Origin of the sequence: Chryseobacterium ginsengisoli (genome assembly GCF_039542325.1) — a bacterium.
Taxonomy (GTDB): Bacteria; Bacteroidota; Bacteroidia; order Flavobacteriales; family Weeksellaceae; genus Chryseobacterium; species Chryseobacterium ginsengisoli.
Window position 1 is genome coordinate 1 of record NZ_BAABHX010000011.1, and the last position, 57,671, is coordinate 57,671.

The following is a 57,671-nucleotide window of genomic DNA, read 5'->3' on the forward strand; positions in this document are numbered from 1 at the left end:
CAAGAATTGAAAATTTAGGAAATTTACGAGATTTAGAAAATCTTAATTTATTTAATAATAAAATATCAAGAATTGAAAATTTAGGAGAATTACAAAATCTTACAAATCTTGATTTAGGTAGAAATCAGATATCAAAAATAGAGAATTTAGGAAATTTACAAAGTCTTACAAATCTTAATTTATTTAATAATAAAATATCAAGAATTGAAAATTTAGGAGAATTACAAAATCTTACAAATCTTGATTTAGGTGGAAATCAAATATCAAGAATAGAGAATTTAGGAAATTTACAAAGTCTTACAAATCTTAATTTATTTAATAATAAAATATCAAGAATTGAAAATTTAGAAGAATTACAGAATCTTACAAATCTTGATTTAGGTAGAAATCAGATATCAAGAATTGAAAATTTAGGAAATTTACAAAGTCTTAGAAATCTTAACTTATTTAATAATCAAATATCAAAAATTGAAAATTTAGTAGAATTACAGAATCTTACAAATCTTGATTTAGGTAGAAATCAAATATCAAGAATTGAAAATTTGGAAGAATTAAAACATCTTTTAAGTATCGATTTATCTAAAAATCAAATCAATGATATTTACCCCTTATTACAATTTTTAAAAAAAGAATTAAGTATTAATAATGAAAAATATTATTCAGAAATTTTTCTTGAAGATAATCCTCTAAGAAAACCACCTGTAAAAATAGTAACTCAAGGAAAAGAAAAAATTATAGAGTGGTTTAAAGATGCAGAAAAGTATGGAACAGAACCTCTGTATGAAGCAAAATTGCTCATTGTAGGAGATCCCAGACAAGGAAAATCATCACTTAGAAAAAAATTATTGGATAATAACTATAAAATTCCTGACGAGTATCTAGAAGAAACTTTAGGTGTAGAAATACATTCTAATTATACGGTGCAAATTCCAAAAAAAGAAGAGTATATAAAAGTAAATATCTGGGATTTTGGAGGACAGGAAAAACAATATTATTTACATCAATATTTTCTTAAAAGAAATGCAGTATATATATTAGTATCAGATAATAGAAAAGACAATCCAAATTTCAGTTATTGGATGTCTAAATTAAAATTATTTACAGGTGATAATGAAGTTTTGATTTTATTTAATCAGATTAATCGAAGAACAGAAAGTAGTAATTTTAATTCTGAGCAGTATAAAAAATTAGGTTTTCTCTTTAAAGAATTTTATCTGAATTTATCAAAAGATAGGGATCGATTTTTTGATTTCAAAAATTATATTGATAGATATATTTTAAAACTTCCACATATTGGAGAAGAATATCCTAAGTATTGTAAAGCAATATCGGATAAACTTGATGAAAAGAAAGAAAAAGAAAATTTAGATTATATAACAATTGAAAATTTCGAATCAATCTGTAAAGATCTTGGATATGTAGAGTCAAAGATAATTAAAAAAACCTTAGAATACTTAGATTTAGTAGGAAAAATCATTTATTATGAGGAAGATATTTCTTTAAATCATCTTGTTATTCTTAATCCACATTGGTTAATTGATGCTATATACGGAGTTATTACTAGTAAAGAATTAGAAAGTCAAAATGGAAAATTTACTAGAAATTGGTTAAATAATTATCTGGAAAATATTCAAGAAAAAAAGACTAAATCATATTCATTAAGTGAAATAAATAATATACTTCGTTTAATGCTTAAAAATCATTATGATATTTGCTATACTTATAATAATGAAGACTATCTTATTCCTTTATTAATGCCAAATGAGCTACCAAAAAATGAGTTGGATTTTTCCGATGGATTACAAATTATTTTTAAATACGAAATAATTCCAAAAGGATTGATACCAAGAATTTTGGTTAGAAAAAGTGAATACATTTACAATGACCTAATATGTAATAATGCAGGAATTTTATTATCAGGAGATACATGGGCAAAAATTTCAGAACATTTTGAAAAAAATGATGCCAATCAATATATTAAAATTACCGTCAAAGGGGAAAATGAGGTAGAATTTTTACATGAATTAAGATCAGAATTATTTAAATTACAAAATGAATGGTTCAATAATTTAGAGGTTACAGAGCTAATTCCTTGTAACTGTAGCGAATGCAAAGAGACTGATTCTCCGCAATTATATGATAGAGAAAAAGATCTTATAAGAAAAATAAAGAAAGGAAAATTAAAAATAGAATGTAGCAAATCTGATGAACAGATAGAAATAAGACTTCTTTTAGGAGCTGTATATGGCGAAAATGGAGAAAAAAATCCTGAAGAAATTGAAAATATTAGAAAAATATTGCCTAATATTTATATAAAAAAACTTATTATGAGAGATCAAATTAAAATTGAAAAAAGCTCCATTCAAAATGGAGTTCAAATTGGAGGTGAAAATAATACAAATAATTTTAATCCATACTCAACAAACTCAGATATTTTAAAATCAGAAGAAATACTAAAAGAATTTCAACAATTAAAAATAGAGAATGAAGAGTGGAAAGATATTTTTACTGAAGGAATGAAAGATTTGATAGAATTAAAAGAAGCTGAAACAGAAGTAGTAGTTCAGGAATCTAAAATGAAATTAAAAAAATGGCATGATACAATCTTTGATTTAGGAAAAAGACTTAATGATTGGAAAAATATTACTTTTTTAGGAGTTGAGTTTGCAGAGAAGACTCCTAAACTATTAAATTTATTGCATCATGTTACCCAATTTCTAAATTAATTTTGGTTAAAATAAAAAGGCTAAACTTTATTGTTTTAGCCTTTTTTATTTCCAAATCCACCTCCCAATATTAAATTTTCAAAAATTTTCAAATTTTATAATCCTGAAAATCAGTAATTTAAATCCTAATGTTAACTCAATGTTAATTGTATGTGAAATTAATGTAAATAATTTTATATATCTTTGGTAAAGAAATAGTAAATAAGTTTAATATAACATTTAAAACCAAAGAGTTATGAAAAATAAAGTTCAAATATTTATCGCTTCACTTTTCGTTTGTGGATTTATGGCTGTAATGAACACTGCAAAAGCACAGACTACAAATAATAACACCATTCAGGAAGTACAGTTGAATAAAAGCGATGCTTTCAGCGAAATCAGAAACCTGTTAATGGATAATTTTGATTTTACCAATTCAGATTATAAGCAGGGAATTGTAAATTCAGAAGTGAAATTTGATATCGCAGAAAATGGGAAAATCGTAAACGTTCATTCTAAGGGAGACTGCAAAAACGTGAGCAAAGAAATTGAAAGCGTTTTGAGCAAACTTCAATACAGAGTAGACAGCAAAAAATTAAACGAAAATATGATTGCTTCTACTTACGTAATGCCTGTAAGAGTGGATATCAATAACAGATAATATTCATAAAATCTTTTATATTGAAGCCATGCAGATTCTGTGTGGCTTTTGTTTTTTATGAAAATTTTAAAGATAAACTTGTAATAATAGAGACTAATTTTCGTTTTATATTGAATCCACAAAATTAAAACAATATGAAAAATTTAAAGAAATTAACCAAAACAGAACTAAAGTCCGTATACGGAGGAGCGCCAAAGCAATATTGTGTTTACTGTGAAAGATTAAGCAAAACAGTTTGCAGTACCGTTCCGATTGGTACTTGTCCTTAACAATTTAAAGCCGCTTTTAGAAGCGGTTTTTTTATTGCTGATTATTGAGAAAAGTAAAACAAAAAACCGGCATTTAATTTCTAAGATCTAATTTCAAAAGTTTTCACAAAATTCAATACATTTGATAGTATAATAAAACTATTGTGAATCCTATTCTAGATGTCGTTTTACGCTCACTCTGCGTTTACATTTTTATGGTAATTGCCATTCGTTTGTTTGGGAAAAACCAGCTTTCTCAACTTAATGCAGGAGATGTGGTGTTGCTGTTGCTGATTTCCAATGCTGTTCAGAATGCAATGGTTGGTCAGGATACTTCTCTTCAAGGTGGATTGATCGCGGCTTTGGTGCTTTTTGCGGCAAATTTTATTGTTAAAAGATTAATGTTTTCCAATAGAAAATTCGAAAGTTTTTTGGAAGAAGATCCTGTTATTTTAATTAAGGACGGGAAAATTGACGAGCAGGCTTTAGATAAAGTTAAGATTACAAAAGACGAACTGGAAGAAGCCATTCGCGAACACGGCGTTGACGGAATTGAAAATGTGAAGCTTTCCATTCTGGAAGTCGACGGAAATATAAGTGTAGTTTCTGAGGATGAAAAGAATAAGCAGACACACTATTCCAGAATCAAGAGAAAAAACAAACGAAAATATCTTAGATAAATGAATTACGAACTTAGAGAAATGCTTCCTCATGATGAAGCCAGAGTTTTAGAAATTTTCAAGCAAGGTGTTGAAGGTGGAATTGCCACATTCGAAACAACAGTTCCCACTGCTGAAGCCTGGAATATGGATTTTTTCAATGATTGTCGCTGGGTTTTGGAAAATGAAACAAATGAAGTTGTCGGTTGGTGCGCGTTGAAACCTGTGAGTAAAAGAGAAAGCTTCAAGGGAGTAGCAGAAGTAAGTATTTATTTTGAGAATAATTATCAGGGGAAAGGTTTGGGGTCGGTTTTGCTTAAAAAGATGATTTTAGACAGCGAAAACCACGGATTCTGGACTTTGCAGACGAATATCTTCCCGGAAAATGAAGGAGCATTAAAAGCGCATCAGAAAAACGGCTTTCGAACTGTCGGAACAAGAAAGAAAATAGGAAAGCTTAACGGTGAATGGAAAGACGTAATTATGCTGGAAAGAAGAAGTGAAACTATTCTTTAACATAAAAAGTACTAAAGTTTCTTAAAAATTATCTTAAACCAACTGATAAAGGATTATTGGCATTAGTATTGTAAGTTTTCGTAATGTAATTTGAAAATAGTTTAATTATGAAAATGGTAACGAAAATAGTAGGATTTTTCCTGATCGTCTTTTCCTTTGCTTTCTACAATGCATCTCCACTTCAGAGAGGACGTGGTCATGGATATGGTCACGGTCCGAAAGGACATTATTATCATGGTCCACACAGACCACATTACAGACCGGTTGCTTATCACAGGGCTCCAAGGCATTACTATAAGAGACATTATTATAGACCTGTAAGACACAGATATTATTCTCACAGACCTCACCGTGTTTATCACAGTAGACCGGTAGTTGTTGTAAGATTATAGAAATAATATAAATGGCTGTTTTTTTAACAGTCATTTTTTTGTGATTTTATCTAATTTGTAGGTATTGGTTTTTAAAAGTAATTTATTCAGAGGAAAACAATTTTTCTTTTTATTAGGAGCTTTTTCCCGCTTTCCACTGTATCTTTTTGGTTACGGCTCCGCTTCGCTCCGCCGCAACCAAAAAGGATGTCGTTCCAATCGGGGCTAGTAAAAATATTCCGTCATAAAATTTAATTTAATTTTAATAATTAAATATACTCTTGGGCATTTCTCTTGATCTTTCATATACTGAAGTTGAAAAAAATGACAAGATGAAAAATGTAATAAAAATCATGAGTGTAATGGTATTATTTTTTAGCCTTACCTCATGTATGGTTCGTGAGAACTATGTAGGGAGAGTTCCGGTAGGACACAGAATGTACGGACCCAGATATGTTGACAGAGTATATGTCTATAATAGCGGTCATGGAGGATATCATAATGGATATCACAGAGGTTTTAGACATCATAGATGGTAATTTAGATCATAAAGAGCATTGAAATAAAATATTCAATGCTTTTCTTTTTTATGATTTGGCATCGGTATTGGTTAGTTTATCTAAACCAAAAAATAAAACGATATGAAATCTTTACTTAAAATTTTCGGAGCATTTGTATTGGCTTATGCAACGAGTGCGTGTCATCCGCCTCCAAGACCACCACGACCTCCTGAACCTCCAAGAAGACCTCATGGAATGCTAGAGAAGAATTTAAATCAATCTCAAACAGACTTAATTTTTGAAAGAAAATCTATGAACAAAATATCATAATTTTACATCATAGAAAAAGTCCTGAAAATTATTCAGGACTTTTATTTTATTTAAAACTAACTCTCAAACTTAGCCTTATCATTAAATTTATAATCTCGATTTCTTCGGATTAAGGAAAGTATTAAAGATCATAACCTCTTGTCCGAATTTCTTTTCAACTATTTCCGCAATATTCAGCATTTCGCTTTTGATGAAATCTTGACGAAGATCATCGTTGTCAAAAATTAAAAGAAGATTGTAATTTTTTCCATCTTCAATATAATCACTGTGGACTTCGGAAAGAATATATTTATTGACATCCAGTAGGTTTTCTGTCATTAAAACCAGTGTTTCGTCCATATAATTTTCCCATTCTTCCAGATTATCTTTCGTGCAGTGGAAAGTTATACTTAATACGCTCATATTTTATGAATTTTTAAGATTTTTTGGTTAAATTCTAAGGCAAAAATCGACAAATTTTTCGTAAATTAGCACGTTAATAAAAAAACGAAATAGATAATTTTCAGACATACAGCTAAGGGTCTGACAATCATTATAATAAAATTTGTTTATGCAAAAAGAAGGAGAAAGATTGATTCCTATCAACATTGTTGATGAAATGAAATCATCTTATATCGATTATTCGATGTCCGTTATTGTTTCCAGAGCATTACCGGATGTAAGAGATGGCTTGAAACCTGTTCATAGAAGAGTGCTTTATGGTATGTATGGATTAGGGGTTTTTTCTAATAGAAAATATTTAAAATCTGCCAGAATTGTTGGGGACGTTTTGGGTAAATATCACCCACACGGAGACTCCTCAGTTTATGATGCAATGGTAAGAATGGCTCAGGATTGGAGCTTACGTTACCCTCAGGTTGACGGACAGGGGAACTTCGGTTCGATGGATGGTGACCCTCCTGCAGCAATGCGTTACACCGAAGCAAGATTGAAAAAAATCTCTGATGAGGTACTTTCAGACCTTGACAAAGAAACGGTAGATTTCCAGAATAACTTCGATGATAGTTTGACTGAACCGACAGTGATGCCTTCAAAAATTCCAAACCTATTGGTAAACGGAACTTCAGGTATTGCGGTAGGTATGGCGACAAACATGGCTCCTCACAATTTAACAGAGGCTGTAAATGCAATCTGTGCTTATATTGATAACAGAGAGATCACAATTGATGAATTAATGCAGCATATCATTGCTCCGGATTTTCCTACAGGTGGTATCATCTACGGTTATGATGGTGTAAGAGATGCTTTCCATACAGGTAGAGGTAGAGTAGTTCTTAGAGCTAAAGTTGCCTTTGAGGAAATCGGAAACAGAAATGCAATTATCGTTACTGAAATTCCTTATCAAGTCAACAAAGCTGAGATGATTGCCAGAACAGCGGAATTGGTAAAAGACGAAAAAATTACAGGAATCTACGAAATCAGAGATGAATCTGATAGAAGAGGTCTTCGTGTGGTTTATGAATTGAAAAATGATGCCATTCCTAATGTAGTTTTAAACTTATTATATAAATATACTGCGCTTCAGACATCTTTTAGTGTTAACAATATTGCTTTGGTACATGGAAGACCGGAACAATTAAATCTAAAAGATATTATCCACCATTTTGTTGAACACAGACATGAAGTAATTGTAAGAAGAACTCAGTACGAGCTTAGAAAAGCGAAGGAAAGAGCTCATATCTTAGAAGGTTTCATGAAAGTGATTGGAACTCAGGATTCTTTAGATAAAGCAATTGCTATTATTCGTCACAGTGCCAATCCACAAGCTGCGAAAGAAGGAATTATTGAGGAATTTGATTTATCTGAAATTCAAGCTCAGGCAATTCTAGATCTTCGTCTTGCTCGTTTGACAGGAATGGAACTAGATAAAATCCGCGATGAGTATGATACAATCATGAAAGAAATTGCAGATCTAGAAGATATTTTGGCAAATGAGCCAAGAAGATTCCAGATCATTAAGGATGAATTAATTGAAGTAAGAGAAAAATACGGTGACGAAAGAAGAACGGAAATCGATTATTCAGGAGGAGAAATGTCTATTGAAGATATTATTCCAAACGAATCCGTAGTTCTTACGATCTCTCACGCAGGATATGTAAAGAGAACCTTACTTTCAGAATATAAAATCCAAAGTAGAGGTGGTGTAGGAAATAAAGCAGCGACGACAAGAGATTCAGATTTCTTGGAGTACATTGTTTCTGCAACGAACCACCAATATATGTTATTCTTCACAGAAAAAGGTAGATGTTACTGGTTAAGAGTATTTGAAATTCCTGAAGGTTCTAAAACGGCGAAAGGAAGAGCGGTACAGAACTTAATCAACATTGAACCGGACGATAAGATTAAAGCATACATCAGAACCAATAACTTAAAAGATTCTGAATACGTAAATCAAATGAGCGTTGTGATGGTTACTAAAAACGGGACGATCAAGAAAACATCATTGGAAGCTTATTCAAGACCAAGAGTAAACGGTGTAAATGCTATTGAAATTAGAGATAATGACCAATTGTTGGGTGCTTACTTAACAAACGGGACTTCTCAGATCATGATTGCTACTAAAAATGGTAAATGTATCCGTTTCCCTGAAGAAAAAGTAAGAGAAGTAGGCAGAGGTTCTATCGGTGTTCGTGGTATCAGCATGGAAGATAATGATGAGGCAATTGGTATGATTGTTGTGAATGATCTCGAAAATGATACGGTTCTTGTGGTATCTGAAAAAGGATACGGAAAAAGAACGGCTGTTTTAGACTACAGAGAAACGAACAGAGGAGGAAAAGGAGTTATCACTTTAAATATTACTGAGAAAACCGGAAATCTAATCGCTATTCAAAACGTAACAGATGAAGATGGATTGATGATTATCAATAAATCTGGTGTTGCAATTCGTATGAATATGGATGAGATGAGAGTGATGGGTAGAAATACTCAGGGAGTAAGAATGATCAACCTTAAGAAAAATGACGAAATTGCAGCGATTGCAAAAGTAGAAATGGATAGAGATGTAGTGGAAGAAGATTCTGAAGAAAATGAAGAAGGAATAGAAACTGTAACTGATAACCAAGAAAGCAATACAGAACCAACACCTCACGTAGAAAACGAAGATCCTACTGAAGAGGCTGAGAATTCTGATTCGGAAGAATAATATTGTACAATTAATATAAAATAGTGATTATGAGAAAGCTAATTTTGGGTATGGCTATCGTTGCCTCAGCTTTTGCTTTTGGACAAAAAGATGATGCAAACGCTAAGCTACAAGATGCTAACAAAGCAGCAATGGATGCATATAATGCAAAAAATTATGCAGTTGCCGCTCCTAAGTTTATGGAAGTTTACAACTTGCTAAAAACAAGCGGACAGGATAATAAAGTATATATGTATTACTCGGGTCTTAATTATGCTTTGGCAAATGACATTCCTCAGGCTACAAAAATATATACGGATTTGATCAATTCTGGTTATACAGGTGTTGAAACTACTTATACTGCAAAAGACAATAAAACAGGTCAGGTTGTAAATTATGATCAGAAAACTTGGGAATTGTTGAAAAAAACTTCTTCAAAAGATTATTCAGATTTCAAAACTGAGCAGTCTCCAAGCGTAGAATCAGATTTGTATGAAACTTTGTCAACTTTATTATTGAATGCCAAGAAAAATGACGAAGCTTTAGCGATTATTGAAAAAGGATTGGCAAAATTCCCTAATAATACTAAATTAAAGCAATATCAGGGAACGGCTTTATATGCATCTGGGAACACGGATAAATTCATGGCTAATTTGAAAGAACAGTTAGCGAAAAACCCTAATGATGCTGAAAACTGGTACAATCTAGGAGTTCTTCAGTCTAAAAATCCGGAAACAGTAAGTGATGCAATTGCTTCTTTCCAAAAGGCTATCGAGCTTAAAGCTGATTTCTCTAATGCATATCAAAACTTGGTTTACGCAGTTATCGGTGATGATGAAAAAGCTGTAAACGAGATCAATGCATTGAGAAAAACTAAGCCGGATGATGCTACAAAATTAATTGAAGCAAGAAAAGAAAGATTCAACAAAGCAATACCTTACGGTGAAAAATGGCTTCAGGCAATGCCGACAGATATTAATGCTGTTCAGACATTGAAAGACATTTACAACACAACTAAGAATACAGCTAAGTATAATGAAATGAAAGCTAAAGAAGCTGAATTAAAGCCTAAGCAGTAATTATTTTCATTTAAAAATAAAGAAGCTGGAGCAATTTGTTCCGGCTTTTTTTATTAAATAGGAACGGACTTTATTACGTTTTCAATAACTGACATCTAGCCAAAATTTTCCTAATAGTTTTCTATTATCGCCCTGTCATTCAGAACGAAGCAAAGCGTAGTGAAGAATCTGTTTTTTTGTTAAAATTCTTCCTTCAAACACCCATTTTCCCATTAAACTTCGTGTTCATTTTTTAAATGAAACGCCTTTGTGTAAATTAAAAATACTCAGTAATCAAAAAAATCTTTGCAAACTTTGTATTAAAAATAATTTTAATCATCAAAAACAGCTAAAAGTCAGACTAAAATTCCCAAGATTTATCATCAAAAATCAATGTTAAAATTCTCTGCAATTCCGTATCTTTGAGAAAAATTTTTACAAAAATGATCGAGTGGAAAACCGTCAAGGAATACGAAGATATTACGTACAAAAAATGTAATGGTGTAGCGAGAATTGCTTTCAACAGACCGGAAATTCGCAACGCTTTCAGACCCAAAACTACTTCAGAATTATATGATGCTTTTTATGATGCTTCAGAAGACCCTTCAATTGGGGTTGTATTGCTTTCAGGAGAGGGGCCAAGTCCGAAAGACGGAGGTTGGGCTTTTTGCAGTGGAGGAGATCAAAAAGCAAGAGGACATCAAGGCTATGTAGGTGAAGATGGAAGACACCGTTTGAATATTTTGGAAGTTCAGCGTTTAATTCGTTTTATGCCAAAAGCTGTGATTGCGGTTGTTCCTGGATGGGCTGTTGGTGGAGGTCACTCTCTTCATGTAGTTTGTGATTTGACTTTGGCAAGTAAAGAACACGCTATTTTCAAGCAGACAGATGCAGACGTTACAAGTTTTGATGGAGGTTACGGTTCAGCATATTTAGCAAAAATGGTTGGACAGAAAAAAGCTCGTGAAATTTTCTTTTTAGGTAGAAATTATTCCGCTCAGGAAGCTTTCGAAATGGGAATGGTAAATGCTGTAATTCCTCACGACGAATTAGAAGATACAGCTTACGAATGGGCTCAGGAAATTTTAGCAAAATCTCCGACTTCTATCAGAATGCTGAAATTCGCAATGAACCTTACAGACGACGGAATGGTTGGTCAGCAGGTTTTTGCAGGTGAAGCAACTCGTTTAGCGTACATGACGGAAGAAGCTCAGGAAGGAAGAAACGCATTCTTGGAAAAAAGAAAGCCGGATTTCGGAAAAGATAAATGGATATCTTAAAAATATAAATGATAATTGATAAATGATCGTTGGTGTATCATTTATCAATTATCGCTTATCAATTATAACTATGAAAGATTGGATTCAAGCCGCAAGGCTAAGAACTTTACCGCTTTCGTTAAGCGGAATTATAATGGGAGCTTTCATTGCAAAATGGAGGCTTTATGGTGAAGGCGGAATTTGGGACTGGAAGATCTTTGCATTGGCATTGGTCGTGACTTTGCTCTATCAGGTTCTTTCCAACTATGCGAATGACTATGGAGACGGTGTAAAAGGAACAGATGCAAAAAGAGCAACAGAAGCAGAATCAAGAGCGGTTGCATCAGGGAAAATTACAGCAAAACAAATGAGAAATGCAGTAATTCTTTTCTCGATTTTATCTTTTGTGGCGACAATTGCACTTTTATACGTTGCTTTCTTCCCAAAATATATGAATGAATTTTATATTTTCATCGGATTGGGAGTGGCTTGTATTTTGGCTGCGATTGGTTACACAGTAGGTAAAAAACCTTATGGATATATGGGATTGGGAGATCTTTTCGTATTTATCTTTTTTGGTTTGGTTTCTGTTTGCGGAAGTTACTTTTTGTTTACAAAAACATTTAGTTGGGACATGTTATTACCTGGAGCAGCAGTCGGAATGATGAGTATGGCTGTTTTAAACTTAAACAACATGAGAGACATAGAAAGTGATAAATTATCAGGAAAAAATAGCTTTGCATTAAGAATAGGCTTCAAAAATGCAATGATCTATGAAATGGTTTTATTAAATCTTCCTTTGATATTTATCTTAATGTTTTTTGGAATCAATGGATTTTTCCAGACTCAGAATTATTATGTTTTCATCGTGATGATTTTGATGCTTCCATTAATGAAAGTCAGAAGACAAATCATGACGATAAAGAACCCGAAAGAACTTGATCCTTTCTTGAAACAAGTCGGACTCTTAACTTTCGCAATGGCAGTTCTTACCGCTTTCGGACTAAACTTTTTTCATTAAAATATAAAATGATGAATTCGAATATCTACGTTCAAGCTCAAATGCTTATCAGAAAGCCGATTGAAGATGTTTTTGAAGCATTCATCAATCCTGAAGTAACGACCAATTTCTGGTTTACAAAATCAACAGGAAAATTGGAAGAAGGCAAAACTTTGACATGGGAATGGGAAATGTATGGAGCAAAAACGAACGTTAAAGTTCTTGAAATAGTTCAAAACCAGTCGATAAAAACAGAGTGGGGAGAACCATCAACGAATGTAGATTACGAATTCAAAGAAATGGAAAAAGGAACGTTGGTTGTCATTAAAAGCTACGGATATTCTCAAACTGGAGAAGATCTTTTAAAAATTATTAATGATAATACAGATGGTTTCACAACGGTTCTTGATGGCTGCAAAGCTTATCTTGAACACGGGATTAATTTGAGATTAATTGAGGATAAATTTCCTTCAAAATAAAAATAAGATGCTTCGAGAGGTTCAGCATGACACTGTTAAAACTTTATGAATAAAAACAGTAAGTATTAGCGTTGTCGTGTCGAGCTTGTTGAAGAATTTTTATTAAATAAACATTCAAAAAATAAATTAAAAATGAAAATACAATATCTAGGACAAAACTGTTTTTTGTTCACTTACAAAGACAAAACGATTTTATGCGACCCCTTCTACAACTATAAAAAAGCAGAATCAGGGTTTGATATTTCTGCTCAGAAAATCGATTATATTTTATTGACTCACGCTCACGGAGATCACATTGCAGATGTAGAAGAAGTATTGCAGTTTCACCCTGAAGCAACGATTATCGCTGTTCCGGAAATCTGCGCATATTTTAAAAGTGCAAAAAATAAAGATGACGTGAATTTAGGAGGATCGGCAAAAATCGATGATTTTAAAATTTCTATGGTTCCGGCTCACCACACAAGTTCTTTCCCTGATGGAAGCTACGGAGGTGTTCCTGTAGGGTATATTTTCAGACTTCCTGAAGGTAGAAACCTTTATTTGGCAGGTGATACCGGTGTAATGGCAGATATGGAGTTATTTCCAAGATTGTACGGTAATTTAGATCTTTCTATCCTTCCAATCGGAAGTCACTACACAATGTGTCCTAGAAAAGCAGCTTTCGCAGCAGCAGAATTATTGAAAACGCCGAAAGTTATCGGATGTCATTTTGATACTTTTCCTGCAATTGAAATTAATCATGAGAGTGCACAAAAGCATTTTACAGATAAAAATGTAGAACTTGTTTTACCAAAATTGGGAGAGGAGTTCGAATTTTAATAAGATTAAGGAAGGTAATTTGAAAATTAAAATAGAAATGTTGGAAAGTTTAGACATAAAAAAAGATAATCTTCAAATTACCTCTCTTCAACTTAAACCAAAAAAAAATGGCAAGCTACCTAAATCACACCGCTCAACCAATTACCTTTGCTGCGTTCCCACCCTGGAGGATTCTCAGGAGCTGGTTGTTTAGGACTTGCCGTTGCAAAGGTAGGAATATTTTATAAACTTCAAAACATTATTACAGAAAATTAATTGAAAAAATAAGCTGATAGAGGTAGATTGCTGAAATTCAGCTTAATAATTTTTCAAAAATTTTCAAAAAATTTAGATATGACGAAAAGTCCAACAACATTAGGAATTATATTATTTATCGCTACAATGATCGTTTTTTTTGTAGTGTATACATTTTTTTCAGGGATCAATTATTTTGATATTTCATTGAAATCCAATGCTTTCGTTTTACCATTAATATATGCTGGAACAGCATTTTGGTCTGTGAAATCATATTGGAACAGCCATAAAGAGGTAAGTTTTAAAGATGCTTTCTCACGATCTTTTAAACCAATGTTTATCGGAGGATTTCTTTCTATTTTCAGTATTTTTGTATTTTTAAACTTTGTTGATACAGATGCGAAAAAACTTTTGAATTACCAATATGTAACAAGACAAAAAGCAGAAATGGATAAAGAATACCAATCTGCCAGAAAGGTTTTGAAGCATCAGAAAGACATCGATGAGCTTGATCAGAAGTACAAAGAAAGGCTTCCAAGTTTCTCTCCTGAAGCTGTAAAAGGCAAAGATATGCTTACAATAAGTCATTTTTCAGGATATTTTGCGGCAATTCTTATATTTTATGTAGTTTTGTCAGTGTTTTTCGGAGCGTTTTTCAGAACGAAAACAATGTATCAGGAAGAACAAAATCAAGAATAATTTTTTATTAAAATTAAATGAATTTATCTATAGTTATTCCGTTATTGAATGAAGAAGCCTCTTTGGAAGAGCTTTTTTCAAGGATTGATAATGTTTGCAGATCAAACAGTTTATCATATGAAATCTGGTTTGTAGATGACGGAAGTACAGATTTGTCGTGGAGTATTATTGAGAATTTAAAAGTACAAAATCCTCAGATCCACGGAATAAAATTTTCCAAAAATTATGGAAAATCTCAGGCGCTACATGCTGCTTTTGAAAGAACAAACGGAGATGTAATTATTACAATGGATGCTGATTTACAGGATTTTCCGGAAGAAATTCCAGAATTGTATTCAATGGTCGTTCAGGATAATTATGACATTGTTTCAGGGTGGAAAAAGAAGCGTTTTGATAACGTAATGACGAAAAATGTTCCGTCAAAATTATTCAATGCAGCAGCAAGAAAAGTTTCGGGAGTTGAGCTTCACGATTTTAATTGTGGCTTAAAAGCGTATAAAAAACAGGTTGTAAAAACAATTGATGTTTACGGAGATATGCACCGTTACATTCCTGTTTTGGCGGCAAATGCAGGTTTCAGAAGAATTACGGAAAAAGAAGTTCAGCATCAGGCGAGACCTTACGGAACTTCCAAATTTGGAACGGAAAGATTTATCAGAGGGTTCTTAGATTTGGTAACTCTTTGGTTTGTAAGCCGTTTTGGGGGAAGGCCTATGCATTTTTTTGGAGCCGTAGGAACTTTAATGTTTATCGTTGGTTTCCTTTCTGCTCTTTGGTTGGGAATTTCAAAATTAATCGATGTTGCAAGAGGAATTTACGGACATTTAATTACTAATAATCCGTGGTTTTTCATCGCTTTAACAATGATGATAATGGGAACATTGCTTTTCATAGCAGGATTTTTAGGCGAAATGATCATCAGAACGAACAGAGAACATAAAAATTACAATATCGACGAAGTAATTTAATGAATGAATAAAAAAAGTTGTTTGAACTGCGGTCATTCAATCTCCGATGAGTTTTGTGCTCATTGCGGACAGAAAGCCGACACAGCAAGAATAACTCCACATTCTTTACTTAAAAATGATATTCTAGGATCAATTTGGCATGTTGAAGCTAAATTTTTCCAGACTTTAAAAGATATTTTGTTCAGACCCGGAAAAACGGCGATGGATTATATTTCAGGAAAAAGAATCAGATACAACAATTTTATATCGTTGTTACTGATTCTTTTTAGTTTCAATGTATTAGGTTTACATTATTACGAGAAATTTGCACCTCCTGAAATTCTCGCAAATGATTCTGAGATAAAAGATTTTTTCTCAAAATATTCCAAAACGATTTTATTTGTGATCATTCCGATGCTTGCAATCAATGCTTATTTTTTATTTAAAAGAATAAAATTGAACATTGCAGAACATTTTATCATCGGAACCGTTAGTCTTTTAGGAATTTTAATCATATTTTTGTTGGATGATATCGTAAGTTTGATAGGTTTGTGGAAACCTGTTTCAAAGATTTTCGAGGTCATCGACAAAATCATATTCGGTCTTTCTATTCTCTTCCCGGCAATTACTTATTGGAATGCTTTTAAAAATTCATACTCAAAACCAGGTTTACTGTGGAGAGTATCAGTTCTTTATGTTTTAATGGGAATAGAAAGTACAGTAATAAGTTTGATTTTATATGAAATATTTTAAATTGAATATGAAAAATATATTTTACGCATTTATATTGGTGGCGGTAGTTTCCTGCGGAAAAGTTTCACCGAAAGGAAAGATTGAAACGAAAGATGTGGATGTTTCAGAATTTGTAAATCTTGATCTTGACGGAAAATTTCGTGTATTTTATGCAAGAGGAACAAAAAATTTCGTGGAAATAGAAACTTATCCCAATGTTGCTGATAATCTTGATGTTGATGTGAAGGACAAAACACTTTCTATCAAGGAAAAAAGAGGAACAAAAGGTGTAGATTTCTATAATGTAACAATTTATTCCAAATATAATCTTGAAAAAGTTTCGATTTCGGATTCTGTGGAAATGAATATTTCGAGTGAAATTAAGACCGATAATTTTAAGCTTAATTTAAAAAATTATGCTACTTTTATGGGTTCGGTAAACACAAGAAGGGCAGAAGTTGAAATGCTTAACAGAAGCAGAGCCAACTTTTTAGGTCAAACCAAAGATGCAGTGATAAAGATCTCTGATACAGCAAGTTTAATTTCTCCTTATTGGAAAATCGACAACCTGAATATTGATTCTAAAAATGGGAATTATGCAGAAGTTAATGTAAAAGATTCATTAAAAGGACATGTTCAGAATACTGCTAAATTTATTTATTATAATGACCCGATCCGTGCATTTAAAATAGATAAAGATACAAGAGTAGAGAATAAAAAACTGGATTAAAATTTGGAAGAGAAACAATATACAGCGAGTGATATTCAAACTTTAGAAGGAATGGAGCATGTAAGGCTTCGTCCTCAACTTTATTTTGAAGATTGTTTTAAAGAAAACAATTTAAATTCTCTTGTATTTGGATCTTTATGTCATGCTATTGATGAATATTTTGATGATAATTGCACTGAAATCATTATTAATGCCGAAAAAAATTCATTAAATGTAAAATATAATGCAGGAATGTCTTTGGAAAAATCTTGGGATTTAACTAAAGCTGAATGCATTATGACAAAAATAGGAGCTTGTAGCAACGAAAAAAAGCATTTAGAAGTTGGAGATGAATTTTGCCGAGTTGGGATGGCAATAATTAATACAGTTTCAGAAAAATGTGAATTAAAAACAAGCTGGAACAAACAAAAAGGTTATTTTATTTTCGAAAAAGGAAAAATAGTTTTTAAAGAAATTTCTGAAACTAATATTTTAGAAGATTCAACAACAATAAGTTTTGAAATAAGCAAAGATATTTTTGAAGATTCTGTATTTGAATTAAATGATTTACAATTAAAATTAAATTCATTGAAAGAAAGATTACCAAATTTGGAAATTAAATTTAATCAGTAAAAAGAGTGTCATTCAGAGCGAAACGAAGTGGAGTGAAGAATCTTTTTTAATAGGAATAGATTTCTCCTTTCGTCGAAATGACAGCGTACAAAAAAACAATAAAAAGATAAATTAGAACTAAAATTACAAAATAGAAATACAAATATGTCAACATTAGAAAAAGCAAAACTTTGGTTAAGCGACACATTCGATAAGGAAACAAGAGATGCAGTTCAATTGCTAATTGATAGCAATTCTCCGGATTTGGAAGACTCTTTTTACAGAGAGTTGGAATTCGGAACAGGAGGTATGAGAGGAATTATGGGTGTTGGAACCAATCGTTTAAATAAATACACGTTAGGTCAAGCTACACAGGGACTTGCGAATTATATGTTAAAGCAGTTTCAAGGAGAAGAAATTAGTGTTGCGATTGCTTATGACGTAAGACATAACTCAAGAGAATTTGGAAAATTGGTTGCAGATGTTTTGACGGCAAACGGAATTAAAGTGTTGCTTTTCAAAGATCACAGACCGACTCCGGAATTATCTTTCACCGTTCGTGACAAAAAATGTAATGGAGGAATTGTGTTGACAGCTTCTCACAATCCACCTGAATACAACGGTTATAAAGTATATTGGAATGACGGCGCGCAAATCGTTCCGCCACATGATGAAGCTATCATTAATGAAGTATATTCTGTGAAATTTGATGAGATTAAATTTGACGGAAACGATGATTTGATCGAATGGATCGGAGAAGAGCAGGATGAAGTTTACATCGATGCTTGTATCGAAAATTCTACCTATCAGAACGTTGGAAAAGAAAATTTAAATATCGTTTTCACATCGATTCACGGAACGACTTATACAACGGTTCCGAGAGCTTTGGAAAAAGCAGGTTTTAAGAAAATCGATTTAGTTAAGGAACAAATGATTCCTAGCGGAAATTTCCCGACGGTAGATTCTCCAAACCCTGAAGAACCTGCAGCGTTGGAAATGGCCATGGATCTTGCAAAAATTACCAATGCAGATATCGTTATCGGGACAGATCCTGATGGTGACAGATTGGGAATCGCAGTAAGAAATCTGGATGGTGAAATTGAATTATTGAATGGAAATCAATGTAATACAATCTTAACGTATTATATTTTGAATGAGTGGAGAAAACAGGATAAAATCACAGGAAAAGAATTCATCGGTTCTACAATCGTAACTTCAGATATTTTCTTTGATATTGCTCAGAAATTCGGTGTTCAGTGTAAAGCTGGATTAACAGGGTTCAAATGGATCGGAAAAATGATTCGTGATGTTGAAGGAAAAGAAAAATTCATTTGCGGGGGCGAAGAAAGTTTCGGATTCATGACGGGAGATTTTGTTCGCGATAAAGATTCTTGTGGAAGTATTGTCCTTGCCTGTGAAATTGCAGCTTGGTGTAAAGCTAACGGAAGAACGATGTATCAATATCTTATCGAAATTTATCAGGAAACCGGAATGTATTACGAAGGTTTGGTGAATTTGGTAAGAAAAGGAAGAGACGGAGCGGAAGAAATTCAGAATATGATGAAGAATTTCCGTGAAAACCCTCCGAAAGAATTGGCTGGTTCATTGGTTGAAGAAGTTAAGGATTTCAAAGAACAGACAAATTTCATCGTTTCAAAAGGAGAAAAGGAAGTAATGAACGACATTCCAAAATCGAATGTATTGATCTATTACACTCAGGACGGAACGAAAGTTTGTGTAAGACCTTCAGGAACAGAACCGAAGATTAAATTTTATATTTCGGTAAAAGATTCAGTTACTTCTGAAGCGGATTTCAGAGATAAATTGAAATCTTTGGAAGCAAAAATTGAAGAAGTAAGAAAAGATTTGAAGTTAGATTAATTTCAAAACTATCTTAATGATAAAAAAGAGTTTAGCGGCTTTTATTCTGTTGATTTCTATTTTTTCCTGTAAAAAAGAAACTTCAAAAACTTCCGCAGGAAAGATTGAAAAAGATACAATTTCAAAAATAAAAACGAGAGAAGATTCGTTTAAACCCATTGACACTGCATGTTCTTCTAAAAATAAAACGGAAGATTATATTGCAGCTCTTCAATGGTATCAATATAAAACGGAAAAAGAAATTGCTCAGAATTCGCCTGAACAGAATGATAAATTATACGAAGATTATTTAAAAATTCGTAATAATTACACAGTTTGTTTAAGTGAAAATTTGAGTAAGGTCTTAGAGGAATATATTAATTATTATGATTCCGAAAGTAACGGCTACAAGTTTCCTGAAAATGTAAAGAAACTGAGTGACGAACTTAAGAAAGGAGGTCTTGAATTTAGAGAAGTAGGAGAAGGTTACACCGAAATCTGGTCATTGCCTAATCATTATTTTTCTATATTTAAAGATAAAGTAACTCCTGATTATAATACTTATATTGAGCAGATATCGGAAGAGAGCGAAGGTCTTTATTCAGCAGATGCAGGATTAGCGATTTCTTGGAAGGAATTGGGAGAAAGAACAGTGTTTTGGGAGAATTTCATAAAGAAATATCCTACAAGTCCTTTAATTTCCAGGGTAAAAGAAATGTACAATAATTATTTGTACGATTATTTATTCGGGATGGATAATACGCCGACTCATGAGTATTCTGACGGAACGATATATGATGAAAACAGGGAAGAATTCAACAGGATCATAAAAAAGTATCCGAATTCAGATGTTGCCAGAAAATCAAAAGAAGTAATGAGTCTTTTTGATGCAAAAGTTCCTGAAGAAGAGGTTCATAAAAAGATTAATATCGAAAGAAAATATTAAATAAATTTATAAATAAAAATAAAGTGAAAGTTTCAAAATTAGCGGCGAACCTGATCGGTTCTGAAATTGTAAAAATTGGAAATGAAGTAAATGATTTAAAAGCAAAAGGAGCGGAAATTGCTAATCTTACGATTGGTGATTTAAATTCTAATATCTATCCGATTCCTGCAAAATTGAAGGAGGAAATTCAGAAAGCTTATCAGAATAATCTGACAAATTATCCGCCTGCAAATGGACTTTTATCTTTAAGAAAAGAAGTTTCTAAAGACCTGAAAACAAGATGGAATTTGGATTATTCTCCAAATGATATTTTAATTACGGCAGGTTCAAGACCTTTGATCTATGCGGTTTATAAAACAATCGTTGACGAAGGTGATAAAGTAGTTTATCCGACACCGTCTTGGAACAACAATCACTATGCTTATCTTACTTCAGCTGATGCTGTAGAAGTGAAAACAACTCAGGAAAACAATTTCCTTCCGACTGCAGATGATTTAAGACCTCATTTGTCGGGAGCAGTTTTGGTGGCGCTTTGTTCGCCATTAAATCCGACTGGAACAATGTTCACAAAAGAACAGCTTTCTGAAATCTGCGAATTGATTTTAGAGGAAAATAAAAAAAGAGGAGAAAACGAGAAGCCATTGTACTTAATGTACGATCAAATTTATTCTAACCTTACTTTTGGAGCAGAACACGTTGATCCTGTGTCTCTTTTCCCTGAAATGAGAGAATATACGATTTATATTGATGGTATCTCAAAATGCCTTGCTGCAACAGGAGTTCGTGTTGGTTGGGGATTCGGTCCGGCTCACATTTTAGATAAAATGAAGGCTCTTTTGACGCACGTTGGAGCTTGGGCGCCAAAACCTGAACAGGAAGCAACTGCAAAATATTTTGAAAATCCAGATGATGTAAATTCTTTTGTTGAAGACTTCAAAGGGAAATTAGAAGAAAGTTTAAAAGTTCTTCATGCAGGAATTCAGGATTTGAAAGGAAAAGGTCTTGCTGTTGACAGTATCGAACCGATGGGAGCACTTTATTTGACAATCAAATTAGATTATATCGGAAAAACAAAACCAGACGGTTCTGTAATCGAGAATTCTTCTGATTTGGTATTCTATCTGATCAATGAAGCAGGAGTTGCTTTGGTTCCTTTCTCTGCTTTCGGAGAAGCTAAATCCGAGCCTTGGTTCAGAGCTTCAGTTGGAGGTTTGGCTACAGAAGAAATTTCATTAATGATGCCGAAATTGGAGAATGCTTTGAACGCTTTGAAATAAAATTATGAAATATGTATCTTTTCTGGTTGTAATTTTGGTTGCACTTATTTCTTGTCATAAAAAAGAAAATAAAAGTGAAAACCTGAATGCAGAAATTCCAAAAACAGAAATAAAAGATACAGTAAATATTGAGGAAACAGACTTTCAGAAATTTGTCAATCATTTTTCTGAAAGTTCGTTACCTTACAAAGATTCTACAAACTTTGATAATGTAGAAAAACTGGCAGATTTGTCTGATAAACAGATTTCACAGCTAAAATTGAAAGAATTATTTCCAGATATACATTCTTTTAAAATCAATAATCATTTTAATCTTTCCGATAGCTTTGAATCCTTAAGTATCACTTATTTTAAAGGAGAAATGGAAGTATCTACAGAGCTAATCAATTATACTAAAGAAGGAAAAATAATTGATCATATTGAAATTTCTTATGATGAAATTGCTGAATCAGCTTTTAGAAAAGAAAGCCTGATTGATAAAAATCAAATCATTGTTGATTCTGAAAACAGCTTTGACGAGCCTGTAAAAACTGAAAAAGAAAAAATTCTTATTAATTCTGACGGACATTTTAAAATTAAAAATTAAAAAATGAAAATAATCGCAGTCATTCCCGCGCGTTACGAAGCAAGTCGTTTTCCTGCAAAACTAATGCAGATGTTGGGCGAAAAAACAGTAATCACAACAACGTATCAGAATGTTGTGGAAACTGGTTTATTCGATGAAGTTTTTGTAGCGACAGATTCGGAAATTATTTTTAATGAAATTGTAAAAAATGACGGTAAAGCTGTTATGACCGGTCAACACGAAACGGGCAGTGACAGAATTGCAGAAGCTGTGCAAAATATTGATTGTGATATTGTTATCAATGTTCAGGGTGATGAACCATTTTTAAAATTAGAACCTTTAAAACAATTAATTGAAGTTTTTCATAACGATGAAAATCAGGAGATTTCTTTAGCTTCATTAAAAATAAAACTGACTGAAAAAGAGGAAATTGAAAACCCGAATAATGTAAAAGTAATTACCGATAATAATGGTTTTGCGTTGTATTTCAGCCGTTCTGTGATTCCTTTTCACAGGGAAATTTCTTATGATGTAAGTTATTTTAAACACATCGGAGTTTATGCTTTCAGAAAACATGCTTTGATCCAGTTTTCAAAACTGGAGATGAAGCCTCTGGAAATTTCAGAAAAAATTGAATGCGTCCGTTATTTGGAATATGGCATGAAAATCAAGCTGATAGAAACCAATTTTATCGGAGTTGGAATCGATACGCCGGAAGATCTTGAAAAAGCCAGAAAAATTATATCACAATAATCGGTAAATTGTTACATTGATACATTGGTAGATTATTTAAAGCCTTATATTTGAATTATAAATTGAATTAATGAAGAAATTACTTTTAGTATTCGTCCTGATATTTTCGCAATTGTCTTTTGCCCAGACTGCAAAGGAAATTATAGATAAAAATATTGAATTATCCGGAGGATTAACAAATTGGAAATTATTAAATTCAGTATTGCTTCAGGGAAAAGTAATTTTAGGAATTAAGGATGAGTATCCGATAAAAATTTATCAGCAACGCCCGAACCTTACGAAAACTGTTATTACAATTAACAGAAAAGATACAGCCATTGAAGGCTATGACGGAGCAAAAGGTTACGCGATGAACTATGCAACAAATAAAGTTCAGGAATACGCAGAATATGTGCCGGAAAGCTTTGATAACGACTTTATTGACTGGGAAAATAAAGGTTTTGAAGCAAAATATTTAGGCAAAGAAAAAATCGGAGACATTTACTGTCATAAAGTGGAATTAACGAAAAATGTTAATAAAAACATTTATTATTTCGATACAAAAAGCTATATGCTTTTAAAAGAAGTGAAAAAAGATGAAACTTTAATTTACTCAGATTATAAAAAAGTAGGAAATTTTTCAATGCCTTTCAGAATTGAAGCTTCAAGTGCAAAGAAAGACGGAGATTATGTAATGTTGATCAACAGAATTGATATTAATAAAGTATTTCCTGCCAATATTTTTAAATTTTAATAATAAAATAAAATTTAGTTATGAAAAAAATGTTTTTAGTGCTGCTTTCTTTTGTGGCATTTTTCAATAGTTGTGCTCAGAAAAAGAGTGATGTTTCTAAAGCTAAAACCAAAGAACTTATGGGAAAATCAATATACGATTTTAAAGTTGATGCTCTTGAAGAGGGAAAACAAATCAACTTTGCAGATTTTAAAGGAAAAAAAATTCTTATTGTAAATACAGCTTCGGAGTGTGGATTTACGCCACAATATGCTGATCTTGAGAAAGTTTCTGAAGAGTATAAAGATAAATTGGTTGTAGTAGGTTTTCCTGCAAACAATTTTGGAGGACAAGAACCGGGAACAAACACTGAAATTGGTGCTTTTTGCCAAAAAAATTATGGGGTAACTTTTCCTTTAGCTTCAAAAGTTTCTGTAAAAGGTGATGACACGGCTCCGATCTTTAAATATTTAACTGAAAAAGATTTAAACGGAGTAAAAAACACGAAAATTCTTTGGAACTTTACAAAATTTTTAATCGATGAAAACGGAAAATTAATTGATTCTTTCATAAGTACAACAAAACCTACGGATGAAGCGATTACAAAATATTTGAAATAATATCAGAAAATCATATTTTTATGAGTGGATTTTTTATCCACTCTTTTTATTTTAAATTATGAAAAAACTACTGACCATTTTTATTTTGATCCTTTCTATTAAAGGATTTTCACAGGATTCCTATTTTTTAGGCAAAACAAATTACTGTACTCCTCAAAAAGCCGAATCAAAGAAAAGTTTTGATACTTCTTTTATGGCATTACAATTTCCAAAATATTATGGAGGGATGGCTGCTGTTTTAGTAAAAGTTGCTACTGAAGATCCTGGATATTGTGACGCCTATTTTATGGCAGGATATTTTTACAGGTTAAAGGAAATGCATAAAGAAGCTTTAGCTTTATATTATATTGCGGACAGTTTGGCTCAGAATAAAGCTCCGATATTTAAGCAAAATCTTGCGATAGAATTTATGAGATTCGGAAAAGCTGATAGAGCCAGAGAAAAATATGAAGAAATGGTGAAATATTTCCCTGAAAACCCTGAAGGATATTATGGAATTGCAAATACTTCCATTGTTTTAGGTGATTATGACAAAGGTTTGCAAAGTCTGAAACAAGCGGAAGATTTATATAAAAGTTCGGGAAAAGTAAAAGATGATGTCATTTATATGTATGGGATGCTGTTTACTTTAAAGGAAGATTATGAAAAAGCTCTGCCGTATTTAGAAGATGTTTATTCAACGTATAAAAAAGATGACGGGTATCTTTCCTTATATGCTCTTGCAATGATAAAAATTGGGAAAAGTAAAAATGACGAGAAGCTCATTAAGAAAGCTCAAAAAACTTATGACAAAATAAAAGATAAACCTCTTGTTGAAGATATTTCAAAAAAGCTAAAAGAGGAATTTTCTTAAATTTTAAATATATTAATGCTTCGACTCCGCTCAATTTGGTACATTTAAACGATCTTATCATTATTTGAAATATCACACTGAGCGGAGTCGAAGCGTTAATATATAATTCATAATTTTAATCATTGCTTTTCTCTGCAAAACAAAAAATATTTCCCAATTTTATATTAGAATATCCATTGCTTTTTATTTTAGAAGAATTGATCATTGCTTTTGCTAAAATATCTGTAGGTAAAGGTTTTTGACTTTCCAATAATCCGATTTTGTTGGCGAATTTTATAATTCGGCTTCCTAAAACTTCTCCAGTTCTGTCAGAATCTTTTCTTTCCAGCATTCCTGGGTTGAAAATTGTAATTTTAGTGAAATGTAACTGTTTTACAGCTTCTTCCAGCTCACCTTTCATTTTAGAATAGAAAATTCTGGATTTTGGATCGGCTCCATAAGCAGAAACTAAAATATAATCATCAACATTATTTTCTTTGGCAGCTTTTGCAAATTCATACTGATAATCGTAATCAACTTTTCTTTGGGCTTCCTTACTTCCTGCAGTTTTTAAAGTTGTTCCGAGACATGAAAAAGCAACATCACCTTTTACCAAATTTTTCCATTCTTCAGGCTTTTCAAAATCTACAATATGAGTTTTTAACTTATCATTTTGAACATCAATCGGTTTTCTTACAAAAATATCAACTTCTTCAAAATCTTTATCATTGAGTAACTGATGAACCAAATCTTTTCCTGTAGCGCCTGTTGCACCGATGATCAAAGCTTTCATAATAATCTAGTTTGTTGTAATGATGTTTCTTTCTTAAATTTACTAAATTTGAAATTAATATCAATTATCATTAATCACTTATCATTTATTAAAATTTATGGACGCCAACGAAATTTTAGATTATTGTCTTGCAAAAAAAGGAGTTACAGAAACTTTTCCTTTTGATAATGAAACTCTTGTGATGAAAGTAGGAACAAAAATGTTTTTATTGATGGCATTAGAAAAGCAGCCTTTAAGCATTAATGTGAAAACTGACCCGGAATGGAGCGCAGAACTTCGTGAGCAGCATCCACAAATTACAGGCGCATTTCACATGAACAAAGCGCATTGGAATTCTGTAATGACAGATGGTTTGAAAAGAGATTTGATTTTTAAATTGATTGATCAGTCTTACGAATTGGTTTTTAATTCGTTAACGAAGAAAGCAAAAGAAGAGATTTTAAATAATTAAAATTCAAATTCTTCTGTTAACCTTTTATCTTCGTCGAGCCTTTCAATTAATTTTTCCAGTCCTTCGAATTTTATTTCATCATGAAGAAAGTCTCTGAACTTTACAGTAATTTTTTCGTCGTAAATATCTCCTTCAAAATCAAGAATATAAACTTCAACGGTTAGTTTTTCTCCATTAACTGTTGGATTTGTACCAACGCTCAACATTCCCTTATATTGTTGACCTTTAACATAAACTTCAACAATGTATGCACCTTTTTTAGGTAACAGTTTAATAGATTCAGTATCAATATTTGCTGTTGGATAACCAATTGTTCTTCCAATCTTTTTCCCATGAACTACGGTTCCGGAAACAGAGTAGGAGTAACCCAACATTTCATTAGCTTCTTTAATATCTCCATTTAAAAGTGCATTTCGGACTTTCGTAGAACTGATATTATTTTCGTGAATATTGATTGCCTCCATTTGTTCAACCTCAAAATCAAGTTCTTTTGAAAGTTTTTGAAGCAATTCAAAGTTTCCGCTTTTATTTTTCCCAAAAGAATGATCATAACCAATAATTAAATATTTTACATTTAATTTTTCAATTAAAATCTGACGAACAAATTCTTCTCCCGTTAAGTTTCTGAACTCTTCATCAAATTCTTTTAAAAATAAATTATCAATGCCATATTTTTCCATTAAGAATTTCTTTTCTTCCAACATATTCAGAAGTTTAAGATCTTCATTTGGATTAAAAACGAACCTTGGATGTGGCCAAAAAGTGAGGACAGCGGTTTCAAGATTGTTCTCGGAACCTATTTTTATCAACTCATCCATGATACTTTTATGACCAAGATGAACTCCGTCGAACATACCCAAAGACAATGCTAAAGGCTTTTGTGAAGAATAATCTTTAAAATTTTTGAAAACTTTCAAAACGGAAAAAATTTTGACTGCAAATATAGAGCCTTTAAAATTATCTATTATTATATACTAAGAGTTATTTTCAATGATATTGATTCGATAATTTATTAATTTAAAAATCTTATAATTTAAAAATTTTCAATGGAAAGAATAATTAGTTATGAAATGTTTAAACTTATTTCTTTAAAATGAATTTTTATGCATTATCTCATTTTAATTGCGCCTAATTCGTAATTCCTTTCATTTCTACAAAAAGTATGATAAAAATCTCTTTTTTACCAATTGTGGGTTTATGAAGAATCATTATATTTGCACCAAGAAAAAATTTAGCAATGGCAAACCAAATTAAAGGTAAAATTTCTCAAATTATTGGTCCGGTAATCGACGTTGTCTTCAGTGATGTGGAAGCAGTTCCAGCGATCTATGATGCGTTAGAAATTACAAAAGAAAACGGTGAAAAAGTAGTTTTAGAGGTAGAACAACACATTGGCGAAGATACAGTAAGATGTATCGCAATGGACGCTACTGACGGTCTTAAAAGAGGGCAGGAAGTAATCGGATATGGAGATCCTATTACAATGCCAATTGGTGAGGCTGTAAACGGAAGACTATTCAACGTTGTTGGTGATGCTATCGACGGACTTCAAAATATTTCTAAAGAAGGTGGTCTTCCAATTCACAGACCAGCTCCAAAATTTGATCAACTTTCAACTTCTGCAGAAGTTTTATTTACAGGTATTAAAGTAATCGACTTAGTTGAGCCTTACGCAAAAGGAGGTAAAATTGGTTTGTTCGGTGGTGCAGGTGTAGGTAAAACAGTATTGATCCAGGAGTTGATTAACAATATTGCAAAAGGACACGGAGGTCTTTCAGTTTTTGCTGGAGTAGGTGAAAGAACTAGAGAAGGAAATGACCTTTTGAGGGAGATGTTGGAATCTGGTATTATTAAATACGGTGATGATTTCATGCACTCTATGGAAAACGGAGGTTGGGATCTTTCTAAAGTAGATTTAGAAGCTATGAAAGAATCTAAAGCTGCATTCGTTTTCGGACAAATGAACGAACCACCTGGAGCAAGAGCGAGAGTAGCACTTTCTGGTCTTACTTTAGCTGAGTACTACAGAGACGGTGGAGAAAGCGGACAAGGTAGAGACGTACTTTTCTTCGTAGACAACATCTTCCGTTTTACACAAGCTGGTTCTGAGGTATCTGCACTTCTTGGTCGTATGCCTTCTGCGGTAGGTTACCAACCAACTTTGGCATCTGAAATGGGTGCGATGCAGGAAAGAATTACTTCAACTAAAAATGGTTCAATTACTTCAGTACAGGCGGTTTACGTACCTGCGGATGACTTAACTGACCCGGCTCCTGCAACAACGTTTGCTCACTTAGATGCAACTACAGTACTAGATAGAAAAATCGCTTCATTGGGTATTTATCCAGCAGTAGATCCTCTTTCTTCTACTTCAAGAATCCTAAATCCTGAAATCTTAGGAAATGAACATTACGATTGTGCTCAGAGAGTAAAAGAAATTCTTCAGAGATATAAAGCTCTTCAGGATATTATCGCAATCTTGGGTATGGAAGAACTTTCAGAAGAAGATAAATCTGTTGTTTACCGTGCTAGAAAAGTTCAGAGATTCCTTTCTCAGCCTTTCCACGTTGCAGAACAGTTTACAGGTATTCCAGGATCTTTAGTAGATATCAAAGATACTATCAAAGGATTCAACATGATTATGGATGGTGAACTAGATCACTTACCGGAAGCTGCTTTCAACTTGAAAGGAACTATCGAGGAAGCTATTGCAGCCGGACAAAAAATGTTAGCTGATAACGCATAATTAAATTAGACATTAAGATGTCAGATTCTAGACATGAGACTTTTATGTCTGAAATCTGAATTCTGAAATCTTTAAATCTAAACTAATGAATATAAAAATTTTAACACCAGAATACGTAGTTTTTGAAGGTGAAGTAGATTCAGTATTATTGCCTGGGAAAAATGGTGAATTTCACATCATGACAAACCACGCAGGAATTGTTTCTTCATTAATCGGAGGAAAAGTAAAGTTATATGCTAAGTCTGTTGACGAAGTATATGCAAAAAACTTAACTAAAGAAAATGATAAAGATTCTGTTTTTTCTTATCCTATCAAAAGCGGTGTTGTAGAATTTAATCATAATAAAGGAATTATCCTTTGTGAGTAATTAAATGAAAAGCTAAATATATTTTCAAGAAAGTGTAACCAAAGTTACACTTTTTTATTTATGTAAAAATCTGATTTTATGAACAAAAATTTAATCATTTTATTTACAATTTTGGGATTTCTACTTAATGCCCAAGATATTAAAACCAAAAGAGGTATTGTAAGTCTTGAAGGAATTCATGTGGCTAAAATTTCAGATAAAGGAAGTATTTATACTTTTATGGATCTGAAAGAAACTCCGATTTATACAATGGAGTTTATAGATAAAAGTATAGTTGATTCTGTAAGAGATAGTTATATTAAATTGAATCGAATTTACAATCAGGATAAAACATTAGATATAGATTATATTTCTCCATCTGCGTTTTCGGGTGAAGAAAAGTCTGCAGTGTATACTTCAATAAAAGGATTCAAAATCATTGATGAAAGAGGAATCAATATTAAGAATCTGGATGAACTTTTCAAAAATTCTCCGAAGCGAAAACTCGATACAAAAACTAAAGACGCTTACACAACAAGAAGCAAGATTGATAAATTAAATATCACAGTTAATAACGTTGGTGAGATTTTAAGTAACGGAAAACCAGTCGGTTATTTTACAAATCTTCCTGTAAGCTTTGGTTCTGAAGATACAATTACAGATAAAACTTTTGTAGATATTGAAATTTATGATGCTAATAGTAAATTCATAGGAAAATATATAACTACAACCAAGCAATTGAAAACTGCCGGTGGAAAAACTTTTACCATCTATAGAGAAATGTCTGGTAGAGCATCCATTTTAAAATTTCCGACTTACAAAGCGATTGCAGAAAGAATGGCAATTTTAGATCCTAACTTTATTAAAATTCAGGAAAAAGTAATTGTAGGAGAAGTCAAAAAAGATGGAGTTGAAAAGTAATAGTAGTTGCTAAAAATGATATAATAAAATCCTGAAAATAACTTTTCAGGATTTATTTTTTATCTTTATTTGCTTTGGAATGCTGTGCTAAAAGAATTTCTAAAACTTTTTCTGTATAGTCAAACCTTTTCTGAACATAAAGAACATTTTGATCTTTATTGTAAACTGCGCCTAATCCGTTTTTTTCGGCCATTAGTGTTATAGCATTATATATCTGATCCTCAAAAGGAATAACCAAATTTTCTCTAAGCTTAGTAATTTCTCCAGTGGAACCAAACCTTAAAATGGTAATATTTTTAATATTTTTTTCCATTTCCATTACTTCTTTTTCCCTGAATTTTAAATGATCTCCCGTTAATAAAACTTTTTCGTTTTCAAAAGCCGATTTTTTCTTTTCATATTCAGATTGTAAACTTTGAAGTTCGGATTGCCACGTATCAATTTGTGCATTTAATCTTGCTTCAGCTTCCTTGTAAAAAGGCATTTTCTTCAAGACGGCTTGGATATCTACAAAGCCTGTTTTTTGTGCATTACTAAAGTTAAAAAGAAATAATAGCAGAATTATGAAGATTGCTTTAAGTTTTTTCATCATATTACAATTTTAATCTTAACGACTGATATAATTAATTATTGTAATAATGGAATAAATATTTATTTCAAAATATAAAAAATGTTACAATTTTAAATGCTTAAAATCACACCATTTTCTTTCAATTGCTGTATAGGTTTTGAAAACCAAAATAAATCAAAGTCTTCAAGATTTTCTTCGAAATCTTTCTTAAGTTGTTGAAGTGTAATCTTTTTGGAATTCTCAGTGGTATTTTCTTCAAACGTTTTCATCAACCATTCGGCTTGTTCCTGTTCCAAATCTATGCTGACAATATTGGTTTTTAAGTGAACTGTAATTTTTGTGTACGGATAAATATATTTCTTTTTTGTTTTTATGCGATTCTCAGCGATTACATTTTTAGTTAAAAAAATCACTTTTGAATTACCTTTAAACTTAAAATCTTCATCTTCTAACAAACAGTCGTGAATATAGTCCGGATGAATTGTCGTTTTTGGAATTTTAAAATCGAACCATTCTTGAAGTGGAATTTCAAAATTAATTCCATGCATATAATTGAACAAAGATTTTTTTAAGCCAAAACTAAATTTACCATGATCGATCCCGGTTTTATCTGTAAAATCAATATCGTTATTTGCAAATAGAATTTCCTGCTTGATCGGAGTTACTCCAAATTCTTCAGGATTTAATCCGACAGGTGAATGAGCAGTCATTGCAAACTGATGCCAAAATCCACTCTGTAAAATTCCCATCTCAAATAACTGGCGAACCATTTCTAAAGAATCAACCGTTTCCTGAACAGTCTGAGTTGGATAACCATACATAAGATAAGCATGGATCATAATTCCTGCTTCCGTAAAATTTCTTGTCACTTTTGCAACTTGTTCTACAGAAATTCCTTTATCAATTAATTTTAATAAACGGTCACTCGCAACTTCCAACCCTCCTGAAACAGCAACACAACCCGAAAGTTTTAGAAGAAAACAAAGATCTTTGGTAAAACTTTTTTCAAAACGAATATTCGTCCACCATGTTACAACAAGATTTCTACGCAAAATTTCAAGAGCAACTTCTCGCATCAAAGCGGGTGGAGCAGCTTCATCTACAAAATGGAAACCGGTTTCTCCGGTTGTCTGAATTAATTCTTCCATTCTGTCGACCAAAATTTTTGCAGAAATTGGTTCGTAAATTTTAATGTAATCTAAAGAAATATCACAAAAAGTACATTTTCCCCAATAACAACCATGAGCCATCGTCAGTTTATTCCATCTTCCATCGCTCCACAAACTGTGCATTGGATTAGCAATCTCGATTACCGAAATATATTTATCTAATTGTAAATCAATGTAATCGGGAGTTCCGATATCGGCTTGTTTGTAATCGTATCTTTTTGAATTATTTTTATAAGTAACTTCTTCATTTTCAATTAAAAAAGTTCTTTTATATTCTGGATTTTCTTTGTTATTTAGATTTTCATATAGCAATTCAATGGGAAGTTCACCATCATCCAAAGTAATAAAATCAAAAAATTCAAAAACTCTTTGATCTTTAAGTTCTCTCAATTCAGTGTTTGGGAAACCACCACCCATTGCAGTTTTGATATGAGGATAATTTTCTTTGATAAACTTTGCAGCTCTAAAAGCAGAATATAAATTTCCCGGAAATGGAATAGAAAAACAGACTAATTTTGGTTGAACAAATTCTAATTTTTCTTTGAGAATTGTAAGTGTAAAATTATCTATAAATGTTTGATTTTGAGATAATTTCAAATACAATTCGTCAAAAGAATTGGCACTTTTTCCCAATCTTTCCGCATATCGGCTGAATCCAAAATCTGAATCTGCATTTTCAACAATATAATCGGATAAATCTTCTAAATATAAAGTAGCCAAATGTTTAGCCTTATCCTGAAGTCCCATATTTCCAAAAGCAAACTCCATATCATCAAGCTGATTGAATCGGGAAGCTTCCGGAAGAAAATTCATTGAACAGATCTGTCTTGCTAATGTTGGAATTTTACCTTGTAAAAAAGAAATTACCTGATCGATCGTTTTTATATATTCATCCCTTAAAGCAAAAATTCGCTGAGAATTTTCTGAAATATTCTGAATATCAATTTCTTGATCAAAAACTTTTCGGATTCCGTCTTTTGAAAATAACTGCAAAATAACTTCGATACCCAAATCGATTTGATAGCTTGAAATATTTTTGGTATTCAAAAAACCTTTAATATAAGCTGTCGCCGGATAAGGAGTATTAAGTTGCGTAAAAGGCGGAGTAATAAGAAGTAGATCTTTCAAGAGAAATTTTTTGCAAAGTTATTTTAAATAATTTAAATTTTAGAGTTTCTGTTTTTTATGCCTGCTTTAATTTTTTACTGTCTGCAATTACGTTCAGAATTACTCCGATCAAAATTAAAGAAATTCCTAAAAATAAATTGGAAGTAAACTTTTCATGAAATATTAAAACACTGATCATCACAGCAATTACAGGTTCCAAAGCGCCTAAAATTGCGGCAGGTGTAGAACCAATATCTTTAATTGCATACACCAGACTCAAACTTGAAATGACTGTTGTAAGAAAAGCAAAAATTAAAAGATTGAAAATCGTTGATAATGAAGTAATTGCAAAAGAATCATGACCCAAAATTGCTTTCACCATAAAAAATCCTGAAGTAAAAAGCATGGCATAAAAAGAAAGTTTAAATCCTGAAACTTTTATATTAGATTTGTTGACAATGACAATGTAAAGTGCATAAAAAATAGAACTTAACAATACAATTCCCAGTCCGGAATAATTAATTTCCAAGCTACTTCCCTTTAAACATAGAACTATTACTCCTGCAAAAGCCAACAGCAATGAAGTCACAGAAAGTTTTGATAATTTTTCTTTATAAAAGAAAAGCATAATTAATGCAACAATCACCGGATAAATAAATAAAACCGTTGACGCAATTCCTGCAGTGAGATAATCATAGCCTAAAAATAAAAATTCCGAAGAAAGTGCATAACAAATTCCGAGTACGGCAAATATTAATAATTCCTTTTTATTGATAGAAAAATTTTCTTTGGAATAAAGTAGATAACCGCCAATCATTAAGGCTGAAAACAGAAATCGATAAAATAAAGTAATGTCTAATGAAAAGTGAGCATGTTTAATTGGTAAAATAAAAATCGGAAGCAATCCATAAGAAATCGCTGAAATAATTCCCAAAACATAACCTCTAAACTTCATTATCTTAAAACTAAATTTATAGAATAGTATTCACAAAAAACCACTGAGTAAATATCAGTGGTTTTCGTTATTTATATTAAATTTCTTTGAAACTTAAACCTTGTTCTTGTAACAATTTTTGTTCCTGCTCTTTATAGTAACCACTTACTAATTTGTCGTGAATTGCTTCAAACGCGGCAAGAGTTTCATTAATTTCTGAGTCTGTGTGAGACGCTGTAGGAATTAATCTTAGTAGAATCATTCCTTTAGGTATTACAGGGTAAACTACTACAGATGTGAAGATTCCGTAGATCTCTCTCAAGTCTTTTACTAAAAGAGTTGCTTCTACAGGAGTTCCCTGCATCATAACCGGAGTTACACAAGTGTTTGTATCACCAATATTGAAACCTCTTTCTTTAAGACCATTTTGTAATTTATTGGTGTTTTCCCAAAGTTTTGCTTTAATTTCTGGTCTTGTTCTCAACAATTCCAATCTTTTTAAACCTCCAATTACCATTGGCATTGTTAAAGATTTTGCGAAAATCTGAGATCTTAAATTAAACTTTAAATATCTGATTACTTCTTTATTACCTGCGATGAAAGCTCCAAAACCTGCCATAGATTTAGCAAAAGTAGAGAAATAGACATCGATTTTATCTTGACAACCTTGCTCTTCACCAGCTCCGGCCCCTGTTTCACCAAGAGTTCCGAATCCATGTGCATCGTCAACTAAAAGTCTGAATTGATATTTAGATTTTAACTCACAGATTTCTTTTATTTTACCTTGTTGTCCCCTCATTCCGAAAACTCCTTCGGTAATTACCAAAATACCACCTCCAGTTTCCTGAGCTACTTTTGTTGCTCTTTGAAGGTTTTTTTCTAGGCTTTCGATATTGTTGTGCTTGTAAGTAAATCGTTTACCTGCGTGAAGTCTCACACCATCAACGATACAGGCATGAGAATCAACGTCATATACAATAACGTCGTTTCTTCCAACCAAAGCATCGATTGTAGAAACCATTCCCTGATAACCGAAATTCAATAAATATGCAGATTCTTTTTGAACAAAATCAGCCAGTTCTCTTTCCAATTGCAAGTGTTGTTCAGTTTCTCCGGACATTGCTCTTGCTCCCATCGGATAAAACATTCCGTATTCTGCAGCCGCTTTTGCATCAGCTTCCAAAACTTCAGGATGATTACACATTCCCAAATAATCATTAGCACTCCAGAAAATTACTTCTCTTCCCTGAAATTGCATTCTCGGTCCAATCGGTCCTTCTAATCTAGGAAAAATGAAATATCCTTCTCCATAATCTGCAAACTGTCCAAGAGGTCCTGGGTTTTCTTTTATTCTGTCAAAAATATCCAACATTTTTATTAATATTTTTAAGTAAAAAAGCCTTCCTGATTACAAAAAGGCTTGATTTGTATAGATTTATTTAATTTTTATTTGATGAATTCTGTCTTGAAAACTTCATCGTAGTTGTGAACACAATTGTTAACAAATCCTTGTTCCGCCATCCATTTATCACTGTATACTTTGGTGATATATCTCGAACCGTGATCAGGATAAATTAGGACAACCAAGTCATTCTCTGTAAATTCATGAGATTGAGCATACTGAATTAATGCCTGTGTAACAGCTCCGGTTGTGTAACCTCCCATAATTGCTTCTTTCAAAGCGATCTCGCGAGTTCTGTAAGCTGACATTTCATCGTTTACTCTTACAAATTCATCTACTTTGTCAAAAAGAAGGGCAGAAGGAATTAAATTTTTTCCCATTCCCTCAATCTGATAAGGATGAACATCTTCTTTATGAATTTCTCCTGTTTCGTGGTAGCTTTTTAAAATAGATCCATCCGCATCAACACCAATGATTTTAATGTCCGGATTTTTCTCTTTTAAAAATTTCGCAGAACCAGATAAAGTTCCTCCTGTTCCTGTACAGGCAAAAAGGTGAGTGATCTTACCTTCTGTCTGTTCCCAGATCTCAGGACCTGTAGACTGGTAGTGTGCATCAATATTCAACTCGTTAAAATATTGATTGATATAAACTGAATTTGGAGTTTCTGAAGCAATCCTTTTGGCAACTTCATAATATGATCTTGGATCATCTGCAGGTACATTCGCAGGACAAATATAAACTATAGCTCCAAGTGCTTTAAGATAGGCAATTTTCTCCGGTTTGGTCTTATCACTTACCGCAAGGATACATTTGTATCCTTTAATAATGCAAACCATTGCAATTGAAAATCCTGTATTTCCTGATGTAGTTTCTACAACTACGGAATCTTCTTTTAATAAACCTTTTTTCTCAGCGTTTTCTATTATATGAAGTGCGATTCTGTCTTTAGTGGAATGTCCAGGATTATATGATTCTAACTTGGCATAAACGGTTGCAGGAATATCTTTCGTCACAGTGTTAAGCTTCACCATAGGAGTATTTCCTATTAGGCCAAGTATATTATCGTAAACATTACTCATTATTTGTTATTTTTCAATAAAAATCTGTCGGCAAAAATACAAAAAAATAAATTTATTTCTAAACTTTTGTTTGATTTCTAACGTCTAAAATAGATAAAATTATTTTTTGTAGTACAATCCAACGATGAAAGTTTTCAAAAAGCGAGCCAAAACCTTTAAATTTTGTTAAAAACCATCTAAAATCATATAAAAGCCTTATTTTCGCGTAATTGATTTATTACTATGAAAAATTGGACTTTTAGGCAATGGAACACCGTCCTCGGATGGGTAGTTTTCGTCATTGCATTTTTCACGTACTTGTCCACCATAGAACCGAATTTCAGTTTTTGGGATTGTGGCGAGTATATTTCCTCAGCAGTAAAGCTCGAGGTAACGCACGCTCCGGGAGCGGCATTATTTCAGATTGTGGGTGCTGTGGCAGCCATTTTTGCTTTAGGAAAGGGCGAAAATTATTCTATCGTGATCAACGCGATGTCTGCATTGTTTAGCGCATTTACGATTTTGTTCTTGTTCTGGACAATTACACATTTCGTAAGAAGACTTTTAAACAAAGACTTTGAAGAGATTACAAAACATCAGGAAATTTCTATTCTTTTTGCAGGAATTGTAGGAGCTTTGTGCTTCACATTCTCAGATACGTTCTGGTTTTCTGCAGTTGAAGGAGAAGTTTATTCGATGGCATCGATGTTTATCGCGCTTTTAGTCTGGTTGATCACAAAATGGGAAAATGAATATCAGTCGAAAGACAATGAGAGATGGATCATTTTGATTTTCTTTATCTTAGGACTTTCAGTGGGTGTTCACATGATGTGTATGTTGGCGATTCCTGCGATTTGCCTTGTGTATTACGCAAGAAATTACAAATTTACCTGGAAGAATTTCATTTGGGCAAATTTTATCACATTGATTATTCTTGCTATCGTATTTAAAGGTATTTTCCCTTTGATCATGACGATGTTCGGAAAGCTTGAAATTTTCTTTGTAAACGGATTGGGATTACCTTTCCATTCAGGAACAATTGTAGCATTTATATTAATGATTGCTATTTGCTATTTCCTGATTACGTATTCAAGAAAGATGAAGAAAAATCTTTATCAGACGATTGCTTTATCGGTAGTTTTCATGATGATCGGTTTTTCTTGCTGGATGGTAATTCCTATCAGAGCGAATGCAAACCCTCCAATGAACCTTAATGATCCGGACAACGCGATCGGAATGTTGGATTATTATAACAGAGAACAGTACGGAGACTGGCCTACAATTTACGGTCAAAACTATACGGCTTTTTTAGATGCAAACGGAATTGAGAAAAACGAAGACGGAAGTTTTAAAACTCAGAAAACCGGAGAGATCTACGAAAAAGACGAAAAAGCAGGAACTTACAGAAAAACAGGAGATCGATTTAATTATGTTTTCAATAAGGCTCATGTAGGTTTTATGCCGAGAATGTTTAACGAGGATAAAGATGTAATGGCAAATTATATCTCTATGTACGGAGCGCCGGATTTCACATTTAACTATGCGAATGAAGATGTTGCAAACAGTCCGGAAGCTAAACAAATTTTTGACGAATTAAGAAAAAAATACGAAGATAAGTCGATCACAGCGGCAGATTATTTAAAGGTAAAACCTTATAATTTAATCAATGTTCAAAAACCTTCATTATCTCAAAATCTTGATTATTTCATTACTTTCCAAAATGGATATTACTTTGTAAGATACTTAATGTGGAACTTTGTAGGACGCCAAAATGACCTTGAAGGAAACATGGAAAGCACAAGAGGAAACTGGGTTTCAGGGATTTCTTTTATTGATGACGCTTTATGGGGGAATCAGGAGAAAATGCCTTCGAAATTTAAAAATGAAAGTACGGTAAAATTCTTCTTTTTACCTTTACTTTTAGGATTAATAGGATTCTTTTTCCAATTAAACAGAGACTTTGGAAGATTTTATGCAATCTTGTCTTTATTTGTAATTACAAGTATCGGGATTGTTTTCTATACAGGAGTAAAACCTTTCGAACCGAGAGAAAGAGACTATGCAATGGTTGGCTCCTTCTATGCTTTTGCCATATGGATTGGGTTGGGAGCCGGAGCGATTCTTTGGTTTATTCAGTCTAAAGTAAAGTCGAATGCAGCAAATATTATTGCAGGTGTAATTTTATTAGGAGTTCCTTTTATGATGGGCTTCCAGAATTATAATGTTCACAACAGACACAACAGATATACTTCTTATGACTACGGTTATTCAGTATTGAAATCATTACCTAAAAACGATATTATGTTTGTTTATGGTGATAATGATACATATCCGGTTTGGGCGATTCAGGAAACTGAACAGTTGAGGGATGATGTAAAAGTGGTAAACTTCACACTGGCTTCTACACCTTGGAATATCGATCAGATCAAGAGAAGAACTTACAATGCAGCACCGGTTCCGGGAGTATTGACTCATGATGATTATAGAGACGGCGTAAACGACCAAATTTATATGATGAAAAAAGATGACTGGACAGGACTTTTCTCAATGTTGAAAGAACAGGGTGCTCCACCAACTGAGTTTGCAGAATTTAGAAAATATCTTACTCAGGATTCTATGACAATGAAGGAAGCGATTAATTTCCTTAAACATAAATCGCCTGCAAAAGACGAGCTTCTTAAAATGTATTTTGGAGAAGAGAAATATGAAAAATATAATATTCTACCTGTAAATAAATTCATTTTACCTGTAAATAAAGAGAATGCATTAAAAGCTGGAATTATTAATCAGGCTGATCTTGCAGAAACGGTAAATCAGATCATGATTACTTATAAAGGAAACACTTTGTATAAAAATAACCTGATCTTGCTTGATGTTTTGGCAAACTTTGACTGGAAAAGACCAATCAATTTCTCTTCAGGAGGAATTTATGACAGTGAAAATATTTTCTACCTTGATGAATATCTTCAGTTTGACGGATTCAGCTACAGACTGATCCCGATTCATACACCACAGACTCCTGATGGAGAAATGGGTAGAGTAGATGCCAATTCTTTATATAATGTTGTTAAAAATTTCAGATGGGGTAATTTTAAAGATCTGAATGCTCACTTTGACGAAACTGCAACATCGAACATTATGAGCTACAGAGCGTCTGCAAGTAGAGCCGCAGCGGCTTTAGCAACAATGGGGCAAAAAGGAAAAGCGCTTGAATTACTGGATTTAGCATCAAAAGAAATTCCGGCTGAGAAATACAATGATCCACGTTCATTAAGTTCAATGGTTTATGGATATATCGTTGCTGGACAAGAGAAAAAAGGATTGCAGTTGGCAGAAGTTCTTAAAAAAGGAATCTTTAATGAATATGATTATTACATGAGTCTGAGCAGAATGGATCAAAATTATTTGAGAAAGCAGATCAGAACAAAACCAATGGAATATTCTTTAGTAATTTCTGCAGTTACAGATGGATACACAAGAATCGGAAGAAAAGATAAAGCTTACGATTACCTTGTAAAATCAATCGAGCCAATTGATAAGAAATTCAATACGTTCATTGAAAATCTTAAAGAAATGGGCAAAGAAAAAGCAATGACTGAGTCTGAGCAAGTTCAAAAGATCACGCCATTCTACCAATATTTATTTGATATTATGGAGCCTTTTGATTCTACTTATTCGAAAGAAAAGGAAAATCAGATCACCAATTCGATTATTAAAGCAACGCAATAATAACAAAATTTAAAACGGGACTTCGGTTCCGTTTTTTTTATGTCTTTGGATTCAAAAATTTTAAGATTATATTTGCCAAATCAAAGAAGCACAATGGCAGAGACGAAAAATAAAAAAATCCCAATTTATGCTGTAATTGTTACAGTCGTTTTTAAACTTTTATTTTTATTAACACACTACATTCAGGAAGATGCATTCATCACTTGGAGAGTAGCCCAAAATCTTTTGGATTATGGGGTAATTGGATTCAATGGAGAGACAAAAATTTCTGCATCAACGACACATTTATATGTTTTCGTTTCGTATTTATTTAATCTAATTTTTGGAAAAGAAAATTTTATTGAACCGCTTCTTATCTTTAATTCGATACTTTTTACCATCGGAAGTTTATTTCTTTCGCATTTGGTTTTAAAGAAAGTATGGCATAAAGCAATCTTTATATTTTTAATCGGAATTTTACCTCCTGCCATAAAAATTTCTATTCTTGGAATGGAATATGGTATTCTTTTCTTCTTGGAAATGGCTTTGCTGTATTATGGTTTTAATAAAGGTAAAAAATGGGCTTTGATCATATTACCGATTTTAATTTTATTCACTAGAATTGATACGGTCATTTTCTTAGGAATCGTCTTTTTAGTAGATATTTTCTGGACTAAAAAAATCAGATGGAACTATATTTTAGGAGGAATTTTAGGAATTTCGACATCTTTGGCTTTCAACTGGTTTTACTTTGGAGAAATCGTCAACAATACGATTGTTGCTAAAAAACTGGCGTATGACAAACATTTTACATTCGAACAGAATTTAGAATATTTCAGACTGAATTTCGGAAATTTTTGGGGAATGCTAAAACTTCCGGGAGATTTCAATCCACTGACAATTTTACTATTAATTTTTGAAATTTTATGTTTCATTTATTTAATAAGACAAAGAGAAAAAAGAAATTATTTTCTTTGGATGATTTTCATTTTCGGTTGGGTAAAACAATTTATTTTCCTTTCACAAAAAAGTCTTTTCGACTGGTACTACTGGGTTCCGCAAATCTTACTTTTTGTTCCAATTGTAATTTTCGTTTTAGAGCAAAAGGTTAAAAGAAACCTATGGTTATCACTATTAATCGTAGTTTACATTATACCAATGTTGGCTTTCCAAACGATACATTCAATTGCAACAGGAAACGGAGAATGGAATTACAGAAGAACAATCGGAGTATTTTTAAATCACTACGAAAAGGATAAAAAACAATGGATCTTACTAGAACCTGCAGGTTATGTTCCTTATTTTTCAGGGTTAAAAACAATTGATGAAGTTGGTTTGGTAGATAAAGGAGTTCAGGAAGAAATTAAAAAAGACAAACCCAATTTTTGGATCAATACCGTTAAGAAAAGAAAACCAAAATATCTCCTTTCTTATGATGATTTATATCAAAGAAAAGATGCAGAATATTTCAGACTTCATTACAAATTATTAAAAGAATTCCGAGTAAAAGATCACCTGAAAAGTGATAATAAAATTTTAGAAAAAATCTATATTTTAAAACCTTCCGGAACAGATTACAACTTGTACGAAAGAATTGATTAAGTACTTTAAACCAATTCCTAATTTCCATAACCTAAAACCTAAATTATGAAATACTGTGCATTTCTTCGTGGAGTCAACGTAAAAGGAACCAATATGAAAATGGCGGAAGTATGTCAGGTTTTCAGAGATGCCGGAATGAATGATGTAGTTTCTATTTTGGCTTCGGGAAATATTATTTTTTCATCTGATAAAAAATCTGATGAATTGAAAAAAATCCTTGAAAAAGCGATGTCTGAGCATTTTTCTTACGAAGCTTTTTTATTCATTAAATCTCAGAAAGAAATAGAAAATTTCTGGAACGGAAATCCTTTTGAGAAAAATGATGACCTTCATGCATATACTTTTGTAGGAAATCAAGGCGTGGAAAAAGTGTTATTAAAAGAATTCGAAAATGCTTCAAAAACCGAAAATGAAGACGCTAAAATTGTAAATAATATTTTCTACTGGCAGGTTCCAAAAGGAAATACACTGGATTCTACTTTCGGAAAAATTTTAGGTAAAAAAAGCCTGAAAGATCAATTTACCAGTAGGAATATTAATACTTTTGAGAAGATTTTAAAAAAAATTTGATTCAGATAAATGCTTCGAGAGCCTCAGCATGACATTCCTAATACTAACTGCTTTACTTAACAGAATATTGTAGCGTTGTCATGCTGAGGCTCTCGAAGCATCTATTAAAAATGTCAATACTTAAATAAAATTTAAAAGATCAAAACTATTGCAATCATAGTCTGTTAAAGCCTTCAAATAATTTCCGATTCCCGAACTTTATCGTTATTTTTACTGAACTTTTTAATTAAAATAAAATGATTCAGTATTTAGATAATATTCATCACAAAGATTCAAAAAACTTTTTCTTAATTGCCGGACCTTGTATTATTGAAGGTGAAGATATGGCATTGAAAATCGCTGAAAAAGTTGTAGAATTAACGAATAAATACAATATTCCCTATATTTTCAAAGGAAGTTTCAAAAAAGCTAACAGAAGCAGAGTAGATTCATTTACAACGATTGGCGAAGAAAAATCTTTGGAAATCCTAAAAAAAGTGGGTGAAACTTTCAATATTCCCACAACGACAGATATTCACGAAAATGAACATGCAGCTTTAGCAGCTCAATATGTTGATGTTCTGCAGATTCCTGCATTTTTGGTTCGTCAGACAGATCTTTTGATCGCAGCTGCTAAAACAGGAAGATGTGTGAGCTTGAAAAAAGGACAGTTCCTTTCTCCTGAATCAATGAAATTCGCGGTACAGAAGATCACAGATTCAGATAATCCGAGAGTTGCCATTATTGAGAGAGGAAATTCTTTCGGTTATACAGATTTAATTGTTGACTACAGAGGAATTCCTACAATGAGACAATATGCTCCTGTTATTCTTGATGTTACACATTCTTTACAACAACCTAATCAAAGTTCTGGAGTTACGGGAGGAAGACCGGATCTGATCGAAACTGTTGCCAAAGCGGGAATTGCAGTTGGTGCAGACGGAATTTTCATCGAAACACATCCGACTCCTGAAACGGCTTTATCTGATGGTGCAAATATGTTGAGATTAGACCTATTGGAAGATCTGTTACAAAAACTAACAAGGGTAAGAGAAGCTATATTGTAAATTCCTTTAAGACAATAATAAAATATGACTTATTTGGATTTTAGCTAAATTTTAATACTATTCCTGACTTTTTAAATTATGAAAAAGTTAGGTCAAGTTCATTTTAATAATTGTTAAAGAAAGTTTAAATAAGTTAAAATAAAATTTATATATTCACGTTTGAAATTTTAAAATATTTCTTTTGAAAAAACTAGTTTTACCATTGAGCCTTATGGTTCCTGCATTAGTATTCTCTCAGGTAAAGAAAAAGAAGGATACAATGAAGACCGCGACTATTGAAGAAGTGGTTTTCCAGAAAAAAGTGACGGGAAAGACCAACGATATGACGGCTGTAAAAATTTCAGCTAAAGATGCTCAGAATGTGGCAAGTATTTCCGGAGGTATCGAAGGAATCCTTAAAACATTACCTTCTGTAAACTCAAATACAGAGCTTTCTTCACAATATATGGTTCGTGGTGGAAACTATGACGAAAACCTTATCTATATTAATGATATTGAGATTTACAGACCTTTCCTGATCAGGAATTCTCAACAGGAAGGTTTAAGTATTATCAATCCGGATATGGTTTCAACAGTAAATTTCTCTGCGGGAGGTTTTGAACCGAGATATGGTGATAAAATGTCTTCAGCATTAAATATTTATTACCGTGAACCTGAAAAATTTGAAGTTTCCGGAGAAGCCAGTTTAATTGGAGGAAGACTGACAACTGGTTTTGGTGCAGGAAAAGACAGTGATGGAAATAAAAAATTTACCGCTTTATTTTCAGGAAGATACAGAAATACAAACCTTGTTCTTAATACTTTAAAAGAAGATACGGATTTTAATCCTAAATACATGGATTTTCAGACGTATCTTAATTATCATTTTAGCCCGAAATTTACGATGTCATTCATTGGATATTATTCGAAGAATGATTATGAAATGATTCCTAAGGAAAGAAGTATTGATTTTGGATCTTTACAACAGCCGATCAATCTTACGGTGAATTATGGTGGTCGTGAAAATGATCAGTATAAAAACATGATGGGAACGTTCTCAATGAACTATAAACCATCGGATAAATGGAGAGTTACTTTAGATGCTTTTGCTTATCAAAACCGTGAAAGAGAATATTATTCCATTGCTTCGGCGTATGTTTTGCAGACCTTTGACCCGGTTACAGGAGAGCCTGTTACATCATATGATACAGGCGGACAAATAGAGCACGCTCGAAATGATTTGTTTGTAAGAACTTATGGAACTCAGTTGAGAACCCGTTTTTCACCGAATGTAAATACGGATATTGAAGTAGGTTTTAAATATGAAAAAGAAAATCTGAAGGATCTTACAAACGAATGGAAACTAGTAGATTCTGCAGGGTACAGTACTCCGATTTCAGCGCTACTTGATCCTAGAAATCCACCTGATTTGGAACTTTATTATAGTATTTCAGGGAAGAATCATATACAGCCAACAAGAATGTCGGCTTATGCACAATATTCTCAGAAATTTTACTGGGGAAGCAATAAAGTATTTATAAACGCAGGAGCTAGAGTAGCACACTGGAGCTTTAATAATGAAACGATTTTCTCACCAAGAGCGCAATTTGCTGTTAAACCGGATTGGGATACAGATATGTTGTTCAGACTTTCGGGAGGTATTTATTATCAGGCACCTTTCTATAAGGAAATCAAAGATTTAGACGGTAATTTTAATCCAAATATAAAATCTCAAAGATCAATTCAGGCTATTTTGGCTAATGATTATGAATTTGAATTTGAAGATCGCCCGTTTAAGCTTACGACAGAATTATATTACAAAAAAATGGATGACTTGATTCCTTATTTTATGGATAATGTGAGAATTCGTTATTCAGGTAAAAATAATGCTTCAGGTTATGCTTACGGAATCGATACAAGATTATTCGGAGAATTTGTTCCGGGTGTTGATTCTTGGTTGTCTGCGAGTTATGCCAGAGTTTACGAAAATATTGATGGGAGAGGAGATATTCCAAGACCGACAGATCAGAGATTAAGATTTGCGATGTTTTATCAGGATTATATGCCTAGATTTCCTAAAATGCGTGTAAATCTTACTTTAACTTATGCAATGGGATTACCGACAGGATCACCAATCGTGTTGGATGAAAACAGACAAATTAACTATTTGGCGGGTTATTCTTATCAAAAAACTTTGCCTTCTTACAAAAGAGTGGATTTAGGACTTTCTTACGCGTTTATAGATTCTAAAGAAAAAAATAAATTATCTGGTTTCTGGGGTAATTTTGATGATCTGATTTTAGGAGTTCAGGTTTTCAATGCTTTTAATATCAGAAATACAGTTGCTAATCAATGGATTACGGATGCTAATACAAATTTGATGTATCCCGTTCCTGTACGTTTGACAGGGCGTTTCTTTAATGTAAAGCTTGAATTTAAGATTAAGTAAGTTCAATATTGATTTAAATAATCAGATATAAAATACAAAAGCTCCTGAGATTTCAGGAGTTTTTTATTTCCAAATTTTATAACAACGACACAAAATTCTATAACATAAATACCAAAGATATTTTTAACTTTGCCTCAATGAAAAAAATTCTTGCTATATTGTTTTCTGTTTTCTACTTCGGATTTTCTTCCGGGGCGGTTTTCAGTGTTCATTATTGTATGAAAGAATTGGCTTCGATCAGTCAGAAAGTTGATGATGTTTGCAGTAAATGTGGGGTAAAAACCAAAAAAGATTGTTGTAAAACGGTAATCAAAGTAGTGAAAACTGATGATTCTCAAAAATCAGATTTCCTAAAAATTGACTTTTCTAAACAAATTAACGAAATACGTAAGCATGAATATTTCTTTATAGATAACTCTTTTTCAGCTACAAAATTCACTCAGATTCAGATCAATGCACCGCCGGAAAAGTGTTCGGTTCCGATATTTATTAATCATTGTAATTTTAGAATTTAGAATTTGTCAGTCGTTTGATTCTCTAATCATTACGAACGACATGGCTTGTCGCAATATGCGGTATTTTAAACAATTCTATATTAAAACTTAATTCTAAAATTTAAAACAATGAAAAAATATATCATTACAGCAATATTCTCTTTATTCTCAATTATTTCAATTTCAGCGCAATCTAAAAAAGATACACAAGTTTCTAAATTATATCAAAATTACATTGCGATAAAATCAGCTTTGGCTTCAGATGATGCTGACAAAACTTCAAAAGCAGCAACAGAATTCATCAAAACAGCTTCTGCAATTGATTATAAGCAAGTTTCAGAAGGAAATTTAAATATTCTTAGAAAAGACGCTACAGCAATTTCCGAGGCGAGAAATATAAGCACTCAAAGAGAAACTTTCATGAATCTTTCTGATAATATGATTGCTTTAACGAAAGAATTCAAAGTTTCAGAAAATCCGATCTACGTTCAGTATTGTCCGATGGCGGATGGAAGCTGGTTGAGCGACGAATCAAAAATCATAAACCCTTATTACGGAAAATCTATGCTTTCTTGTGGAAACGTGAAGTCGACGATTAAATAATGTTCTTATTTATCTTTAAAATAATAAGTTGTATAGTTTAAATTAGAATTAACTTTAAATTATACAACTTTATAAAAGTTCGAAATATTATGAAAAAGTTGATACTATTTCTGATGCTTTTATTCTCTTTTTTCAGTTTTTCACAAACTACAAAAACATATTTCACATGTCCAATGGATCCTGAAGTTGTATCTTCAAAACCTGGAGACTGCCCGAAATGCGGAATGACTTTAAGGAAAAAAATAGTTATAATAAAACCTAAAGCTGTTGCAAAACCAGAAGTGAAAATTGTACCAAAGACAGGAATAAAATCACCGGAATTAAAAAATAAGACCAAGCCTAAAGTTGAGAAAAAAACTGAGATTAAAAAGTTAAAAAAAGAGGTTGATAAAAAAAATAACTCTAAATATAATTTAAATTTAATTTCTAAATCTCAAAATTTATCTAAAATTCAGTCAAAACCTACGCTTCAATTATATACTTGTTCAATGCATCCGGAAATTACTTCAAACAAACCCGGGAAATGCCCAAAATGCGGAATGGATTTGATTGAGAAAGAAGATACAAGTTTACGAGCTGTTGAAAATCAAAAAGAAGAAAACTCTATTTTAAAAAAAAATTCAGAAAACGGGAAAATAAGTTTTGGCGGAAAAACGGTTCGTTATGATTTATATGTAACAGACACGATTGTCAATTTTACAGGAAAAAACCGTAGAGCAATTGCTGTAAACGGAAAATTACAGGCTCCGACATTGTATTTTACAGAAGGAGATACAGCAGAAATTTATCTTCACAATATGCTGAAAGAAAACACAGGTTTTCATTGGCATGGTGTGATTTTACCTAACGAACATGATGGAGTTCCGTATTTGACGACAAAGCCTGTAAAACCGGGAGAAACGCATTTATACAAATTTAAAATTTCTCAAAACGGAACGTATTGGTATCATTCTCACGTAGGTTTACAGGAACAAATCGGGATGAACGGAATTTTGGTTTTCAATAAAAGAGAAGGTGAGCCAAAAGTGAGTTATTCTAAAGAAATTCCCGTATTACTAGGAGACTGGAGCGATGAAGATCCAATGCAGATCGCAAGACGACTTCACATGGCAAATACGGATTGGTATGCGATAAAGAAAAATGCCGTTCAAAGTTATTGGGAAGCAATAAAATCGGGAAACTTCGGGACAAAAACTCTGAATGAGTGGAAAAGAATGGAGGCAATGGACGTGAGCGATGTTTATTATGATAAATTTCTCATTAATGGACAGCCAAGTTCGGATTACTCAGATTTAAAAGCTGGAGATAAAGTTAGGTTAAGAGTTGCAAACGGAGGTTCTTCCACTTATTTCTGGCTAAATTTCGGGGGAGGAAAAATAAAAGTTGTCGGAAATGATGGAAATGATGTCGTTCCTGTGGAAGTCGATCGATTAATTGTCGGAGTTTCTGAAACCTATGACATTGAAGTTACAATTCCTGAAAACAAAAGTTTTGAGTTTCGGGCTACATCGGAAGATAGAATTGGTCATGCTTCGCTTTGGCTGGGTTCGGGAGAAAAAATTGAAGCTCCGAATTTGCCTAGATTAAAGCTTTTTGAAGGGATGAAAATGATGAACGGAATGATGGAAATGAGCGGAAATATGAAACCGATGAATATGACAATGGGAAATCAGATGATGGATATGAATGAAGTGATGTATCCGGAAATTCCTGAAAGTCAAAGAAAAATGACGATGAAGCATATCAATGAAATGATGGGTGTCAAAACTAAAGATTCTGAAGAAGAAGATCATTCAAAAATGAATATGCAGGAAGAGAAATCCATTAAAAGGTTGTCATACAATTTATTAAAATCTCCTGAAAAAACAATTCTTCCGACCGAAAATGTTCGTGAAATGAAATTTACGCTGGAAGGAAATATGAACCATTATCTTTGGACGTTAGACAATAAAACAGTTACGGAAACAGACAAAATTTTAGTTAAGAAAGGAGAAATTTTGCGAATTACGATGTACAATAATTCGATGATGCGTCATCCGATGCACCTTCATGGTCACGATTTCAGATTAATTAATTCAAAAGGAGAATATTCTCCATTGAAAAATGTGGTTGATATTATGCCTATGGAAACGAATACGATTGAATTCGCTGCAAACCAAGATGGTGACTGGTTTTTCCACTGTCACATTTTGTATCATATGATGGCTGGAATGGGAAGGATTTTTAGTTATGAAAATTCAAAGCCCAATCCTCAGCTTCCGAACAGGAAATTGGCATGGAAAGACTTTTTGAAAGATAACAGAATGGTAAGCTCTATGGCGATGCTTGATATTCAGAGTAATAAAATTCATGCAGAAACGATGACGATGTTTGGACCGAGATGGGCAAACTTAAATGAATTTCATTCAAACTGGGAATTCGATCATTTTGATGGAAATTTTAAAGTAGGAAGATTTTTAGGGAAATTCCAATGGGCTTTACCTTATGCAGGTTTCAGGATTCAAAAAAATCATGAGATCATGGAAAGACAAATAGCGGAAGAAATGGATGAAGATTTTCATGGAAAGAAAACTTGGTTTGGACAGCAAAAAGCTTCAAAAACTCGAGCAGCTTTTATCGTAGGAGCTCAATATCTTTTGCCAATGTTGATTACAGCGGATGCAAGTGTAGATCAAAACGGAAAAATTTTGTTAGAATTTAGTCGTGAAGATGTTCCGCTTTCAAGAAGATTGAGAGGAAATTTCAGTGTGAATTCTGATGGTGAGTTTAATACAGGATTGCGGTATATTTTACAAAAATATCTGTCTGTTTCCGGAAATTATGATAATGAAATGGGATGGGGAGCCGGAATTACTTTAACATATTAAAAAATAAAAGGAACTCAATCTGAGTTCCTTTTTCAGCAAAATTTAATTATTATTTAAGTTTAATAATTGTCACACTAGAAAGACTGTTGGTATCAAAATTAACAGTTCCGTTATATGCAGATCCGTCTTTCCACCTTTTTGAATGTAATGTAAGAATCTGTCCTGCAGTTGCATAAATGTATGAATTTGAGTTAAACACAAATCTTCCATTGATATTTATACGACTTGGATTGTATTGTGGCGGAAGAGTTGCAATACTCGAAGAAGCAAGATTTCCGTCCAGATTAAAATAAATATAATCGTAAACTTCAGAACCTTGTGTTGCCGGGTTTTGTTTTAAAGCCAAACTTGCAGAAATCAAATATAAACCAGCCTGTTTTATTCTTAATTGATAATCATTTACTTTCTCGAAGATATTGGTATCATCATTAAAACTTGCTGTATTAAAAATATCAATATTTGCAGGAGAAGCAACGGTTGTAGAATTAAAATTCGTTGTACTTGAGACTGAATTTGTAAATTTTACAGCCTTACTTTTTGGTTCACCCATTGTCGACGGATAAATCCATTCGCCGTTATTCCATTGATAAACTCCGGGAAATACTGCGGTTGCATCTGTTCCGTTGCTTACTGTATTAAAAACCAAAGTGCCGTTAGGAATATCTCCTGACAAAGGAGCTTTGTTATTCGTTGCAATTAAAGCTACTCGTGGAAATAAGGTTCCTTTATTTGTACTCGTGATATCGAGTACTGCCGATGTTGCAGGATCTGAAATCCCTACACCAATCTGTGCCTTTAAATATATTGTTGAAAGTATCGAAAAGCTTATTATAAGTGTTTTTTTCATATTGATCATGTTATCTTATACGTAATAATGCGATGCTCGAATCTCCATTTTGATGAAATCTTATAGCCGAATCACCATATCCGCTTGAATATGTTCCGTCTGTTTTTTTAATTCTTATACTTATTACATCATTCGCGTTCAGGTGTAAATATTCTGTAAAAGAATGAGAAAATAGTCCTCTGTCGTTGTTTACAGAAGCTGTTTCTTCGGGAGAAAATACCTGTTCGGTTCCTGCAGAAACTCCGTTTACGAAAACTGCTGCTGTTAATGAAAGCATGGAACCATTACCTCCATCAAATCTGTCAAAAGATAATATGGAAGAAATAGAGTATAGTCCTTGTCTTTTTATGGTCAACGTTTGAGCCGCTGTATTAATAGAATAAATGCTGCTGCTTTCATTGTAAACCATATTTCCAAATAATTTTATGTTTTGCCAGGTTGTTGTATTGTAATTCGTAGCTGTTTCGGAGCTTGTATATTTTACTGCGGCAGTTTCAAGATTTGTGCTTAAGCTTGTCCATTGTGTATCTTCTGCACTCCACCAATAGATTCCTGGATTGATAAGATTAGGAAAACTTCCGGTTGTTGTCGTATTGAAAACCATTGTTCCTGTTGGAATTGTCGTTGGTAAAGGTGACGTTGAAGTTCTTGAGGTTAATGCTATTCTGGGCAAAAGTAAACCTTTATTATTGGTTCCTAACTGCAGCATGACACCATCAGATATTGTGCTGGTTGCGATTCCGGTTTGGGCAAAAAGAGGTACTGATAATCCTAAAACTAAGATTATTGACGAAATACTTTTTTTCATGTTTTTTTATTATCTGATTTTTTCTATAGAAATAGTGGAACTGTTTGGGTTTCTGAAATATACATCTGTATTTGGATCGATTTCATAGGATCTTACTCTTAAAGTATATCCTGCAACATTAATGGGAACATATACAACATAAGCTCGACTGTTAGGTTGATCGCTGACTGCTCTTCCCGGAATATACAGGTTTTCGGAAACAATATTTTCCTGATTGTTTACAAGAATTTCGATGCCGAAATTATCTCTGTTTCCCTGGGAAAATAGATCTAAATTCAACATCACTTTATAATAGCCTGTTTCGTTGATCTTTAATGTTGTATTATCAACTTTCTGATAAAGAGTAGAATTGTTATTAAATCTTACGTTAGCAAAAAGATCTGTATAAACGCCTGCTCCTGAATTGATGTTGGTGGTAGTGTTCTGATTAGAAAACAAAGCTGTTTCGTTTGCATTTTTCTGCTGAACTTTTGTCCAGACAGAATTTGGTCCGTCCCAATAATAAAATCCGGGTGTTACAGCGGTATTTCCTGATCCTGAAGTATTTATATTATACACGATCAATCCATTAGTTGCATTTCCTGTTACTGGAGAAAATAAGATTGTGGAAGTTAGGCTTACATTGGGCAATAAAACACCTTTATTTGGACTTTCAACCTGAAGCATAACTCCGGGTTGGACAGTCTGAATTCCTATTCCTACTTGGGCTTTTGTTTTTGAAGATAAAATGAAAAATAGTGGTAGGATGAAATGAATTTTTTTCATGAGTTTTAAGTCAGGTTATCGTTTGTTTTTTTACAAAAGTACCATAATTTTTATATTAAACAATTACTTTCTAATGAGTTATGTAAAATATTTTAAATCAATACATTGGGATAATTATTAAATTGCTTTTAAATCCCGTTTCATTGAATTTTGTTTAAATAATAAAAAGTAGAGTTATCTTGTTTGTACAACTGAAAAAATAACGTTTTTTATGGAGGTAAAAAAGACCCGTTTAAATCATTAAATATTCACCGGATCGTGTAATATTATTTTTGCTAAAAAGTAAAAAAAAGTAATATTTATAAATAATTTTAAAGATTTTGGCAAATATTATTCATAGAATTGTATTTTTTTGAATAAAAAAAAGAACCCGATCTGAGTTCTTTATCTTTCTAATTGAATAATTTTTTCGGCTAATTTTAGATTTTGACTTTCCGGAATTAATCGCATTAAGAAATTTCGTAAAAAGTTTCCGTTTTCCCATTGAGAGATTTTCCCGATTCTCCAGCTTGTATTAACAATATAATTGACTTTTTCTTTCCTGATCTTTTGAAATTCATCGAAAACAACATTAAAGTCTTTATTATTTTCTAATAATTTTCCAATGATGTAAGCATCTTCAATTGCCTGACAAGCACCTTGTCCCATATTCGGAGTAGTTGCATGAGCTGCATCGCCAATTAAGCAAAGATTTTCAGAATGCCATGTTGGAATAGACGAAAGGTCGATAATTTCGTTTAATATAATATTTTCTTCTAAGGTTGATTCAAGAATATCTAAAACTAAAGGATCAAAATCATAAAAATAATCAACTAAATTTGAATAACGCTTCTGCTTTCCTTGATTTATCAAAGCATACCAATACACTTTTTTCTCGGAAAGCTTTACAAAACCGAAACGTTTACCTTTTCCCCAAAGTTCAAAAGCTTCATGATGGTATTTTTCGGGCAGTTCAAAGTCTAGCAATCCACGCCAACATAGTTGTTTGGCATTTCGGATTTTTCCCGTTTCAAAAATCTGATTTCTTACTTTAGAATGAATTCCATCGGCTCCGAAAACGATTTTACTTTCAACCTCGTTTTCGTTTTCAAATTTTAAGACATAATTTTCTTTTTTATGAATTGAGCTTAAAGAATGATTCAGTTTAATATTTTCAAAACCAATATTCTCAGATAAAATTCTCTGTAATTCAGCTCTGTGAATCGCAACATTACATGAATTATATTTCTTTTCAAGTTCAAGAACGTTGGTTTTTGAAATAAGTCTGAACTTTTCATCCGTAATTGAAATCCCATTAATTTTATTTCCTACATTTTCAATTTTTTCTTTCAAGCCTAGTTTGTCAAAAATCTGCATTGCATTGATTGCCATCATGATTCCGGCTCCCACTGGTTTTATTTCCGGTGCAGATTCATAAATTGTAAAATCCAGATTATGTTGCTTTAAAATATTTCCAAGTGTTAAACCTCCGATTCCGGCTCCGATTATTGAAATTGAATTCATTTATTTTAGATTTTTCAATTCAGTCAATAATTGATTTTGTTTGTTTATGAAATTCTCTAAACTATCTGTTTTTAAAGGATGAGCATTTTGATATTTTTCAATTTCGGGAAGGGTTTTTCTGATTTTGAAAATTATATATGTATCGTGAATTTTTTCACGGTTTTTATTAATTTTCTCAACTAAATCTTTTATCTGCTTTATTTTTAAATTATATTTTTCAGAACTTATTTTAATTTCTTTTTCAATTTCTTTTTTTGTAACAGAGTCACTGACAGATTTCGCTAAAGATTCTGCATCATTATAATAAGATTCTGATTTATAGATGATATGATCATACTTTGAAGTTGTTTCTTCGGTTTTATTATCTACTTCATTGACTTTATTATCAAGTATTTGAAGGCTTTTATTATTTTTTATTAATTCATCATAAATCTGATGTACCATATTTCCTTGCCCTGAATATCTTGTTCCTTTTGTTAATGAGCTTGCAACTGAAGATTCCGCATTATCAACTGCATTTTCTATGGTTGGTTTATCAGATTTGCTTTCTCCGCAAGAGAATAATAGTAAAAATAGAGTAGATGTGATAAATATTTTTTTCATGGTTCTTGTTCTTAGATGTTATGATTGTTTTTATTTTCAGGAATCAAAATATCTCCAGGACTTATTGTGTAAAATAAATTTGGATAAACAAAATCTAACGCTCTGTTTTCCTGACCTCTCAGTTTAAAAAATTCCGATTCCTGTTCTTTATCGGCTAATGTAAATAATTCTCCATTAGAAAGATATGGTAAATTAGCTTTAAACTGAATATATGTTTTTGATGTTCGAAATGTAATTCCCAACCATTTATTATCTGTAAATATTTTTGAATTTAGCTTTGAATCTAAAATAATTTTATGCTGAAATTTTTTATTCGTTTCCAAGGAAAATAAAACAACAGAATTATGATCTAATGTAATTTCAAACTCTTCATTGCTTATTTTGTCTTTTACAATCAGTTTTCTTAGATGAAATTCTTCTAATTCATCAGGATTTTCATAACATGAAAAAAGAGCGATAAAAGAATTATCTGCTAAATCCAAAGCTTGATCAGAATGAAAATTCATTTTAGAATAAGATGAATCGTAGACTTCAATCAAAGCATTGTTGAAATTTTGTAAAGGTATTTCGATATTTCCAGTTAAAATAGTTTCATTAATAACATCAACAATTTTATTATGAGTATCAGAGAATGCAAAAGCCGGAATAGAATATCTTGTTGTAGTTCTTACAATTGGAATATTCTTATCGTCTACTTTTACAAGATGATTTCCAAGTCTGCCTTTTCCCGAAGTTTCAAATTCTACGGAGTTTAGCAAATCATTAAACAAATTTTCCTCTAATGAAAGCTTTATTTTATAAAATTCGGAGTTGTTCATTTAAAAAATAGGTTTTTCATAATCTCCTAAATTCATACTGAAATGTGTTTTTTTATATTCAACCCTATTTTCAGTCATATTTTCTTCATAATAAGAACTCCGTAATTCTTCCTGCAATTCGGGAGTCATTTTTTCCAGTCTAATTAATTCATTATCTTCTTTGATATAAGTCTGATTTTCAATATGAACGGCTTCCAAATTAGAACAGCGAACCACATAACCCATTCTTGTCGGAATTTGGTCAATTCCTAAAACAGACGGTCTGATTTCATGAGTATATAATCTGTTGGTAGACAAGGGAATAATAAATGCAGAATTAGGATATAATGTTACCGTAAATTCTTTTTCCAAAGAATCATCATCAACAGTTTTCTTTAGTCTGAAATGAAGTCTCGTTAATGCGCTTGTTTGTTTATAGCACACATCAAATCTATCTGTTTCTGATGGTTTTAATTGTTCAGAATTCGAATCATCATAAAAAGTGCAAAACGCGATCAAACCTTCTTTTGGCATATCTTTCGTCTTGTCGGAATGTGCTTTGATTTTAGCTTTTACATCTTTTTCAGAGTCGGAAGCTTTCTTTTTGTTTTCATAGATCTGTACCAATACATGATTCAAATCTGTTTCATATTCAAAAGTTTCCTTAGCACATTTATTCAAAAGATTGATAATTTTATTATCCATTTCACGGAAATTATCAGTTGGTCCCGTCAAATTACTGGAACATCTCAAAAGGTTATAGTGAAAAGCTTCACTTCCATTTTCGGTCGTTTCTTTTGTGACTTTACTTAGATAAATTCCTTTTCTTAAGGCTTTACTTGATTTATTAGATTCCGTCAATTCCTGGAAATTGTGTTCAGATTTAATCTTATCAAAATTATTTTTATCATCAAATAGTTTTCTGTAATAAACTCCCGCATTACTAATAATGATCGGAACTTCTCCCAAGCTTACAACTTTTGAATTTTCTTGATTAAAGTTTTCGTAATTAACCGAGAATTCTTTTATAATATGTACAAAATAAGAATTCTTTTCAAGTTTACTCAAATCCCCACAAACGTAGATTTTCTTATTAGTTAGATTATTATTATTGATATCATAAAAAACAGTTCCGCAGAAATTATCAATCAAATATTGTTGTTCTGAACTGATTTCCTGATTGTTATTTAAAACAATAAGAACATTTTTATCTTTAGAAATTTTGTTTTCGGTTTGGCTATTCATTTTTAAATTTAAATTAAGAAATTGAAGATAGTATAAAAATCTATTCTGACTCATTTAAATATGATTCTAAATCAAAATTTTTATTTTTAAAATCTAAAAATATTTTATAATTAATTTTTAATGATCCTCGATCAGAGAATCCTGTAATCCTAAGTTTATCTTCAATTTTAATTTTTGATATATAATTAATTTCTTCCCAAATATTAGCAAATTTTTCATTATTTCCAATTCTGCTAATTTGTAAAATAGGTTGAGCTTGCCTGAAAATTTTACTTGTAACTAATAGAAAAATATGATCTTTAAAAAAGATAACATTTGCTTTATTTATATGATTAAAAATAGATTTACTAATTGAGACATCAATATCTGTCGATACATTTTTTACCAGTAAATAATCTTTTCCATTTAAAAATTCCAAAAGTTTCTTATGCTTTTCTTTATTATAAAAATGAACTCCTAAATGCCCTAAAATTAAAAAACACAGAATTCCTGAAAAAATAAAATAGATTTCCATAATCTAACAAAAATAAAAAAGCGGAACCTGAAAATCAAGCTCCGCCTAGTAAATTTTGCGTTAAAATTTTATTTACCTAAATAAGACTTCAAAATCTTACTTCTGGTATTGTGTTTCAATCTCTTGATCGCTTTTTCTTTGATCTGACGCACTCTCTCTCTTGTAAGATCGAAAGTTTCACCGATTTCCTCTAAAGTCATTGGATGTTTTCCGTTTAACCCGAAGTATAATCTTACCAAATCAGCCTCTCTTGGAGTCAAAGTATTCAATGCTCTTTCTATCTCGATTTGAAGAGATTCAAGCATTAAATCTTTATCCGGACTTGGAGATTCTCCAGAACGTAATACATCATAAAGATTAGAATCTTCACCTTCTACCAAAGGCGCATCCATAGACAAGTGTCTTCCGGAATTTTTCATAGATTCTTTAATATCTTCCTCGCTCATGTCAAGAACTTCAGCCAATTCTTCAGGAGAAGGTGGTCTTTCGTTTTCCTGCTCAAGGTGAGCGTAAGCTTTATTGATTTTATTGATGGAACCGATT

At 32.2% G+C, this 57,671-nt stretch carries 56 protein-coding genes and 1 other RNA gene (1 of these 57 running past the window's edge); 39 read left to right on the plus strand and 18 right to left on the minus strand.

All coding sequences use genetic code 11. The features are described from left to right. The 8 genes from ABD940_RS21775 to ABD940_RS21810 form a co-directional block, all read left to right on the plus strand. The coding region (locus ABD940_RS21775; protein WP_345208504.1) for a leucine-rich repeat protein at nucleotides 1-2,726 on the plus strand (2,726 nt) is incomplete at its 5' end. Between the two features lie 235 nt (nucleotides 2,727-2,961). Continuing rightward, nucleotides 2,962-3,366, plus strand: a complete 405-nt coding sequence (locus tag ABD940_RS21780; protein WP_345208505.1) for a hypothetical protein — start codon at nucleotides 2,962-2,964, stop codon at nucleotides 3,364-3,366. A 134-nt stretch (nucleotides 3,367-3,500) separates the two neighbouring features. Then, nucleotides 3,501-3,635, plus strand: coding sequence for a bacteriocin-like protein (locus tag ABD940_RS21785; protein ID WP_345208506.1), 135 nt, complete (start codon nucleotides 3,501-3,503; stop codon nucleotides 3,633-3,635). Between the two features lie 143 nt (nucleotides 3,636-3,778). Continuing rightward, a complete protein-coding gene (locus tag ABD940_RS21790) occupies nucleotides 3,779-4,294 on the plus strand; it encodes a DUF421 domain-containing protein (protein WP_345208508.1) in 516 nt (171 codons plus the stop codon). Continuing rightward, complete coding sequence (locus ABD940_RS21795) at nucleotides 4,295-4,789, plus strand: GNAT family N-acetyltransferase (protein ID WP_345208509.1); 495 nt, start codon at nucleotides 4,295-4,297, stop codon at nucleotides 4,787-4,789. A gap of 107 nt (nucleotides 4,790-4,896) precedes the next feature. Next, nucleotides 4,897-5,181, plus strand: a complete 285-nt coding sequence (locus tag ABD940_RS21800; protein WP_345208510.1) for a hypothetical protein — start codon at nucleotides 4,897-4,899, stop codon at nucleotides 5,179-5,181. 311 nt (nucleotides 5,182-5,492) lie between these two features. After that, the gene (locus ABD940_RS21805) at nucleotides 5,493-5,699 is read left to right on the plus strand and encodes a hypothetical protein (RefSeq protein WP_345208511.1); all 207 of its coding nucleotides are present in this window, start codon (nucleotides 5,493-5,495) and stop codon (nucleotides 5,697-5,699) included. A 102-nt stretch (nucleotides 5,700-5,801) separates the two neighbouring features. Then, on the plus strand, nucleotides 5,802-5,990 hold the full coding sequence (locus ABD940_RS21810) for a hypothetical protein (RefSeq protein WP_345208513.1): 189 nt from the start codon (nucleotides 5,802-5,804) through the stop codon (nucleotides 5,988-5,990). An 87-nt stretch (nucleotides 5,991-6,077) separates the two neighbouring features. On the opposite strand, the gene ABD940_RS21815 is transcribed toward ABD940_RS21810, so the two are convergent. Next, nucleotides 6,078-6,392 (minus strand): DUF4286 family protein, encoded by a 315-nt coding sequence (locus ABD940_RS21815; RefSeq protein WP_345208514.1) that lies wholly within the window; start codon nucleotides 6,390-6,392, stop codon nucleotides 6,078-6,080. 148 nt (nucleotides 6,393-6,540) lie between these two features. Here ABD940_RS21815 and gyrA point away from each other — a divergent pair, with 148 nt between their 5' ends. The 6 genes from gyrA (at nucleotide 6,541) to ABD940_RS21845 (ending at nucleotide 13,729) form a co-directional block, all read left to right on the plus strand. Next, on the plus strand, nucleotides 6,541-9,135 hold the full coding sequence (gene gyrA / locus ABD940_RS21820; protein ID WP_345208515.1) for a DNA gyrase subunit A: 2,595 nt from the start codon (nucleotides 6,541-6,543) through the stop codon (nucleotides 9,133-9,135). Nucleotides 9,136-9,164: 29 nt separating this feature from the next. Further along, entirely contained in the window at nucleotides 9,165-10,193 is a 1,029-nt protein-coding gene (locus ABD940_RS21825) for a tetratricopeptide repeat protein (protein WP_345208517.1), read from the plus strand. A gap of 422 nt (nucleotides 10,194-10,615) precedes the next feature. After that, nucleotides 10,616-11,452, plus strand: coding sequence for a 1,4-dihydroxy-2-naphthoyl-CoA synthase (locus ABD940_RS21830; protein WP_259106528.1), 837 nt, complete (start codon nucleotides 10,616-10,618; stop codon nucleotides 11,450-11,452). 70 nt (nucleotides 11,453-11,522) lie between these two features. Beyond that, nucleotides 11,523-12,452: a 1,4-dihydroxy-2-naphthoate octaprenyltransferase gene (menA, locus tag ABD940_RS21835; protein ID WP_345208519.1), complete on the plus strand. Its 930-nt coding sequence runs from the start codon at nucleotides 11,523-11,525 to the stop codon at nucleotides 12,450-12,452. Nucleotides 12,453-12,463: 11 nt separating this feature from the next. After that, on the plus strand, nucleotides 12,464-12,910 hold the full coding sequence (locus tag ABD940_RS21840; RefSeq protein WP_345208520.1) for an SRPBCC family protein: 447 nt from the start codon (nucleotides 12,464-12,466) through the stop codon (nucleotides 12,908-12,910). 132 nt (nucleotides 12,911-13,042) lie between these two features. Then, complete coding sequence (locus ABD940_RS21845; RefSeq protein ID WP_345208521.1) at nucleotides 13,043-13,729, plus strand: metal-dependent hydrolase; 687 nt, start codon at nucleotides 13,043-13,045, stop codon at nucleotides 13,727-13,729. A gap of 105 nt (nucleotides 13,730-13,834) precedes the next feature. On the opposite strand, the gene ffs is transcribed toward ABD940_RS21845, so the two are convergent. Continuing rightward, nucleotides 13,835-13,931, minus strand: an RNA gene (gene ffs, locus ABD940_RS21850) — signal recognition particle sRNA small type. Between the two features lie 131 nt (nucleotides 13,932-14,062). Between ffs and ABD940_RS21855 the strand changes: the two genes are divergently transcribed. From ABD940_RS21855 to ABD940_RS21915, 13 genes are all read left to right on the plus strand, one after another. Continuing rightward, complete coding sequence (locus ABD940_RS21855; RefSeq protein WP_345208523.1) at nucleotides 14,063-14,662, plus strand: DUF4199 domain-containing protein; 600 nt, start codon at nucleotides 14,063-14,065, stop codon at nucleotides 14,660-14,662. A gap of 17 nt (nucleotides 14,663-14,679) precedes the next feature. Further along, nucleotides 14,680-15,630 carry a glycosyltransferase family 2 protein gene (locus ABD940_RS21860; RefSeq protein ID WP_345208524.1) on the plus strand — a complete coding sequence of 317 codons (951 nt, stop codon included), beginning with the start codon at nucleotides 14,680-14,682 and terminating at the stop codon, nucleotides 15,628-15,630. 21 nt (nucleotides 15,631-15,651) lie between these two features. After that, nucleotides 15,652-16,362: a DUF3667 domain-containing protein gene (locus tag ABD940_RS21865; RefSeq protein ID WP_345208525.1), complete on the plus strand. Its 711-nt coding sequence runs from the start codon at nucleotides 15,652-15,654 to the stop codon at nucleotides 16,360-16,362. Nucleotides 16,363-16,369: 7 nt separating this feature from the next. Beyond that, nucleotides 16,370-17,071 (plus strand): GIN domain-containing protein, encoded by a 702-nt coding sequence (locus tag ABD940_RS21870; protein WP_345208526.1) that lies wholly within the window; start codon nucleotides 16,370-16,372, stop codon nucleotides 17,069-17,071. Between the two features lie 3 nt (nucleotides 17,072-17,074). Then, nucleotides 17,075-17,683, plus strand: a complete 609-nt coding sequence (locus ABD940_RS21875) for a DNA topoisomerase IV subunit B family protein (RefSeq protein WP_345208528.1) — start codon at nucleotides 17,075-17,077, stop codon at nucleotides 17,681-17,683. Nucleotides 17,684-17,827: 144 nt separating this feature from the next. After that, nucleotides 17,828-19,543, plus strand: a complete 1,716-nt coding sequence (locus ABD940_RS21880; protein WP_345208529.1) for a phospho-sugar mutase — start codon at nucleotides 17,828-17,830, stop codon at nucleotides 19,541-19,543. A gap of 16 nt (nucleotides 19,544-19,559) precedes the next feature. Next, nucleotides 19,560-20,468 (plus strand): hypothetical protein, encoded by a 909-nt coding sequence (locus ABD940_RS21885; RefSeq protein ID WP_345208530.1) that lies wholly within the window; start codon nucleotides 19,560-19,562, stop codon nucleotides 20,466-20,468. 23 nt (nucleotides 20,469-20,491) lie between these two features. Continuing rightward, nucleotides 20,492-21,745 (plus strand): pyridoxal phosphate-dependent aminotransferase, encoded by a 1,254-nt coding sequence (locus tag ABD940_RS21890; RefSeq protein WP_345208532.1) that lies wholly within the window; start codon nucleotides 20,492-20,494, stop codon nucleotides 21,743-21,745. A 4-nt stretch (nucleotides 21,746-21,749) separates the two neighbouring features. Then, entirely contained in the window at nucleotides 21,750-22,331 is a 582-nt protein-coding gene (locus ABD940_RS21895) for a hypothetical protein (RefSeq protein ID WP_345208533.1), read from the plus strand. Nucleotides 22,332-22,334: 3 nt separating this feature from the next. Beyond that, nucleotides 22,335-23,063 (plus strand): 3-deoxy-manno-octulosonate cytidylyltransferase, encoded by a 729-nt coding sequence (gene kdsB, locus ABD940_RS21900; protein WP_345208534.1) that lies wholly within the window; start codon nucleotides 22,335-22,337, stop codon nucleotides 23,061-23,063. A 70-nt stretch (nucleotides 23,064-23,133) separates the two neighbouring features. Beyond that, nucleotides 23,134-23,796, plus strand: a complete 663-nt coding sequence (locus ABD940_RS21905; protein ID WP_345208535.1) for a histidine kinase — start codon at nucleotides 23,134-23,136, stop codon at nucleotides 23,794-23,796. Between the two features lie 20 nt (nucleotides 23,797-23,816). Further along, a complete protein-coding gene (locus ABD940_RS21910) occupies nucleotides 23,817-24,395 on the plus strand; it encodes a glutathione peroxidase (protein ID WP_345208537.1) in 579 nt (192 codons plus the stop codon). A 58-nt stretch (nucleotides 24,396-24,453) separates the two neighbouring features. Beyond that, the gene (locus ABD940_RS21915; protein WP_345208538.1) at nucleotides 24,454-25,248 is read left to right on the plus strand and encodes a tetratricopeptide repeat protein; all 795 of its coding nucleotides are present in this window, start codon (nucleotides 24,454-24,456) and stop codon (nucleotides 25,246-25,248) included. A gap of 115 nt (nucleotides 25,249-25,363) precedes the next feature. Here ABD940_RS21915 and ABD940_RS21920 read toward each other — a convergent pair whose 3' ends face one another. After that, on the minus strand, nucleotides 25,364-26,020 hold the full coding sequence (locus ABD940_RS21920) for an NAD(P)H-binding protein (protein WP_345208539.1): 657 nt from the start codon (nucleotides 26,018-26,020) through the stop codon (nucleotides 25,364-25,366). A 97-nt stretch (nucleotides 26,021-26,117) separates the two neighbouring features. Between ABD940_RS21920 and ABD940_RS21925 the strand changes: the two genes are divergently transcribed. Beyond that, entirely contained in the window at nucleotides 26,118-26,471 is a 354-nt protein-coding gene (locus ABD940_RS21925; RefSeq protein WP_345208541.1) for an MmcQ/YjbR family DNA-binding protein, read from the plus strand. Here ABD940_RS21925 and ABD940_RS21930 read toward each other — a convergent pair. Beyond that, nucleotides 26,468-27,388 carry a bifunctional riboflavin kinase/FAD synthetase gene (locus ABD940_RS21930; protein ID WP_345208542.1) on the minus strand — a complete coding sequence of 307 codons (921 nt, stop codon included), beginning with the start codon at nucleotides 27,386-27,388 and terminating at the stop codon, nucleotides 26,468-26,470. The two genes, ABD940_RS21925 and ABD940_RS21930, sit on opposite strands and share 4 nt — an antisense overlap. 320 nt (nucleotides 27,389-27,708) lie before the next feature. Here ABD940_RS21930 and atpD point away from each other — a divergent pair, with 320 nt between their 5' ends. The 3 genes from atpD (at nucleotide 27,709) to ABD940_RS21945 (ending at nucleotide 30,484) form a co-directional block, all read left to right on the plus strand. Next, nucleotides 27,709-29,217: a F0F1 ATP synthase subunit beta gene (gene atpD, locus ABD940_RS21935; RefSeq protein WP_345208543.1), complete on the plus strand. Its 1,509-nt coding sequence runs from the start codon at nucleotides 27,709-27,711 to the stop codon at nucleotides 29,215-29,217. Nucleotides 29,218-29,302: 85 nt separating this feature from the next. After that, a complete protein-coding gene (locus ABD940_RS21940) occupies nucleotides 29,303-29,584 on the plus strand; it encodes a FoF1 ATP synthase subunit delta/epsilon (protein ID WP_345208544.1) in 282 nt (93 codons plus the stop codon). A gap of 78 nt (nucleotides 29,585-29,662) precedes the next feature. Then, entirely contained in the window at nucleotides 29,663-30,484 is an 822-nt protein-coding gene (locus tag ABD940_RS21945) for a hypothetical protein (protein WP_345208546.1), read from the plus strand. 52 nt (nucleotides 30,485-30,536) lie between these two features. On the opposite strand, the gene ABD940_RS21950 is transcribed toward ABD940_RS21945, so the two are convergent. The 5 genes from ABD940_RS21950 to ABD940_RS21970 form a co-directional block, all read right to left on the minus strand. Next, nucleotides 30,537-31,076 (minus strand): OmpH/Skp family outer membrane protein, encoded by a 540-nt coding sequence (locus ABD940_RS21950; RefSeq protein ID WP_345208548.1) that lies wholly within the window; start codon nucleotides 31,074-31,076, stop codon nucleotides 30,537-30,539. 89 nt (nucleotides 31,077-31,165) lie between these two features. After that, nucleotides 31,166-33,352 carry a B12-binding domain-containing radical SAM protein gene (locus ABD940_RS21955; RefSeq protein ID WP_345208550.1) on the minus strand — a complete coding sequence of 729 codons (2,187 nt, stop codon included), beginning with the start codon at nucleotides 33,350-33,352 and terminating at the stop codon, nucleotides 31,166-31,168. A gap of 55 nt (nucleotides 33,353-33,407) precedes the next feature. Continuing rightward, on the minus strand, nucleotides 33,408-34,286 hold the full coding sequence (locus ABD940_RS21960) for a DMT family transporter (protein WP_345208552.1): 879 nt from the start codon (nucleotides 34,284-34,286) through the stop codon (nucleotides 33,408-33,410). Between the two features lie 76 nt (nucleotides 34,287-34,362). After that, the gene (locus tag ABD940_RS21965; RefSeq protein WP_345208640.1) at nucleotides 34,363-35,634 is read right to left on the minus strand and encodes an aminotransferase class I/II-fold pyridoxal phosphate-dependent enzyme; all 1,272 of its coding nucleotides are present in this window, start codon (nucleotides 35,632-35,634) and stop codon (nucleotides 34,363-34,365) included. A gap of 77 nt (nucleotides 35,635-35,711) precedes the next feature. Next, on the minus strand, nucleotides 35,712-36,749 hold the full coding sequence (locus ABD940_RS21970) for a PLP-dependent cysteine synthase family protein (protein ID WP_345208554.1): 1,038 nt from the start codon (nucleotides 36,747-36,749) through the stop codon (nucleotides 35,712-35,714). Nucleotides 36,750-36,971: 222 nt separating this feature from the next. Here ABD940_RS21970 and ABD940_RS21975 point away from each other — a divergent pair, with 222 nt between their 5' ends. From ABD940_RS21975 to ABD940_RS22010, 8 genes are all read left to right on the plus strand, one after another. Then, complete coding sequence (locus ABD940_RS21975) at nucleotides 36,972-40,457, plus strand: glycosyltransferase family 117 protein (protein WP_345208556.1); 3,486 nt, start codon at nucleotides 36,972-36,974, stop codon at nucleotides 40,455-40,457. A gap of 93 nt (nucleotides 40,458-40,550) precedes the next feature. Beyond that, nucleotides 40,551-42,038: a hypothetical protein gene (locus ABD940_RS21980; RefSeq protein ID WP_345208558.1), complete on the plus strand. Its 1,488-nt coding sequence runs from the start codon at nucleotides 40,551-40,553 to the stop codon at nucleotides 42,036-42,038. 45 nt (nucleotides 42,039-42,083) lie between these two features. Next, on the plus strand, nucleotides 42,084-42,608 hold the full coding sequence (locus tag ABD940_RS21985; protein ID WP_345208560.1) for a DUF1697 domain-containing protein: 525 nt from the start codon (nucleotides 42,084-42,086) through the stop codon (nucleotides 42,606-42,608). Nucleotides 42,609-42,844: 236 nt separating this feature from the next. Further along, nucleotides 42,845-43,654, plus strand: coding sequence for a 3-deoxy-8-phosphooctulonate synthase (gene kdsA, locus ABD940_RS21990; protein WP_345208562.1), 810 nt, complete (start codon nucleotides 42,845-42,847; stop codon nucleotides 43,652-43,654). 181 nt (nucleotides 43,655-43,835) lie between these two features. Continuing rightward, nucleotides 43,836-46,082, plus strand: a complete 2,247-nt coding sequence (locus ABD940_RS21995) for a TonB-dependent receptor plug domain-containing protein (protein ID WP_345208564.1) — start codon at nucleotides 43,836-43,838, stop codon at nucleotides 46,080-46,082. A 137-nt stretch (nucleotides 46,083-46,219) separates the two neighbouring features. Then, the gene (locus ABD940_RS22000; RefSeq protein ID WP_345208567.1) at nucleotides 46,220-46,597 is read left to right on the plus strand and encodes an HYC_CC_PP family protein; all 378 of its coding nucleotides are present in this window, start codon (nucleotides 46,220-46,222) and stop codon (nucleotides 46,595-46,597) included. A 108-nt stretch (nucleotides 46,598-46,705) separates the two neighbouring features. Beyond that, complete coding sequence (locus ABD940_RS22005; protein WP_345208569.1) at nucleotides 46,706-47,179, plus strand: DUF3347 domain-containing protein; 474 nt, start codon at nucleotides 46,706-46,708, stop codon at nucleotides 47,177-47,179. An 89-nt stretch (nucleotides 47,180-47,268) separates the two neighbouring features. Continuing rightward, nucleotides 47,269-50,046 carry a multicopper oxidase domain-containing protein gene (locus ABD940_RS22010; protein WP_345208571.1) on the plus strand — a complete coding sequence of 926 codons (2,778 nt, stop codon included), beginning with the start codon at nucleotides 47,269-47,271 and terminating at the stop codon, nucleotides 50,044-50,046. A gap of 49 nt (nucleotides 50,047-50,095) precedes the next feature. Here ABD940_RS22010 and ABD940_RS22015 read toward each other — a convergent pair whose 3' ends face one another. The 9 genes from ABD940_RS22015 to ABD940_RS22055 form a co-directional block, all read right to left on the minus strand. After that, nucleotides 50,096-50,893 carry a hypothetical protein gene (locus ABD940_RS22015; RefSeq protein WP_345208573.1) on the minus strand — a complete coding sequence of 266 codons (798 nt, stop codon included), beginning with the start codon at nucleotides 50,891-50,893 and terminating at the stop codon, nucleotides 50,096-50,098. A 10-nt stretch (nucleotides 50,894-50,903) separates the two neighbouring features. Continuing rightward, nucleotides 50,904-51,701, minus strand: coding sequence for a hypothetical protein (locus tag ABD940_RS22020; protein ID WP_345208575.1), 798 nt, complete (start codon nucleotides 51,699-51,701; stop codon nucleotides 50,904-50,906). 9 nt (nucleotides 51,702-51,710) lie between these two features. Continuing rightward, nucleotides 51,711-52,466, minus strand: a complete 756-nt coding sequence (locus ABD940_RS22025) for a hypothetical protein (protein WP_345208577.1) — start codon at nucleotides 52,464-52,466, stop codon at nucleotides 51,711-51,713. 384 nt (nucleotides 52,467-52,850) lie between these two features. Further along, nucleotides 52,851-53,969, minus strand: coding sequence for an FAD-dependent monooxygenase (locus ABD940_RS22030; RefSeq protein WP_345208579.1), 1,119 nt, complete (start codon nucleotides 53,967-53,969; stop codon nucleotides 52,851-52,853). After that, a complete protein-coding gene (locus ABD940_RS22035) occupies nucleotides 53,970-54,572 on the minus strand; it encodes a hypothetical protein (RefSeq protein ID WP_345208582.1) in 603 nt (200 codons plus the stop codon). Between the two features lie 11 nt (nucleotides 54,573-54,583). Next, the gene (locus ABD940_RS22040) at nucleotides 54,584-55,390 is read right to left on the minus strand and encodes an alpha-ketoglutarate-dependent dioxygenase AlkB (RefSeq protein WP_345208584.1); all 807 of its coding nucleotides are present in this window, start codon (nucleotides 55,388-55,390) and stop codon (nucleotides 54,584-54,586) included. Next, a complete protein-coding gene (locus ABD940_RS22045) occupies nucleotides 55,391-56,614 on the minus strand; it encodes a hypothetical protein (RefSeq protein ID WP_345208586.1) in 1,224 nt (407 codons plus the stop codon). It abuts the gene before it with no gap. Between the two features lie 40 nt (nucleotides 56,615-56,654). Next, nucleotides 56,655-57,128 carry a hypothetical protein gene (locus ABD940_RS22050; protein WP_345208588.1) on the minus strand — a complete coding sequence of 158 codons (474 nt, stop codon included), beginning with the start codon at nucleotides 57,126-57,128 and terminating at the stop codon, nucleotides 56,655-56,657. 68 nt (nucleotides 57,129-57,196) lie between these two features. Then, nucleotides 57,197-57,671: the 3' portion of a sigma-70 family RNA polymerase sigma factor gene (locus ABD940_RS22055; protein ID WP_027385416.1), read on the minus strand. 392 nt of this gene lie beyond the right edge of the window; the window shows 475 of its 867 coding nt (coding positions 393-867); the start codon falls outside the window, past its right edge; the stop codon is at nucleotides 57,197-57,199.

Coding starts and splice junctions, on each gene's coding strand:
- ABD940_RS21855 (WP_345208523.1), top strand. CDS start 14,063: ATGACGAAAAGTCCAACAACATTAGGAATTATATTATTTATCGCTACA.
- ABD940_RS21810 (WP_345208513.1), top strand. CDS start 5,802: ATGAAATCTTTACTTAAAATTTTCGGAGCATTTGTATTGGCTTATGCA.
- ABD940_RS21825 (WP_345208517.1), top strand. CDS start 9,165: ATGAGAAAGCTAATTTTGGGTATGGCTATCGTTGCCTCAGCTTTTGCT.
- ABD940_RS21830 (WP_259106528.1), top strand. CDS start 10,616: ATGATCGAGTGGAAAACCGTCAAGGAATACGAAGATATTACGTACAAA.
- ABD940_RS21800 (WP_345208510.1), top strand. CDS start 4,897: ATGAAAATGGTAACGAAAATAGTAGGATTTTTCCTGATCGTCTTTTCC.
- atpD (WP_345208543.1), top strand. CDS start 27,709: ATGGCAAACCAAATTAAAGGTAAAATTTCTCAAATTATTGGTCCGGTA.
- ABD940_RS21785 (WP_345208506.1), top strand. CDS start 3,501: ATGAAAAATTTAAAGAAATTAACCAAAACAGAACTAAAGTCCGTATAC.
- kdsB (WP_345208534.1), top strand. CDS start 22,335: ATGAAAATAATCGCAGTCATTCCCGCGCGTTACGAAGCAAGTCGTTTT.
- ABD940_RS21870 (WP_345208526.1), top strand. CDS start 16,370: ATGAAAAATATATTTTACGCATTTATATTGGTGGCGGTAGTTTCCTGC.
- ABD940_RS21840 (WP_345208520.1), top strand. CDS start 12,464: ATGAATTCGAATATCTACGTTCAAGCTCAAATGCTTATCAGAAAGCCG.
- ABD940_RS21860 (WP_345208524.1), top strand. CDS start 14,680: ATGAATTTATCTATAGTTATTCCGTTATTGAATGAAGAAGCCTCTTTG.
- ABD940_RS21980 (WP_345208558.1), top strand. CDS start 40,551: ATGGCAGAGACGAAAAATAAAAAAATCCCAATTTATGCTGTAATTGTT.
- kdsA (WP_345208562.1), top strand. CDS start 42,845: ATGATTCAGTATTTAGATAATATTCATCACAAAGATTCAAAAAACTTT.
- ABD940_RS21945 (WP_345208546.1), top strand. CDS start 29,663: ATGAACAAAAATTTAATCATTTTATTTACAATTTTGGGATTTCTACTT.
- ABD940_RS22030 (WP_345208579.1), bottom strand. CDS start 53,969: ATGAATTCAATTTCAATAATCGGAGCCGGAATCGGAGGTTTAACACTT.
- ABD940_RS21845 (WP_345208521.1), top strand. CDS start 13,043: ATGAAAATACAATATCTAGGACAAAACTGTTTTTTGTTCACTTACAAA.
- ABD940_RS22050 (WP_345208588.1), bottom strand. CDS start 57,128: ATGGAAATCTATTTTATTTTTTCAGGAATTCTGTGTTTTTTAATTTTA.
- ABD940_RS22005 (WP_345208569.1), top strand. CDS start 46,706: ATGAAAAAATATATCATTACAGCAATATTCTCTTTATTCTCAATTATT.
- ABD940_RS21950 (WP_345208548.1), bottom strand. CDS start 31,076: ATGATGAAAAAACTTAAAGCAATCTTCATAATTCTGCTATTATTTCTT.
- ABD940_RS22015 (WP_345208573.1), bottom strand. CDS start 50,893: ATGAAAAAAACACTTATAATAAGCTTTTCGATACTTTCAACAATATAT.
- ABD940_RS22000 (WP_345208567.1), top strand. CDS start 46,220: ATGAAAAAAATTCTTGCTATATTGTTTTCTGTTTTCTACTTCGGATTT.
- ABD940_RS22040 (WP_345208584.1), bottom strand. CDS start 55,390: ATGAACAACTCCGAATTTTATAAAATAAAGCTTTCATTAGAGGAAAAT.
- ABD940_RS22045 (WP_345208586.1), bottom strand. CDS start 56,614: ATGAATAGCCAAACCGAAAACAAAATTTCTAAAGATAAAAATGTTCTT.
- ABD940_RS22020 (WP_345208575.1), bottom strand. CDS start 51,701: ATGAAAAAAAGTATTTCGTCAATAATCTTAGTTTTAGGATTATCAGTA.
- ABD940_RS21805 (WP_345208511.1), top strand. CDS start 5,493: ATGAAAAATGTAATAAAAATCATGAGTGTAATGGTATTATTTTTTAGC.
- gyrA (WP_345208515.1), top strand. CDS start 6,541: ATGCAAAAAGAAGGAGAAAGATTGATTCCTATCAACATTGTTGATGAA.
- ABD940_RS21915 (WP_345208538.1), top strand. CDS start 24,454: ATGAAAAAACTACTGACCATTTTTATTTTGATCCTTTCTATTAAAGGA.
- ABD940_RS21975 (WP_345208556.1), top strand. CDS start 36,972: ATGAAAAATTGGACTTTTAGGCAATGGAACACCGTCCTCGGATGGGTA.
- ABD940_RS21940 (WP_345208544.1), top strand. CDS start 29,303: ATGAATATAAAAATTTTAACACCAGAATACGTAGTTTTTGAAGGTGAA.
- ABD940_RS21920 (WP_345208539.1), bottom strand. CDS start 26,020: ATGAAAGCTTTGATCATCGGTGCAACAGGCGCTACAGGAAAAGATTTG.
- ABD940_RS21780 (WP_345208505.1), top strand. CDS start 2,962: ATGAAAAATAAAGTTCAAATATTTATCGCTTCACTTTTCGTTTGTGGA.
- ABD940_RS21885 (WP_345208530.1), top strand. CDS start 19,560: ATGATAAAAAAGAGTTTAGCGGCTTTTATTCTGTTGATTTCTATTTTT.
- ABD940_RS21925 (WP_345208541.1), top strand. CDS start 26,118: ATGGACGCCAACGAAATTTTAGATTATTGTCTTGCAAAAAAAGGAGTT.
- ABD940_RS22025 (WP_345208577.1), bottom strand. CDS start 52,466: ATGAAAAAAATTCATTTCATCCTACCACTATTTTTCATTTTATCTTCA.
- ABD940_RS21880 (WP_345208529.1), top strand. CDS start 17,828: ATGTCAACATTAGAAAAAGCAAAACTTTGGTTAAGCGACACATTCGAT.
- ABD940_RS21985 (WP_345208560.1), top strand. CDS start 42,084: ATGAAATACTGTGCATTTCTTCGTGGAGTCAACGTAAAAGGAACCAAT.
- ABD940_RS21795 (WP_345208509.1), top strand. CDS start 4,295: ATGAATTACGAACTTAGAGAAATGCTTCCTCATGATGAAGCCAGAGTT.
- menA (WP_345208519.1), top strand. CDS start 11,523: ATGAAAGATTGGATTCAAGCCGCAAGGCTAAGAACTTTACCGCTTTCG.
- ABD940_RS22010 (WP_345208571.1), top strand. CDS start 47,269: ATGAAAAAGTTGATACTATTTCTGATGCTTTTATTCTCTTTTTTCAGT.
- ABD940_RS21815 (WP_345208514.1), bottom strand. CDS start 6,392: ATGAGCGTATTAAGTATAACTTTCCACTGCACGAAAGATAATCTGGAA.
- ABD940_RS21905 (WP_345208535.1), top strand. CDS start 23,134: ATGAAGAAATTACTTTTAGTATTCGTCCTGATATTTTCGCAATTGTCT.
- ABD940_RS21910 (WP_345208537.1), top strand. CDS start 23,817: ATGAAAAAAATGTTTTTAGTGCTGCTTTCTTTTGTGGCATTTTTCAAT.
- ABD940_RS21895 (WP_345208533.1), top strand. CDS start 21,750: ATGAAATATGTATCTTTTCTGGTTGTAATTTTGGTTGCACTTATTTCT.
- ABD940_RS22035 (WP_345208582.1), bottom strand. CDS start 54,572: ATGAAAAAAATATTTATCACATCTACTCTATTTTTACTATTATTCTCT.
- ABD940_RS21970 (WP_345208554.1), bottom strand. CDS start 36,749: ATGAGTAATGTTTACGATAATATACTTGGCCTAATAGGAAATACTCCT.
- ABD940_RS21960 (WP_345208552.1), bottom strand. CDS start 34,286: ATGAAGTTTAGAGGTTATGTTTTGGGAATTATTTCAGCGATTTCTTAT.